Origin of the sequence: Kitasatospora sp. NPDC050463, from assembly GCF_040655255.1 — a bacterium.
In the GTDB taxonomy this organism is placed as follows: Bacteria; Actinomycetota; Actinomycetes; order Streptomycetales; family Streptomycetaceae; genus Kitasatospora.
In genome coordinates this window covers 198273-245953 of the sequence record NZ_JBFAJO010000002.1, presented here as the reverse complement: position 1 = coordinate 245953, position 47681 = coordinate 198273, and the positions used below count along the sequence as shown (strand labels likewise).

Sequence of the window (47681 nt, the reverse complement as noted above, 5' to 3'; positions counted from 1 at the left end):
AGGACCCCAAGCCGTTCACCTGGACCAAGACCGCCGATGAGATCCTCGACTCCCTCGCCCGCTTCTGCCGACGGATCTCCGGCGCAGGACACTAGGCGCCGGTGGCGCGCGGACCGGCCCCTGGAGCGGCGAGCGCGTCCCCGAGGCGGCGGTGGCGCCGGGCGCGGGCGGTGAGCCGTTCGGCCTCCGGCACCCCGGCGAGTGCGCCGAGTGCCGCGCCGACCGCCCGCCCGAGCCGGTCGCAGAACGCGGCCGGCTCGTCGGCCGCGTCCGGCAGCTCCGGCACCACGGTGTCGACCAGGCCGACCGCCGCCAGGTCGGCGGCCCCGATGCCCTGCGAGCGGGCGAGTTCAGGGGCGTGCGCGCCGTCCCGGTGGACGATCGCGGAGGCGCCCTCGGGCGGCAGCGGCGCCAGCCAGGCGTGGCCGGCGGCGAGCACCCGGTCGGCGGGCAGCAGGGCGAGTGCGCCGCCGCCCGAGCCCTGACCGAGCAGCACCGCCAGCACCGGCGTGCGCAGGGCGAGCAGGGTGGTGAGGCAGTGCGCGATCTCGACGGCGATGCCGTCGAGTTCGGCCGCCGCGGACAGCTCGGCGCCGGCCGTGTCGACGACGGTGACCAGTGGCAGGCCGAGTTGCTCGGCCAGCCGGGCGCTGCGGCGTACGGCACGCAGGTCGGCGGCGGTGAACGGCCGCTCGTGGTCGGGCCCTTGCCGCTGCTGCCCGACGACCAGGGCGGGCTGCCCGTGCAGCACCGCGAGGGCCCGAACCAGTGCGCCGTCCCGGCCGCCGGGCGCGTCGAGCAGCACCAGCTCCTCGGCGGTCCGGCGCAGCAGCTCGCGTGCTCCCGGGCGGTCGGGGCGGCGGGTGCGCTGCACCGAGTCCCAGGCGTCCGGCCGTTCGGCGGGCGCGGAGCCCGGCCCGGCGCTGGTCCGGGCCCCGGACTCGGCCCCGGGCTCGGCGACGTCCTCTGCCGGTGTCGCGTCCGATTCGGCCGGGGCCAGCACGGCCAGCGACCGCCGCAGTACCTCCCGCAGCTCCTCCGGCGCCACCACGGCGTCCACCAGGCCGCGCCCGGCTAGGGTCTCGGCGAGCTGCACGTCCGCGGGCAGCTCCACGCCCCGCAACTCCTGGTACACCCGCGGCCCGAGGAACCCGAGCCGGGCCCGCGGCTCGGCGAACACCAGCTGCCCCAGCGTCCCCCAGGAGGCGAACACCCCGCCCATGGTGGGGTTGCGCAGATAGGTGAGGTACGGGAGGCCGGCCGCGCGGTGCGCCTGGACGGCGGAGGTGATGCGCAGCATGCAGAGGAAGGCCGCCGACCCCTCCTGCATCCGTGTCCCGCCCGAGACGGGCAGGGCGACCAGCGGCAGGTGCTCGGCCGTCGCCCGTTCCACGGCCCGGGTGATCCGCTCGGCCGTGGCCACCCCGATCGACCCGCCGAGGAAGCCGAACTCGGACGCGATCAGCGCCACCGCACGCCCGGCGAGCAGCCCGACCCCGGTGACCACCGCCTCGTCCACCCCGGTGCGCTCGCGCGCCCGGGCCAGCGCGGCCCGGTAGCCGGCGTCGGCCGGCTGCGGCCCGAGCGGCTCGTCCCAGCTCCGGAAGGTGCCCGGATCCGCCAGCAGGCCGATGAGTTGACGTGCCGTCAGCGCACTTCCGGTACTCAAGACCCGCCCCCGTCGCCCGACCCGCCCACATCGACAAGATCCACCCTACGCAGCGGCCGCTCTCGCGTCCCGGACCGACGTGCGGGTGTGACCGGGTCGACAGCTCCGGGGCTGCGGGGGACCACCCCGGCGTCCTCGCCCACGTCGGGCCCGTGGAGCCGGGTGAGCGGCCGGAGACCGCGGTCGGTCCGTACGGGCGCGCCGAGCGCCACCGGGAGGGCACCGGCCTGCACGTCGTCCCCGTCGGGGACCGGCCCGGGGCCTGCGACCGGCCTGAGCGGGCCCGCTACCGGCTGCTTCAGCGCGCGGCGGCCTCCTCCCGCCGGCGCGGCGCCGGGTGGTCCGGGTAGTCCGGGTGGCCGGCGGCGGTGGCGCGGGCCAGGTCGTAGCGCTCGGTGACCAGACGGGCCACCGCGTGGTGCGCGCCGAGCGGGGCGCCGGTCCAGTGGGCGCCGGTGCCGGCCGCCCGGTCGGCGAAGAACCCGGGGCCGAGCAGGTACGTGGCGACGGCGACCCGGCGGTGGCCGGCCGCGTGCAGGGCCTCGACCGCCTCGTACGGGGTCGGCCGGGCCGCCGAGAGGTACGCGGGGACGACCGGCTGCCCGTCGCCGAGCCGGCGGCGCAGCAGTCGGGCCGTGCGAACGGTGTCCGCCACGGCCGCCGGGTCGGAGGAGCCGGCCGCGGCGAGGACCACCGGGCCCGCGCCGGCCGGTCGGCCGCTCTCGGCGAGCCGGTCCGCCAGGGCGGCGGCCAGCAGCCGGCTCGGGCCCAGGGCGGGGGCGAGCCGGACCTGCGGCAGCCCGGCGGTGGCGAGCACGCCGGGGATGTCCACCCGCAGGTGGTAGCCGGTGCCGAGCAGCAGCGGCACGAGAACGGCCGGCTCGCCCGCGGACAAGGTGTCCAGTGCCGCCGGGAGGGCCGGCGCGGCGAGGTCCAGGAAGCAGCAGCGGACGTCGAGTTCGGGCCGCAGCGCGCGGACGCGTGCCAGCAGCGCCCTGGTCGCCGCCGTCCCGGCCGGGTTCCGGCTGCCGTGCGCGACGGCCAGCAGCACCGGGCGGCTGCCGTCGGGCGCCGGCCACGTGGCGGGCCCGCGCGGCCGGCCGGCGGCCGTCCACCGGTGTCGCGGGCCCGCGCCGCTCGGCAGTGCCACCGCGCCCCTCGGGGCCTCTCGGGCCATCAGCCGGCCGCCAGGCGGTAGCCGCGCTTGGGGACCGTGCGGATCAGCCCGCCGTGCGGCCCGAGCGCGGCCCGCAGCCGGCCGATCGCCGCCTCGACCGCGTGCTCGTCCGCCACCGCGTCCATCCAGACGGTGCGCAGCAGTTCGGCCCGGCTGAGCACCCGGCCGGGCTGCTCGGCGAGCGCCCGCAGGACGGCGGCGCCGCGCGGGCTCAGCCAGTGGCTCTCGCCGTCGACCAGGACGGCGTTGCCCTGGAGGGTCACCAGCCGTCCGGCGAGGGAGAGTTCGCGTCGGTCCCGGCCGGGCAGCGTCTCCCCGAGGAAGCGGACCAAGGAGCCCAGCCGGCCGCGTTCGGGGAACAGCACGGGCAGGTCGAGCTCGGCGAACGGCCGGGCGCAGAGCGCGCCGACGCAGACCGGCAGCACGTCGCCGCGCAGGGCGTCCAGCAGCGGCTCCCGCAGGCCTTCGGCGGTCGCCGTCTCCACGAAGGCGGTGACCGCCGGGGCGCTGGTGAAGGTGAGCGCGTGGATCTGGCGCCGGACGGTCAGCTCGACCAGCCGCCGCACCGGGGCCGGGTCGTCCGGCGCCTCCCAGCGGTAGACCGGGACGGAGATCACCTCGGCGCCGCGCTCGCGCAGCGCCGCCGCGAAGGCGTCCAGCCGGACGCCGTGCTCCTGGACGGCGATCCGACGGCCGGTCAGCGGGCGCGCGAGCAGCCAGGTGAGGAGCTCGTCGGTGGCCTCGGAGTCGGGCGAGAAGCCCTCGTCGAGGCCGCTCGCCCGGACGGCGCCGGTCGCCTTGGGGCCGCGGCTGAGCACCACGGCGTCCCGGCAGGCGTCGGCCAGGGCGGCGCCCCGCCCCCACCCCTCGGCGGCGCTCATCCAGCCGCGCCAGCCGACGCCGGTGGTGGCGACCACGTAGTCCAGCGGGGCGGCCAGGCAGCGCTCGGTGGCCCGGCGCAGGGCCAGGTCGTCGGGCAGCGGCGTGATCCGCAGCACGGGGGCCTCGACCACCTGGGCGCCGCGTCGGCTGAGCAGGGCGACGAGTTCCTCCCGGCGGCGGGCCGCGGTCACCCCGATCGTGAAGCCGGTCAGTGGGCCGGGCGGCGCGCCGGGACGCGGGCCGGTGGGGGTGGGGGAGGTTGCCATGGGCGAAAGGGTGCGTTCTCCGCGTTACGGCGAGGTTGCCCGCCCGTCACCCGGACGTAAGCGAAACCGGCCCACCGGTTACGGCTGATGTCCTACTGCGCACCCCGCACCCGGAGCGGCGTGAGCGAGGCGTACCGCGCGTGCAACACGGGGGACCCGGTGGCGAAACGACCACCGGTCAGATTCGTGGCCAGGACGACGGCACGCGCCGTCCCGCCCACCGAACCCCGCCGCACCGGCTGACCCGAGCGCCTTCCGCCGCTGCACCGCGCCCCGCTGCACCGCGCCCCGCGGCAACCCGCACTCGTACCCGCACTGCACTCGCACCCCCGAACGACCCGAGGAGTACCGCGATGACGTCGCACCCGCCCGACCCGCCACGGGATCTCGTCCTGGTCGGCCACGGCATGGTTGGCCAGCGCTTCCTGGAGGCCTTCGCCGAGCAGCCCGGCGCCGGGCGCTGGCGGGTCACCGTCCTGGCCGAGGAGCCGCGCCCCGCCTACGACCGCGTCCACCTCAGCTCGCTGTTCGACGGCCGGACGCCCGAGGACCTCGCGCTCTGCCCGCCCGGCTTCCTCGCCGAGCACGGCATCGACCTGCGCCTCGGCGACCCGGTCACCGCCGTCGACCGCGCCGCCCGCACGGTCACCACCAGGGCCGGGCGGCAGGTGCGTTACGACGCCCTGGTGCTGGCCACCGGCTCCGCCCCCTTCGTGCCGCCCGTCCCCGGACACGACGCAGCCGGCTGCCACGTCTACCGGACCATCGAGGACCTGGACGCGATCCGCGCCGACGCCGACCGGGCGACGACCGGCGTGGTGGTCGGCGGCGGCCTGCTCGGTCTGGAGGCCGCCGGCGCGCTGCGCGCGACGGGACTGAGCACCCACGTGGTCGAGTTCGCGCCCCGGCTGATGGCCGTCCAGGTCGACGAGGGCGGCGGCGCCCTGCTCCGTCGCAAGATCGAGGACCTCGGCGTGACCGTGCACACCAGCGCCGCCGCCGACGCCGTCGAGACCGGGCCCGCGGGCCGGGTCAGGGCGCTGACCCTCTCCGACGGCCGCGAACTCGCCGCCGACCTGGTGGTGTTCTCCGCCGGCATCCGCCCGCGCGACGGGCTCGCCCGCGACTGCGGCCTGCCGGTCGGGGCCCGTGGAGGCATCGTGGTCGACGAGCGCTGCCGCACCGCCGACCCGGCCGTACTGGCCATCGGCGAGTGTGCCCAGGCGGCCGACGGCCGGGTCTACGGCCTGGTCGCCCCGGGGTACCAGATGGCCGAGACCGCCGCCCGCGAACTGGCCGGCCGCCCCGGCGACGGCTTCGCCGGCGCCGACACCTCCACCAAGCTCAAGCTGCTCGGTGTGGACGTGGCCAGTTTCGGCGATCCGCACGGGGCCGCGGAGGGCGCCGTGGACGTGCTGTACAGCGACAGCCGGCTCGGTGTCTACCGCAAGCTGGTGATCGGTTCCGACGGCGCGCTGCTGGGCGGTGTCCTGGTCGGCGACACCGACGCCTACGGCACGCTGCGTCCGCTCGCCGCGGCCGGCCGGCCGCTGACCGTCCCGCCCGAACAACTGGTGCTGCCCGCCGGGTTGGGCACCGCGGGACCGATCGCGTTGCCCGACGAGGCGGTGCTCTGCTCCTGCCACAACGTCACCCAGGGTGCCGTCCGCGCCGCCGTCCACGAGCAGGGCTGCGACAGCGTCGGCGCCGTCAAGAAGTGCACCCGGGCCGGTACCGGCTGCGGCAGCTGCCTCAAGCAGCTCACCACCGTCGTCACCGAGGAGCTGGCGGCCACCGGCGTGGTCACCCAGACCGGCCTGTGCGAGCACTTCCCGCAGACCCGGACGGAGTTGTACGAGATCGTCCGGGTCACCGGCATCACCGGCTTCTCCGAACTCCTGGACCGGTACGGGCGCGGCGAGGGCTGTGAGGTGTGCAAGCCGACCGTCGCGTCCGTGCTGGCCAGCCTCGGCGGCGGCCACATCCTGGACGGCGAGCAGGCCGCGCTGCAGGATTCCAACGACCACTTCCTCGCCAACCTCCAGCGCAACGGCTCCTATTCGGTGGTGCCGCGGGTGCCCGGCGGTGAGATCACCCCCGAGGGCCTGATCACGATCGGCGAGATCGCCCGCGACTACGGCCTCTACACCAAGATCACCGGCGGTCAGCGGATCGACCTCTTCGGTGCCACCGTGGACCAACTCCCCGGCATCTGGGCCAGGTTGGTGGATGCCGGCTTCGAGTCCGGACACGCCTACGGCAAGGCGCTGCGCACCGTGAAGTCCTGTGTCGGCGAGACCTGGTGCCGTTACGGCGTGCAGGACTCCGTCGCCCTCGCGATCGAGCTCGAACTGCGCTACCGGGGCCTGCGCTCCCCGCACAAGCTCAAGTCGGCGGTCTCCGGCTGCGCGCGCGAGTGTGCCGAGGCGCAGAGCAAGGACTTCGGCGTGATCGCCACCTCGGCCGGCTGGAACCTCTACGTCGGCGGCAACGGCGGAATGACGCCCCGTCATGCCGACCTGCTGGCCGCCGATCTGGACCGCGAGACGCTGATCCGCACCATCGACCGCTATCTGATGTTCTACATCCGCACCGCCGACCGCCTGGAGCGCACCTCGGTCTGGCTGGACCGCCTGGAGGGCGGCCTGGACCACCTGCGCGCGGTGGTGATCGACGACTCGCTCGGCATCGCCGCCGAACTGGACGAACTGATGTCCCGTCACATCGTCGGCTACCAGGACGAATGGGCGGCCACCCTGGCCGACCCCGAACGGCTGCGGCGGTTCGTCTCCTTCGTCAACGCCCCCGGCACGCCGGACCCGGCGATCAGCTTCGTCCCCGAACGCGGCCAGATCCGGCCCGCCCGCCCCGGTGAGGACGGTCGCGTCCTCACCATTCCCGCCCCGGTCCTGGTGGCCGGTCCCCGACTGGAGGTGCTCACCCCGTGACCGTGGAAATCCACGACGGCACGCGCTGGCGACCCGTCTGCACCCTCGACGACCTGCAACCCGGGCGCGGAGTGGCCGTGCTGCTCGACGGTGAGCAGGTGGCCCTCTTCCGGGACCGCGCCGGCGCCCTGCACGCCGTCGACAACCGGGATCCGTTCAGCGGCGCCCAGGTGCTCTCCCGGGGCCTGCTCGGCAGCCGCGGCGACCGGCCGACCCTGGCGTCCCCGATGTACAAGCAGGTCTTCGACCTGACCGACGGCCGTTGCCTCGACGAGGAGACCGCCCCCGACGGCAGCCCCGCCGTCCTCCGGCTCTGGCCGGTCCGTGGCGCGGCTCGCGCCGCCGCCACCCGGCCGACCCCCGCCGGCACCGCCGGCGCCGCCGGCGCCACCGCGAAGGAGGGCACGGCATGAGCGCCGTCGTCGAGACCGGACCCCCCGGCGGCAGAACCGCGCCGGCCGCGCTCACCGGATGGGATCCGGAGGACACCGCGTTCTGGGACCGGACCGGCGCCCGGATCGCCCGGCGCAACCTGATCTTCTCGGTCCTCTCCGAACACATCGGCTTCTCGGTCTGGAGCCTCTGGTCGGTGCTCGTGCTCTTCCTCGGCCCCGAGTACCACATCGACACGGCCGGCAAGTTCACCCTGACCGCCCTGCCGACCGCGCTCGGCGCGGTGCTGCGCCTGCCGTACACCTTCGCGGTGGCGCGGTTCGGCGGCCGGAACTGGACGGTGGCCAGTGCGCTGCTGCTGCTCGTCCCCACCGCGCTCGCGGCGCTGGTGCTGACCCCGGGCGTCTCCTACGGCACGCTGCTGGCGGTCGCGTGCGTCGCCGGCGTCGGCGGCGGCAACTTCGCCTCCTCGATGGCCAACATCAACGCCTTCTACCCGCACCGCCTCAAGGGCTGGGCGCTGGGCATCAACGCCGGCGGCGGCAACCTGGGCGTCCCGGCGGTGCAACTGCTCGGCCTGCTGGTGCTCGCGACCGCGGGCGCGGCCCACCCCCGGCTGCTGCCGCTGCTCTACCTGCCGCTGATCGTGCTGGCGGCGGCCGGGGCCTGGTGGCGGATGGACAACCTGGCCGCCCCGCCGCGCGGCGAGGGCCGGGCGCTGCGCGAGGTCGCCCGTGACCCGTACGGCTGGGCGGTCTCCACCCTGTACATCGGCACCTTCGGGTCGTTCATCGGCTTCGGCTTCGCCTTCGGACAGGTGCTCCAGGTGCAGTTCCACGACCGCTTCGACACCCCGGTCAAGGCGGCCGCGCTGACCTTCCTCGGGCCACTGCTGGGTTCGCTGCTGCGGCCGGTGGGCGGTCGGCTGGCCGACCGCTGGGGCGGCGCGCGGGTCACCCTGGCCACCTTCGTGGCCATGGGCGCCGGTACGGCCGTCGTGCTGGCCGCCTCCCGGGCCGGCTCGCTGCCGCTCTTCCTGGCCGGGTTCATCGCGCTCTTCGTGCTGAGCGGCCTCGGCAACGGCTCGACGTACAAGATGATCCCGGCGCACTACCAGGCCCGGGCCCGGGCGGAGGTCGCGGCGGGGGCCGAACCGCTGACGGCCGAGGCCGACTCGCGCCGCCGGGCGGCCGCGCTGATCGGACTCGCCGGAGCGGTGGGGGCGTTCGGCGGGGTGCTGGTCAACCTGGCGTTCCGGCAGTCCTTCCTCGCCACCCACAACGGTGACGCGGCGTACCTGGGCTTCCTCGCGGCCTACCTGTGCTGCTCGGCGCTGACCTGGGCGGTCTGGCTGCGCAGGCCGCGTGCGCGCTGACCGGCGACCGGCCCCCGGGCGCCCTCCGCGCCCGGGGGCCGGTCGCGGGTCGGCGGCGGCCGGCGCGGCCCGGGCCACGGCGTCCTTCGCCAGGAGGACGAGCCCCCCGGGGCCCCGGCGGGGCGGGTGACGGAGCCGTCCGAACCGGGCCGGCCGGGGCACCCCCGGTTGCTAGGGTCCTCCCATGGCATCGAGCAGTGCGAGCACCCCCGGCCGGCTGCGGCGCGACGCGCAGCGCAACCGCGACCTGCTGCTGTCCGCCGCCCGCGACATGTTCTCCCGGCAGGGCCTGGACGTCCCGCTGGACCAGATCGCCAAGGAGGCCGGGGTCGGCAACGCGACGCTGTACCGGCACTTCCCGACCCGTGAGGCGCTGATCGGCGAGGTCTTCGCCGACGCCGCCGCGCTGATCGCGGACGCGGGGGAGGAGGCGCTGGCCGCGGAGGACGCCTGGGGCGCGATCGAACGCTACTTCGAGCGGATCTTCGAACTGGTCGCCGCCGACCGGGGCATCAACGACCTGGTCACCCAGGCCATCCCCACGACCCCCGCGATGACCGGGATCAGCCGGCAGAACGCGGCAACGGTCGGCGCGCTGGTCGCCCGGGCGCAGGAGCAGGGCACCATGCGCCCCGACGTCGTCGCCATGGACCTGCTCTTCATGCTCGGCCCGCTCTGCCGGGCCCTGCCCGCCACCACTGAGCTGCGCGCCGACCTCTGGCGCCGGTACCTGGCCCTGCTGCTCGACGGCTTCCGAACGCGGGCCACCCACCCGCTGCCGGTCCCGCCGGTCGGCGAGGAGTACCTGGACAAGATGTTCGCCGACCTCTGGGCGGCGGGCCGCCCCAGCGCCTGACCCCGGCCACCTGACCCGGCCACCTGACCCCGGCCACCTGACCCCGGCCACCTGACCCCGGCGCCCTCCCCGGTCACGCGACCCCGGCCGCCACGACCGCGTCCTCCCAGAGCCGGCCACCGGGACGCCGGGGCCACCGTCAGGACGGCGTACGGATCCGCCCCCCGCACGTCAGAGCCCCGTCAACGCATGCCCCCGTCCCGCCGCCGCCCGGCTTTGCTGAATCCGACAGTGCATCAGCACGAGCCGGAAGGACGGGCAGGGCCATGGCGGACAACGGCGCCGGTATCCACGCGGAGGAACCGACGGACCAACCGGGCGGCGGACTCACGGCCGACCCGCTCGGCGGACCGGCCGGCCGGGGCCGGGTCGTGGTGGGGGTCAGCGGCTCACTCGGCAGCCTCGCCGCCCTGCACCGGGCCGTCGCCGAGGCCCGCCGCACCGACGCCGACCTCCTCGCGGTGCTCTGCTGGACGCCCGCCGGCGGCGAGTTCGGCTACCGTCGCTCCCCCTGTCCGCCCCTGCTCACCGCCTGCCGGGACGCGGCCGCCGCCCGGTTGCGGCAAGCCCTGGACGACGCCTTCGGCGGCGGCCCGGCCGGTGTCCGGCTGCGCTGCCAGGCCGTCCGCGGCGAGACCGGCCAGGCACTGGTCCGCTGCGCCGACCGCGCCGACGACCTGCTCGTCCTCGGGGCCGGCGGCCGTGGCGCCCTCGCCCGCGCCCTGCGCCCCTCCGTGACGGGGTACTGCATCCGGCACGCCGCCTGCCCCGTCCTGGCGGTGCCCAGGCCGCCGCTCCAGCGCGAACTCGAAGCGCTCGAACGCCACCACCACGTCCGCGTGCGGCCGCTCACCGTCGGGAGGTGACCGGATGACGCCGCACCGCCCGGACCGACTGTCGCCGGCCATGTCCGGAGCGGTCGCCCTGCTCGCCTGCGGCGCGCTGCTCCCCGTCCTCGCCGTCCTCGGCGAACTGCGCCCCACCTGGCTCGCCCTGGCCGCCTACGCCACCGTCTGCGCCGCCCTCGGCCGGTACTCCCGGCCGGCGGCCGCTCCACTGATCGCCCTGTCCGGCTGGCTCTTCCACAACGGTTTCGTCGAGCACCGCCACGGCGTCCTCGGCTGGTCCGGCCCCGGTACCGAGGCCGCCCGGTTCCTGCTCCTCGCCGTCGCCGCCCTGCTGCTCTCCCTCCCCGGCAGCCTCCCGCGCCCCGTTCTGTCGACCCCGCGCGCCCGCACCCGCCGGCGCCGGGCGGCCTGAGGAGGCGGCAGCCGGCGCCGCCCGGTCCGGGTGGCCCGCTACGGAGCGGGCGACGGCCGGGCCGCCGGCGTGGTGACGCGATCGCCCGGGCACGCCTCGGCCGCCTCGGCCAGCACCCGTGCCGTCGCCCGGCCGGCGCGCACCGCGTGCTCGGCCCGGGCGGGGCGGCAGCGCTCGACGGCCGGGTCGTACTCGGTCAGCACCACACCGGCGTGGTCGGTCTCCGACTCCAGGAGGCGTACCGGTGAGCCGTGCTCCACCAGAGCGGTGTGCAGCTCCCGGGTCGTCAACGCCGGTACCAGGTCGTCGACGGTGCCGTGCACCAGCCAGACCGGGACGGGGGAGGGCCGCTCGGCGAGGTGCGTCAGCGGGGTGTCGCCCGTGGTCACGGCGGGCCGGCTGTAGCTGGAGGCGATCCCGACGGTCGCCGTCGGGCGGACGTCCTCGGGGGTGTCCGGATGGGTGGCCAGCGCTACGGCCTCCCGCCCGCCCAGCGACCAGCCGGCCAGCACGAACCGGGCCGGATCACCCCCGAACGCGGGCGCCTCCCGGCGGGCGTACTCGAAGGACGCCAGCAGACGTGCGCGGCCACCGTCCTCCTGGTCCGACCGCCAGTCGGGGACGAGCACCAGCAGCCCCAGCCCTGCCGCCTCCCGCGCGAGCGGCCGCAGCACGTCGCGTTCGTCGGAGCCCCGTCCGTGCCAGAGCAGTACGACGGGCGCCGGCCCGTCGGCGCCCACCGGGCGGTGGACGTCCATCAGGTGGCCGGGGGTGTACTCGACCACCTCGGGCGGGGCGGGGTGCGGGCCGGTCATCCGGGGTTCTCCTCGGGTTCGGACAGAGGTTTCCGAGCTGGTACTGTACTTCCTGTCGCGAGGGAGATGATCTCTCGTCAGGCGTCAGTGGTGCTACCGGAGCACGTCCTACTTTCAGTAGGGAGAGTCCGTTCGACCCGGGCCTGGCGCTCCAATGCGGACGAGGTCCGGTGCCTTTACCAGGCACCGGGCCTCTTCTGTTTCCCGGGCCCGCCGGATCGTCCGGGACGGCGGGCTCTCCCCGTTCTCCCGTTCTCCCGTTCTCCCGGTTCTCCGGGGCGGCGGACGGGGGCGGGGCCGGTTCAGAGCAGGGCTCCTGACCTGCTAGTCTTTCTCCTGTCGCGAGGGAGATGATTCCTCGTCAGGCGTCAGTGGTGCTACCGGAGCACGTCCTACTTTCAGTAGGGAGAGTCCGTTCGACCCGGGCCTGGCGCTCCAATGCGAATGAGGTCCGGTGCCTTTTCCAGGCACCGGGCCTCATTCGTTCTCCGGTGGAGCCGGACTCTTCCGGACCGCCGCGTCAGCCGGGCTGGCGGTCGGAGCCGAGCTCGCGGGAGATCCGCAGGCCGACCTGGGCGACCACCGGGCCGAGCGAGCGGACCCGGGCGGCGGTCATCCGGGAGGTGAGACCGGAGACCGAGAGGGCGGCGGAAACCTCGCCGGTGTGGTCGAAGATCGGGGCGGCGACGCAGCGGACCTCCGGCTCGTTCTCCCGGTCGTCGATCGAGTAGCCGCGGGCCCGGATCCGGGCGAGGTCGGCCCGCAGGTGCGTCTCGTCGGAGATGGTCCAGGCGGTGACCGGGCGCAGTCCGGCGGCGACCACCTCGGTGACGGCCTCGTCGGGCAGCCAGGCGAGGATCGCCTTTCCGGTCGCCGTGCAGTACGCGGGCGCCCGGCTGCCGACCCGGGAGGCCATCCGGACATTGGTCTCGTCCTCGACCTTGTCGAGGTAGACGATGCCGGGGGCCTGCCAGACGGTCAGGTGGACGGTCTCGCCGGCCTCGCGCTGCAGGCGCCGCAGGTGCTCGGCGGCGACGCTGCGCAGGTCCAGCGTGGACAGGTAGGCCTGGCCGAGGCGGAGTGAGCCGTGGCCGAGGCGGAACCAGCCGGTCTCCCGGTCGCGGTCGAGCAGATGCTCGTCGAGCAGCGGGCCGGTCAGTCGCAGCACGGTGCTCTTGTTGAGGCCGAGTGCCTCGGACAGCTGGGCGAGCGGTACGCCGCGCCCGTTGCCGTGGTCACGGACGTGGCCGAGGACGGCCAGCGCGCGGCGCAGCGAGGACGACTGGTTGCGGTCGGAGCCCGCCTTCTTCGCGGCGGTCGCGGCTGCTGTGGCCGGCGCGGTCTCCGACGGCGTCGCGCCGTCCTTCGGTGTGTCCCCGGCGCCGTTCTCCGGACCGGTCGGCCGGGCCCGCGAACCGGCCGGACCGGCTTCTGATCCGGCCTCTGATCCGGGCTCCGATCCGGCCTGTGGCCGGGCCTGCGACCCGGTTCCCGTCTCCGTCATCGGTCCGTTCCCCTCTCGTTCCACCGCCGGGCTGCGACGGTGGTCAGACCGTACCCCTTCGCGCCGCGTTCACCGATTCTTCGATACGCCGTTGTGCACTGCAAAACTTCGCGAACGGCCTCTTGTTGCTCGCGATCGACCCCGCCTAACGTCCCTGGCATCGAGCAGGCGACGCGGCCCACCCGAGCGGTCGCCCTGCCGTACCCCCACATCAACGCGTTCACGCACCCACCATCGGCCCCGGTCAGGGCCTGCTTCGACGTGCCCGTCCCCAGCGGTGTACGTCCCGGCGGCAGCTGTCGGGAGGGGAGGTCTCCACCCATGCGACTCATCGGACGAACCGCTGCGGCCAGCGCCCTCGCCGCCACCTGCCTCGCGGCGGCCGCCTGTTCGCCCGGCACCGCGCTGCCGGCCGGGGACAAGGCCGGTGACGACAGGACTGGCACGCTGCAGGTCTGGCTGTACAACGAGGCCGGCAACGCGGCGAAGGAAGCGGTGATCAGCAAGGCGGTCACCGAGTTCCAGGCCTCCCACCAGGGGGCCACCGTCGACATCAGCTACATCGACACCGACGCGTCGGCCCGCGCCGCCAAGATGAAGGGTGCGTTCAACGACCCGAACAGCGCCCCGGACCTCGTCGAGTTCGGCAACACCGACCTCCCCGGCTACGTCGCCGCCGGCGGCCTCGCCGAGATCGGCGCCGCCCTCGACGCCTGGAAGGACAAGGGCGACCTCGACCCGGCGATCGCCAGGACCGCGGTGCTGGACGGCAAGACCTACGGCCTGCCCTGGTGGGTCGGTGTGCGGGCGCTGTACTACCGCACCGACCTGTTCACCGAGGCCGGGCTGACCGCACCGAAGTCCTACGACGAGCTGGTCGCCGCGAACCAGAGGATCCACGCCGCGCACCCGGACACCTTCGGCATCGCGGTCGGCGGCAAGTACACCTTCGCCGCGCTGCCGTTCGTCTGGGACGCCGGTGGCGACATCGCCGCCAAGGACGGCTCCGCGTTCAAGGCCGCGATCGACTCGCCCGCCGCGCAGACCGGCATCAAGCGCTACACGGACCTCTTCGGCGCCGACGGCTGCCCGGCCCAGCAGTGCGCCGACCTCACCGGCGGCAAGACGGTCGACCTCTTCGCCGCAGGCAAGTCCGCGATGGCGATCCTGCCCAACTCCAGCCGCAGCAAGGTCGATGCGGGCCCGGTCAACGGCAGGTACGGGGTCGTCCCGCTGCCCGGTGGGAAGTCCGGGTCGATCGCCCCGGCGTTCGGCGGCGGCAACAACCTCGGCGTGATGAAGGCGGCCAAGCACCGCACCCTCGCGGTCGAGTTCGCCGAACTGCTGGCGAGTCCCGCGTACCAGGAGCAGATGTACGACGCGATGGGCAACCTGCCGACCCTCAAGTCCGTCAACGACAAGGTCGCGGCGAAGGACGCCTTCCTGAAGCCGTTCACCGACACCATCGCGGCCGGCACCAGGTTCGTCCCGCTGGACCAGGCGTGGGCGCAGATCGACGCGCAGGCCGTCATCCCGACGATGCTCCAGCAGATCGTCACCGGAAAGGCGGACGTGGCCAAGGCCTCCGGTTACGCCGCCACGCAGATCACCTCGGCCTTCGCGGCCGCCCACTGATCGCAGTCCTGGAGCGAGCAGGCCCGAGAGAGCAGGTCCCGTACGTGTCCGCACCCACCACGACCGCCCCGGCGGCGCCGACGTCCCCGAGCGGGCGCCGCCGGGGGACCGGCCCGGCCGCGCCCCCGCGCCGCCGCCCACCGCTGCTGCTGCTCCTGCCGGCCGCGATCATCATGATCCCGCTGGTGGCCTACCCGATCTACCAGCTCGGACTGCTGTCGGTGCTGGACTTCGGGCAGGCCCAGGCGTCCGGGGGAGTGCCCACCAGCTTCGTCGGCTTCGGCAACTACGAGAAGATCCTGAGCGACGGCCAGTTCTGGTCGGTGCTCACGCAGACGATCGGCTTCGCCGCCTTCTGCGTGGTCGCCACGCTGGTCGTCGGCGCCACCCTCGCGGTGTTGCTGACCAGGGTCGGCCGGGTGGCCCGGCTGGTGCTCACCACCGCCGCGACGGCGGCCTGGGCGGCGCCGGCGATGACCGGGTCGACGGTGTGGAGCTTCCTGTTCGACACCAACCTCGGCCTGGTCAACAAGACCCTGGTCGACCTCGGACTGAGCGGCTTCCACGAGTACAACTGGTTCTACGACAAGTGGACGGCGTTCCTCATCGTCGGTGCCGTGGTGGTCTGGCACTCCTTCCCGTTCGTCATGGTGACGCTCTACGCGGGCATCCGGGCGATCCCCGAGGAGATCCTGGAGGCCGCCGCCCTGGACGGCGCCAACACCTGGACGACCTTCCGCCGGATCACCGCCCCGATGCTCCGGCCGATCCTGACCGTCGTGGTGATCCAGTCGGTCATCTGGGACTTCAAGGTCTTCACCCAGATCTACGTGATGACCGAGGGCGGCGGCATCGCCGGACAGAACCTCGTGCTCAACGTGTACGCGTACCAGAAGGCGTTCGCCTCCTCCCAGTACGGGCTCGGCGCGGCCATCGGCGTGATCATGCTGCTGGTCCTGGTGATCCCGACGGTCCTCTACATCCGCACCCTGCGACGGACGGGGAATGAACTGTGAACGCCCGTAGCCGCCGGCGGTTCGCCGCCGACACCACGGCGGTCCTGGTGGCCGTCGTCACCGCCTTCCCGATCTTCTGGATGGTGCTGTCGGCCTTCAAGCCCAAGGGCGAGGTGCAGTCGCTGGACCCGAAGCCGTGGACCGCCCACCCGACGCTGGAGAGCTTCCGGCAGGTGCTGAGTGTCGACGGGTTCGGTCGCTACTTCCTCAACAGCCTGGTCATCGCACTCTCGGTGGTCGTGCTGTCGGCGGTGGTGGTCTTCCTTGCGGCGGTGGCGGTGACCCGCTTCCGCTTCCGGTTCCGCACCACCGTCATGGTGATGTTCCTGATCGCCCAGATGATCCCGGTCGAGGCGCTGACCATCCCGCTGTTCTTCATGTTCCGCGACGCCGGCCGGGTCGCGCCGGGCATCGGCCTCAACACCCTGGCCTCGCTGATCCTGGTGCAGCTGGCCTTCTCGCTGCCGTTCGGCATCTGGATGATGCGCGGCTTCGTGGCCGCCGTCCCGGTCTCCATCGAGGAGGCCGCCCAGATCGACGGTGCGAGCCGGACCCGCATCCTGTGGCGGATCCTGCTGCCGCTGGTCGCCCCCGGCCTGGCCGCGACCAGCGTGTTCTCCTTCATCGCGGCGTGGAACGACTTCGTCTTCGCCAAGACCTTCATCATCAGTGCCACCGACAACCAGACCCTCCCCTCGGCGCTGCTGGTCTTCTTCAAGCCGGACGAGAACGACTGGGGCGGCATCATGGCGGCGTCCACGCTGATGACCGTGCCGGTACTGATCTTCTTCATCGCGGTGCAGCGCAAGCTGGTCTCCGGGCTGGCGGGCGCGGTGAAGGACTGACACCGCGACGAAGGGGCCGGTGCGGGTGACAGCGTCCCGGTGACGGAGGTGGGGTCCGTGCGCCGGGACCGCGCCGACGGGCGACCCGCCCGGAACGCCGAGGCGGTGGGCCGGGCCCACCGCCTCGGCATCGGCGTTCGACGTCGGCGTTCGGCATCGGCGTTCGGCTCGTCGGACGGCGTCCGGGGCGGGGCGGCGGTATCGGGAGGGGAAGCCGTCTCGGGCGGGGGGCGGCGGCCGTCCGCTCAGGCCGCCGTCGCCGGACCGGCGGGCTCGCCCGGGTCACCCGCGCCTCGATCGCCCGGCTCGTCCGGTGCGGCCGGCGTGACCGGTTCGCCCGGTGGGACGGAGATCAGGGTGAACACCGCCCCGCCGTCGTCGCGCACCACCGCCAGCCGCCCGAACGGCGTCGGCTCCGGCCCGTCCAGCACGCTCGCGCCGAGCCGGACCGCCCGTTCCACCGCCCGGTCGGTGTCCGCCGCCCCGAAGTACACCGCCCAGAACGCGGGCGGGCCGTCCGGGTCGATGCCCGGGTCCCCGCCGATCCCGCCGACCGGCAGCCCGCGGACCCGGAACACCGTGTGGTCGGCCGCGGCGGCGTCGTACCCGTAGTCGAAGACCCGCCGGTAGAAGTCCCGGGCGGTGTCCGGATCGGGGGAGAGCTGATCGTTCCAGGCGACGGTGCCGGGTTCGTTGACCAGGCCCGCGCCCGGATTGAGCGACCCCTGCCAGAGCCCGAACACCGCACCGAGCGGGTCCACCGCGAGCACCCCGCGCCCCTGGTCGGGCACCTCGAACGGCTCGAAGACGACCAGCCCGCCCGCCTCCTGGACCAGCCCGGCCATCCGGTCGGCGTCGTCCACCGCGAGGTAGGTCGTCCAGGCCGGCGGCCCCTGTCCGTCGACCGCCCGGCGCGACCTGATCCCCGCCACCTGTACCCCGCGCACCGTCGCGACCAGGTACTCGTCACCCACCGGCCCGGTCGCCACGTACTCCCAGCCGAACAACCCGCCGTAGAACCGTCGCGCCCGTTCGACGTCCGGCGCGGCCAGTTCGACCCAGCACGGGACGCCTTCGTGGTACCTGCCGGCCTTCGGCATGCCGTCCTCCAAGCCCAGGCGGACCCCTCGGCAAGCCTCCGCGACCCCCGCGACCGCGGCAACCGGGGCGCCCGCCCCGGGCGATCGCTCAGGCGACCCCGCGCGGCCGGAACTGGATGCTGATCCGCGGCCCGACCGGCCGGGCGGTCTTCGCGATGGCGTGCTCCCAGGTCCGCTGGCACGACCCGCCCATGACCAGCAGGTCCCCGTGCCCCACCGGGTGCCGGACGACCGGCCCGCCGCCGCGCGGCCGCAGCAGCAGCGCCCGGGGCTCGCCCACCGAGACGATCGCGACCATGGTGTCCTCGCGCTCCCCGCGTCCGGTCCGGTCGCCGTGCCAGGCCACGCTGTCGCGCCCGTCCCGGTAGTAGCAGAGCCCCAGCGTCCGGAACGGTTCGCCGAGTTCCGCCGCGTAGTGCGCGCTCAGTGCCGCCCTGGCCTCGCCCAGCAGCGGGTGCGGTGGCGCATCCCGCTCCCCGTAGGACGCGAGCCGCGGTACCTCCACCATCCGCTCGTACATCTCCCGCCGCTCGGCCCGCCACGGGACCTGGGCCACCAGTTGTTCGAACAATCCGGCCGCCCCCCGCACCCATCCCGGCAGTACGTCCACCCAGGCTCCGGCCCCCAGCACCTCCCGCCGGACCCCCGTGAGCGGCCCCAGCGCGGCCCTGTCCCCGTCGGCGTCGTCGAACAACGAGGGCTGGAGGTGCACGGTGCTCTGCATGGATCCAGCCTACGCCGTTATCGAACGTGTGCTCGAATAGATTGGCCCGGGGCTCGCCCGGCCGTGAAACCCTCGCGCTTGCTGCTGTCGGTGGTGCCCATGGCGGATCCCCTCTGTGGATCTTGATGTGTAGGTTCTTGAGAAGGGAAACTGTCCGTCCGCACCGACGAAGGGATCGGCCGCCCGTGCGAGACGTCGGTTGCTCGACGGCAGATGCGGACAAGCGGAATGAACAGTCCGAGCGGAACGGCGTCAGACCCGGGGGTAGCAGCAGTGGTCTTTGGTAGGGGTGAGCCCGTGGAGGAGCCGCCGGTGCTCCCCGTCGGCTGGGAACGGGTCCGCGACTTCGTCATCGGTGACACCGAGCGCCCCGTCACCGCCAAGCGCACGGCGCGTACGCCCGGCCAGCTCGCCGTGCGCGTCCCCCGGAACGGCAAGGAGCGCCGGGTCTTCGCCCCCTGCGCGTTCGTCGGCCGGGAGGGAGAGCGGGTCGCCCTCTACGAGGACGCCGCGTGCCGGCTCCTGCTCTGCCTCGTCGACGGCCGCGGCCGGGAGGTCGACGACGAGCGGCACCACGAGGTGCATGACGCGCAGGGGCGGATCATCGGCACGCTGCGGCGGATCCCGCCCCGCACGCGCCCGTTCAAGCACAGTTGGCGCATCGACCAGCCGGGCCGTCCGCCGATCCTGGGCCGCAATCAGTGGGTGAGCGGCGATGCGAGGGAGATCGCCGCGCGCGTGGTCGAGAGGAGTCTCTTCGGGGCGCTCGACGCCCTCGCGAGCCTCGGGGCGGAGGGTGGTGACCAGCCCGCCAAGCCCCGCACGCTGGAGTGGCGGGCCGAGGAGAAGGTCGTCATGGTGTCGGAGGGCAGCGAGAAGGTCACGGTCAAGGCGGACTGGATCGACCGCCGGCTGGCCTTCGCCTTCGCCCTCGTCGGCGACCGCTGAGCCGGCCGACGGCCGCCCGACTGCCGCGCCCGACCGGGTCCGACCGGGTGTGACCGAGTCCGGCCGCAACCGCTGGCTGCGTCCGCCGACCGCAACCGACCGCCGTGCGCGGCGTGGTTGTCGGTGCGGCGGGGACCCGAGGTCCCTGGTGTGGCACGGGAGCCGGGGCGGTCCTCGACCGCCGGCGGTCGGGTGAAGTCGTGCACGACGGCGGCCTTCACGGCGCTCCTTCGCTTGCTCACCGTGCCGGCGGAGGCGCGCGGGGCGCAGTCACCAGCAGCTTCACCCGCCGGGGCGACCGGCCGCGGCCGGGGCTGGTCCGAACGGGTGTACTTCGCTCGGATCCGGTCCGGACGGGTTCGGCGGGCTCGGCTCCGGACGGTGCGCAGCGCCGTGGACCCGGACCGGTCGACGCCCGAGGAGGCCGTCCGACTTCCGGCATGCGGTGGTCGAATTGCGGTGATATGACTCGTTTGGCCGCCGTCCATCTCGGGGCGGCGCGGTTCACCGCGTGGCCGCCGACGGTCGGTCGGCCGGCGGGAGGAGGACACCGTGGACGACTACCCGATGCTCAACCTGTTCTGGACGATGCTGGAACTCTTCCTGTTCATCCTCTGGTTCTTCCTGCTCTTCAAGATCATCTCGGATATCTTCCGCAGCCATGACATGGGAGGCTGGGGGAAGGCCGGCTGGCTGATCTTCGTGATCCTGCTGCCCTTCCTGGGGGTGTTCGTGTACCTGATCGTGCGCGGCAGATCGATGGGCGAGCGTGACCTGGCGCAGGCGAAGGAGGCCGATGCCGCGTTCAAGGCGTACGTCAAGGAGGCGGCCGGCACCGAGGGTGGTGGCGGCGGAGCGGGTGGCCACGTCGACGAGCTGGCCAAGCTCGCGGACCTCAAGAACAGCGGTGCGATCTCCGAGGAGGAGTTCCGGAAGGCGAAGGAGAAGCTGCTCGCCTGACGCCGGGCCGCACCGGCGGGCCGTGGACGTCTGTCTGCCCACGGCCCGCTGAACGGTGTCCCGGGTCATGGCGGGTCGCGTCGCGGAGCCGGACTTTCCCGATGTCCGCCGCGGAGCCGGAGTTCCCGATGCCCCGGGCCGGCGCCCAGGTCAGCCCCTGGCCCGCCGGCGGCCGAGGAAGTACCCGATGACCAGCCCGGTCGCCAGCGTCACGGTGAGAACCGCCCACAGGGGCAGGGTGACGGTGGTGACCCACAGGGTGATGGAGACCGATCCGGTGTTGGCTGCGATGAACCAGACGGCGAGTACCGCGAGGACGGCGACCCCGATCGTACGCAGCCGTACGTCGCGCCCCTTGACCGTGACGGTCGGCGGACGGTGCCGCGGAGGAGTGTTCTGCGCCATGGTCCCAGTATGGTGCGGCCCGCCGACCGGGGCCCGTTCGGGGCAGTCCGCCGCCCCGGTTCCACGCCCGCCCGGGCCGCCCGGTCGCGCCGACGGATCGGCGCCCCCGCGGCGAGCCGGTGCCGGCGGCCCGACGTGAGACCCCGGTCCGCGCTGCGTCGCCGGCGTCGGGTGCGCGCGGGCGCCAGCCAGCTGTTCGGTCTCCTCGCGGGCTTGGCCCTGGGGGTCGCGCTGCCGCGGATCTCCGGCGGGCCGATGGTGCCGGCCGGCCCCGTCACCGAGCTGGTGCTCGCACTGGGCCTGGGGCTGCTGGGCACGATCGCCCTGATCTTCTCGCTGCTGTTCCTCGTCGTGCAGTGGGCCGCCACGACCTTCACCCCGCGTCTGACGCTCTTCCGCGACGCCCCGATCGTCTGGCGGACCTTCGCCCTCACCATCGGGCTGGTCGTCTTCTCCCTCACCGCGGTCGTCGCCACCGGCGAGCACACGGAGGTCTCGGCGGCCGTCCTCGTCTGTGAACTCGTGCTGCTGCTCATGCTGGCGGTCCTGCTGCGGAACCTCCAGCTCAGGGCCTTCACCGCGATCCAGCTGGCCGAGGTGATCGCCTCGGTCGCCGAGCGCGGGCGCGCCATCCTCGACACCTTCTACCCCGACTCCAGCGCGGCGCCCCGCACCGGGCGGATCTCCACGGCCGGCAGGGACACCGGCGCCGACGCCCTGCCGGCGCTCCGCTCGACGGTCCGCTGGCCCCACCCGCCGGCGGTGCTCCAGCAGGTCGACATCGACCGGATGCTCCGCGCCGCCGGCGCCGCCGATGCGGTCGTCGTCCTGCCGCACGCCCCGGGCGCCACCCTGCGCCGCGGGGCCGCCGTCGCCGAGGTGCACGGTGGGGAGGTGGCGGCCGGCGCTGTCCTCGACGCCCTGGTCACGGGTAAGGAACGGACCCTGGAACAGGACCCGACCCTGGCGCTCCGGCTGCTCGCCGACATCGCGCTGCGGGCGCTCTCGCCGGCCGTCAACGATCCGGCCACGGCGGTCCAGGTCCTGGAGGTCCTGGAGGACCTCCTGAGTCGGCCCGCCGCGACGCCGGCCGCCGTCGTGCGCGTCCACGGCGACGACGGCACGGTGCGGGTGGTCGTCCGGCTGCCCGGCTGGGAGGAGGTCCTGCGCTCCACCGTCGACGACCTCGTGGTGGCCTCGTTCGCGTCCCCGATGGTGCTCGCCCGGATGCGCGCCCTGCTCCGCCATCTCCTGGCACCGGCCCACGAGGACCACCGCGGAGCGGTCACCCTTCGGCTCGGCTGGCTCGACGACGCGGAGGCCGCCCGATTCCCCCGGCTGCGACCGGCGCGCGAGGAGCCCTGAACGGCCCGCGCCACGGCGCCGCTCCCGGCCCGGGAAGGCGTACTGGCGGGCACCGCGCTCGGGGCCGGTCCGGGGGGAGGGTGAGTTCGGTCATCGGCAGGTCGGTCCGTCCACCCGTCGTTCCCTCATGCTCGATTTCTGACCAGGCGCGATGTCCTGCTAATGTTCTTCCCGTCGAGAGGAAATGATCTCTCGTTCAGGCGTCAGAGGTGCTACCGGAGCACGTCCTACTTTCAGTAGGAAGAGTCCGTTCAACCCGGGCCTGGCGCTCCATCCAAGGCGGCCGCTCCCCATCGGGGGGCGGCCGCCTTGTTCGTTCTCGCCGCTCGCCGCTCACGGCTCACGGTTACCTCCCCGGCTCGGCGCGGATCTTCATGAGAGCTTCACGGTCTGGCGCGGCGGCCGCACGGCTCTATCGCAATCCGCGTCCGAAACCCTCCCTCGTGGCCGACAATCGGCCAAGGTCCCGTTCCAGGTCGGCAGTCGGCCCGTTCGGTGGCGTCCCTCCCGGTCAGCGGTTTCGCCCGGTACGGTGAACTGACGTGGCGTCACAGGATGGCTGAAAGTAGTCGCACGCAGTGTGAATATGCCATTGGAATGTTCGTCATATCGAATCCGGCAGTAGCCTTCCGTGTCGAAGCCGCCACTGCTCGTGGTGAACCGGTCGGCGCTGTTCGAGCGCGCCCGGCTGTCCCGAACCCTCCGAAGGAGCCCGAGTGCCGGGTATCGACCAATGCCTCTCCGGGGCGATGACGATCGCCGGCGCCCGGGCCGCCAGCCTGATCGACTGGAGCAGCGGGCTCGCCCTCGGCAGCGTCGGGGTCAGCCCCAGTGGTGACCACGACACCTCGGCTGCCGAGGCAACCGACCTGGTGCGGGCGGCTGTTGAGAGCCAGACCTTCACCGAGGCGGAGGATCAACGGTCGCCGTTGCAGGACATCATCGTCACTGCGGGCCGCAGTTACCACCTGTTGTGCTTTATTGACACCGTCTTCGACAGCAGGCTCGTCCTGCATCTGTGGCTCGACCGGACCGAGGGCAACCTGGCCGCGGCGCGCTACCGCCTCCAGGGCCTGGCCGAGGAACTGGTGCTCGGATGACGCCCACCATCGCGGAGTCGGCTATCGGTGCGATACCGGACGGCGGAAGGCGCCTGTCCGCTGCCCGTCCGGCTCCCGCCGTCGTGTTTCGGCCAGCCGGGCGGGAGCCTGTCGCCCGTCGGCGGTCGGCATGAGCGGCCCCGCCCTGTCCTCAGCGGGCGTCCTTCTGCCGGCGAGGCTCGGGCGGACCCCGGGCGAGGCGGTCGCCAGGCTGGCTGAGGAGCGGGTGACCGGCGTCCTGCACGGACCTGCGGGGGCGCTCTACTTCGCCGACGGCCTGGTGGTGCACGCGGAGTCCGATCGCAGCCCCGACCTGGCCGCGCTGCTGACCGGTTGCGGTCGGATCACCCCGGAGGCCTGGCAGGACACCGTCCGGGACTTCGGCCCGCACTGCCGGGTCGGTGGCGCCCTGGTGGAGCAACGGCGGCTCGCCCTGGGTGAGTTGGAGGTCTGTCACCTCGGTGTGCTGTTCGATGCCGCGTTCTTCGTCCTCGACGGCGCGGGCGCTGCCGCCTGGACCGCCGCCGCCTGGGCCTCCGGGGTGTCGGAGGCAGCCGAATCCGTCGGCGCCGTCGGCGCGGTCGGTGCGGGCGCCGGGCCTTCGGCCGCCGGGTGCTGGGCCTTCGAGTCCGGTGCGCGGCACTGGCTCGGGCCGGTGTCGGCGGTGAGTGCCTTCCGGCTCTGTCGGGAGGTCGATCGCCGTCGGCGGCTGTTGGAACGGATCTGGCCGTGGCCCCAGCTCGACACCGCTCCGGTCCGCCCGGTGGCCGTCGGGTCTGCCGGGAGCGCGGAAGCCGCCGGTGCCCGCGAGGTACGGGCCGCGACCGCCCGGACCGTCCGGTGTCGCCATCCCAGCCCCTACCAGCGGGAGTTGCTCGACCATGCGGACGGCCGAAGAACGCCGGCGGAGCTGGCCCGGTTGCTCGGGCGCTCGGCCTTCGCGACCACGGCGGACGTCCGTCGGCTCGCCGCTGCCGGGTTGCTCGCCACCCCGGGACGCGGCGTGCCGCGGCACGCCGCCCAGGCACCGGCCACGACCGGCCGCAGTACCGGCCCGCACGTCCCGGCCGGGAGCGTGTCGGCCGCGCGCGTGCCGGTCGCGCGCTCCGGAGCCGAGCCCGTCGCGGCCGGCCGTACCGGCGGTGGGCTGCACCGTCGCGTCCCCGGTGCCGCGCTGGCCGGGCTCGTCCCGGCGGGTGCGGCCCGCTCCGCCCGCCCGTCGATCCCGGCCCACCCACCGACCCCGGCAGCGGCTCACCCGCTGACCGTGCCAGACCCGGACATCGCGCTGCTGACCCGGGTCCGAACCCTTCTGGAGGCCCGACTTTGAACCACTCTCCGCCCGCGACTCCGTTCTCACGGCCATGAGGCGGGCGCTCAAGCAGCGTGTCGGAAGGAGACAACTGATCGCCTTGGAGACCGAGCTGCTGGCCGAACTCCGCGCCCTCAAGCATCGGGTACCGCATCTCGCGGGTGGGCTGGTGGGCAGCGTGGACGGCCTGCTGGTCGCCCACGACACCCACGGGACCGAGCCGTCGGGCCTGGCGGCGATGACGGCGGCCTCGCTCAGCCTGGCGCAGCGGCTCGCCGACACGACCGGGCAGGGCGAGTTCCGGGAGTCGCTGGTCCGCGGCGAGCACGGCTATGTCGCGACCTACGCGGCCGGCGGAAGCTGCGTGCTGACGCTCCTGGCGCACCCGGACGTGAACGTGGGCCGGCTGCACCTGGAGGCCCGGCGCTCCGCCCGGCGCATCGCCGACCTCCTCACCGACACCCTCGCGCCCAAGGAGGCCAGGGAGTCCAGGGAGGTGGGCTGACCCGCCCGCCCCGCCGCCCGAAGGAGCCACTCACCGACCTGTCGACCGATCGACCGATCGATGTGTCGACTTCCGACCACCCGACCGATTCCCGCCCCCTTCCGACCGATCCCCGGTCCCCGACACCCGCCCCCTTCCGACCGACTGATTCCCGATCTTCCGAACGAACTGGAGAAACCGACATGACGGACGCAGCAGGCGCGCTCAAGCAGGCCATGACCGTGATCGAAGGCGCCATCGGCGCCGCCCTGGTGGACTACAACAGCGGCATGGCGCTCGCCACCCTCGACGGCCCCGGCGGGCTGGACCTCAACGTGGCCGCCGCCGGGAACACCGACGTGGTCCGGGCGAAGATGCGCACGATGGACATGCTGGGCCTGCAGGACGGCATCGAGGACATCCTCATCACGCTCAGCAGCCAGTACCACCTGATCCGCCCGCTCACCGGGCGCAGCGGCAAGGGCCTCTTCCTCTACCTCGCGCTGGACAAGAGCCGGGCCAACCTGGCGATGGCGCGGCACCAGTTGACGAAGGTCGAGGCCGAGATGGAGGTCTGACCCAGGCCCGGGGGTCCGGTTCGCCGGATCCCCCTCGGTGCCCGCCGGTCGACCCGTCCGGGTGCGGACCCCGCGTCGCGCGGCGCGGGGTCCGGCCGGGCGGCGCCCGGTTCAGTGACCAGGGCCGTTCGCCCACGTCACCTCGCCGCCCGCCAGCCCGGAGCAGACGACGCCCTCGGGGGTGAACACGCTCCACGGTGCGACCAGGGCGTGCGGCCGGACGGACAGGGCGGCGCCGCCCTCGAAGGCCAGCTCCAGCCCGCCGGCCGGGGTCACCCGGGCGGTTTCGACCGTCCGGCCGGCCAGGGCGAGCAGCGGGCCGGTCGGGCGGAACGTCAGCGCGGGGTAGAAGTGCTCCACCTCGGACGGCATGGCGAGGCGGAACTCGTGTGTCACCCGGACGGTCACCGGTCCGTCCAGCGTGAGGTCCAGTCGTCCGCCGCCGCTGACCGACGTCACCCGACGGCCGGTCAGGACGTCCGCGATCCCGTTCTCCATGCGTCCAGTGTGGACCAGGAACGGCGGTCGGGGCGGCCGGTCAGTGCACCGGTCGCCCCTCGACCAGTTCGGCCGGCCCGCCGGGCCGGTCACGGGCGGCGAGCGCGGCGGCCGTCCGGCCCCAGGACGATTCGGACAGCAGCGCGCGTGCCTCGGCCGGGTCGCAGAGCCGCCATTCGACCAGTTCGTCCTCGGGCAGCACGATCGAGGCGAGGCGCTCGTCCGGCACGGTGCCGCCGTCGAAGAGGTAGACCAGGACGGCGGTGTCCCGGCCGCTCCGCGGGTCCGCGCCGCGGCCGGGCAGCCAGTCGAGGGCCAGCAGCCGGCCCGGCTCGTGCTCCCACCCCAGCTCCTCGCGGACCTCCCGCCGGGCGGCCGCCCGGGGCAGTTCCCGGTCGGCCTCGATCCCGCCGCCGGGCAGCGTCCAGTACGGCTCCTCGCCCCCGGGCCCCGGCCAGGGCCGCAGCCGCACCAGCAGGACCCGCCCCGCGGCGTCGGTGAACACCGTCCGTGCCTTCGCCCGGATCCGCGGCCGGGTGGCGATGTAGGTGGCCCGGTCCAGCGGGGGAGCGGCCGGTTCGGCGTCGGTTCCGGTGGTGTCATCGGTGAGCGCCAGACCCGCCAACCGGGTGTACTCGGGCGGTGGTTCGGCCGTCAGATGGTCCAGCGTGTGCCCGACGGGAAGGCTGTCCTCCAGTTCCAGCGGGCCGGCCGAACGCGGCACCCGCAGGCAGGCGGTGACCCGCCGGGAGAGGCGCGGGGGCAGCGCGTGGGCGGCCTGCTCCGGTGTCAGCCAGGTCCACCCGCCGACCTCGTCGGTGTCCGGCCTGAACGCGTCCGCCTGCTCGGGGGTGAGCGGCTCGGCCCAGTAGAGGTGTGCGGCGATCGGCGGGCGGGAGTCGTCGAGCGTCCAGTCGATGCAGGCCAGCGCGCCGAGCACGGGCGTGAACCCGAGCTCCTCGGTGATCTCCCGAACGGCCGTCCGGCGTGGCGAGAGGTCCGCCGGCTCCCAGCCGCCGCCGGGGACGGCCACCGGGTGCTTCCGGTCGTACGGCAGCCGCACCACCAGCACCCGGCCGTCGCCGGACGGGAACAGGACCCCGGCCGCGGCCATCAACTCGCGTCCGGAGCGACTGGGCTGGCTGTCCGTCGACGATGTCGTCACCGATCCGACTCCCTTCACCGGTTCGGGCGCGTCCCGCCCGCTGCCCTCTACGACTGCCGCGCCCGCTGCTACGGTTCCCGCCGTGGCCGGGAGTGAACCGGCGCGGGCCCGTTCGAGGTGCCCGGGCGGAGCCTCCGGGGACCTGCGGTGGTCGGGAAAGCCGACTCGCCCACGGCGGGCACCGCCCACTCACCGGAGCGCCCCCAGGGCCGCGGCCGCCGCCCGGGTCATCTGCTCGTCGTGGCGGCCGGTGGCGCCGCGGAGGCGGGCCCAGCCCTCGACGGCGGCCAGGGCGAGCAGGCCGGGGAGCAGATCCGTACAGCGCTCGGCGAGCCAGCTGGTGCCCCGGGTGGCCATCCACCACAGGTCGGCGACCGCGCCGGGGGGTGGGTCGACGCGACCGGCGGCGGGGGCCGGACCGAGTGGCCGTCCGGCGGTCGCGAGCAGGTCGTGGAAGCCCCGGGCGATCAACCGGTGCCCTTCGGCGCTGGGGTGGAGGCGGTCCACGCTCAGCAGTTCGCGGTGCGTCGTCCAGGGCAGGTCGGCGACGTGCAGGTGGACGGCGCGGTGGCGCGTGGAGAGGGCGTGCACCACGGTGTTCACCGCGCGCATCCGGCGCGCCAACGGTCGGGCCAGCGGCCGAGGCAGTCGCAGCAGCGCGCCCGGGTCGGGCAGGCAGGCGGTGAGCAACAGGGCGCCGCTGCGGGAGAGTTCACCGAGCGTGGTGTCCAACTCCCGGGTGGTGCGGCCGATGTCGAACCCCGATCGCAGGGTGTCGTTGCCCCCGACCACGACGGCGGCCAGCCGGGGGCGCAGCACCAGTGCGGCGGGCAGCTGATCCGTCGTCAGATCGGTACTGAGCGCCCCGCTCCGCGCGAGGTTGGTGAACTCGACGCCGACCTCCGGCGGTGCCAGCGAGCCTGCGAGCAGCGAGGCCCAGCCCCGCCGGCCGCCGGCGACCGGATCGCCGACGCCCTCCGTGAGCGAGTCGCCGAGGGCCACGAACCGCACCGGCTCGCCGGCCCTCCCGGCACCGGTGTCCCCCGGCCCGCGCCCGCCGCCCGGGACCGCCGCCACCGGGACCGCCGCCACCGGGGGTGCTCCGCCGGGGTCCGCACCGCTGGCGAGCGCCCCGCCCGGGGCCGTCTCGCCGCCCCCGGCCGGCCCCACGGCCGTGCTCATCGCGCCTTCTCCGCCCGGCCCGGCGGCGGGCCCGGCGACCGCTCCGGCAGCAGCTGCGGCGCCCGGTGCGCGGCGAGGAAGGCCGCCACCGCGGCAGGCCAGCCGTACTGCTCCGCCCGGGCGCGAGCAGCGGCGCGGCGCTCCTCCTCGGGGCGCGCGAGCAGGTCACGCACCGCCCCCGCGAAACCCGCACCGGTGTCCTCGGCCGCCGCACCCGCCGGACCGACCAGAGCCGGGAGGGCCGACGAGCGGCTGACCGCCACGGGGGTGCCGCAGGCGAGGGCCTCCAGCGCGGCCAGGCCGAAGGTCTCCACCGGACCGGGGGCGAGCACCACATCGGCGCAGCCGAGCAACCGGGCCAGCGCGCCCCTCCCGGCCACGTGCCCGAGGAAGTGCACGGGCAGCCGGAGCCGCCCGGCCCGGGCGGCCAGTCTCGCCCGCAGCGGCCCGGTACCGGCCACCACCAGGACGGCCGGCAGCCGGCCCGCGCACAGGTCGGCCAGGGCCTCGACGGCCCGCTCGGGGCGCTTCTCCGTCGAGAGCCGGGAGCAGAGCACCAGCAGCGCCTGCCCGGGGTCCACGTACCGCGCCCGCTCGGCCGCCCGCTCGACGGCCGTCAGGGGGCGCATGGCGGTCAGGTCCACGCCGAGCGGTGCCTGGGCGAGGTTGCGGACCCCCAGCCGGCGGAACTCAGCGGCCGCCCAGTCCGTGGTGCAGACCACCGTGTCGTAGGCCCGGGCGGTGCGGCCGTTGAGCCGGTCGGCGGCGGCAACGGCCGCCGGACCGGGCAGGCCCCAGGTACGGAGCAGCCCGGCCGCGCTCTCGTGCGACACCATCACCGAGCGGAGCCCGTGGCGCCGTGCCCAGCCGCCGGTCCAGCGCAGGGTGGTGCGGTCGGAGACCTCCAGCCGGTCCGGCGCCAACCGGGTCAGCTCGTCGGCGACCGCCCGCCGGTCGGTGAGCAGCCGGTAGCCGCCGCTGCCGGGCAGCACCCGCCCGGGCAGGGTGACGACCAGTCCCTGCTCGGTCTCCTCCTCCGTGCGCCGCTCCCCGGGCACGACGAGCACCGGAGAGTGTCCGGCGGCCCGGTAGCCCGCGCCGAGATGGCGCAGGGCAGTGCGCAGTCCACCCGAGACCGGGGTGACGAAGTTCGCCACCCGGACGATCCGGAGCGAGCCCCCGTGGCCGCTCATGCCGGCAGTTCCTCCACCACCGGGGCGTCCTCGGTCAGCCGTGCGGGACCGGTCGCCGGGGGCACGGCGACGCCGCTCGCGTCCGTCGCCCCGACCCCCCGGTGCTCGGCCAGCACCTCCTCGTAGTGCCGCAGCAGCAGATCCCCGACCGCTTCCCAGGTGCGGGCTGTCACCTCGGCCCGCCCGGCGCGCCCGTAGGCGGCCCGCAGCCTGGCGTCGCCGGCCAGCGCCGTGACCGCCCGGGCCACCGCCGCGCCGTCCCTCGGCGGAACCAGCAGACCGGTCCGGCGGTGGGCGACCAGGTCCAGCGGGCCCCCGGCGGCCGGGCCGACCACCGGGACGCCGCTCGCCATCGCCTCCTGGATGGTCTGGCAGAAGGTCTCCAGCGGGCCGGTGTGCACGAACACGTCCAGGGTGGCGAAACAGCGCGCCAAGTCGTCCCCGGTCCGGCGGCCGAGGAACACCGCGCCGGGCATCGCGGCCTTCAGCCCCGGCGCGGACGGCCCGTCACCGATGATCACCACCCGCACCCCCGGCAGTGCCGAGGCGCTCGCCAGCAGGTCGACCCGCTTCTCGGGCGCGAGCCGCCCGACGTAGCCGACCAGCACCTTCCCCTCCGGGGCGAGGGCCCGGTGCAGCGCCTCGTCGCGGTGGCGCGGGTGGAAGCGGACCGAGTCCACCCCCCGCGGCCAGAGCCGCACCCGGGGCACGCCGTGCGCGGTGAGGTCCTGCGCCGCCGGGGTGGACGGCGCGAGGGTGCGGGCGGCGGCGCGGTGGACGGCCCGGATCCGGTGCCAGGCCGCGGCCTCACCGAGCCCGCGGCCCGCCCGGTATGCGTGGGCGTACCCGGCGAGGTCGGTCTGGTACACGGCCACGGCGGGGACACCGAGCCGGGCGGCGACCTGCATGCCACGCGCGCCGAGCACGAACGGGCTGGCCAGGTGGATGAGGTCGGGCCGGTGCCCGGCGACCGCGGCGGTCAGCTGCCGGCTGGGCAGCGCGATCCGGACCTGCGGGTAGCGGGGCAGCGGGACGGACGGGATGCGGACCACGGGCAGCTCGGCCGCTCCCGGCCCGCCGCCGAAGACGTGCGGCGGGCAGTCGGCCCCCCGCGCGGGTGCCGGGGTGATGACGAGCGGCTGGTGGCCCCGGCGGACCAGATGCTCGGCCGTCCGCAGCACGCTGTGGGCGACTCCGTTGACCTCGGGCGGAAAGGATTCGGTGATGATGACGACGCGCATGCCGGAGTTCTGTCCACACCCGGCGTGCACGCGGCCAAAGGGATCTGTCGAACAAACGAACGCGGGTCGGCGATTTGGGCCGCCGGCCCGCGTTCCTGCCTCACCCCGCCCGCGGCGCGGTGCGTCCGAGCACTCAGGCCGGACGGGAGGCCGTCTCCTTGAGCTCCGCGTAGGGCGCGAGCTTGCGGATCGACTCGATGCTCCTGATGCACTCGTCCCGGCTCTCCTGCGGGTCACCCGTCACCACGACGGTGCCGTTGCTCGCCTTGAGCCGGAACCGGTGCATGCCGCTCTCGTCGGTGTACAGCTCGAATCGTCCTGCCATTGGGTCTTCACCTTTCGGTCCGGTAGCCCCCTCGAACGGCAACGTAGGCCCAAAAGCCCTGCGATGCTTGTCAGATGAGGCATTCGGGTATCCGCCGAACGGGCCATGGTCGCGGGGGCGGGCCGGCCCGCGGTCCTGCCGGGTGGGTGCCGCGGGGCGCTGGGGCCGAAGCCGGGGGCGGGCTGTCTGAAACGGGCGCCGGCCCGGTCCGATCCGGTCCGCTGCCCCGCCGGTGGCGTCGTGCCCGAGCTCCTCGACCCCGCCGACCTGCGTCGATCGATGCGGGACCGAAGAGGTGCTGTGCTGCCGCGGTCCGCGGTGCCATCATCGTTCCCCGATCACGCGAGGGGGAAAGCGATGAGCAATGCACCTGGGTCCGGGGCGAGTTCACCTGATCGGGAGGTTCCTCCGGCGCCGGATCGGCCACCGCTGGTGGGAGCCGCCCACCGTCCTCGGCCCTGGACGGAGTTCGCCGCCGTCGTCACGGCGCTGACCGGTGTGGCGGGTCTGGCGTTCGGCTTTCTCGGCCTGCCGGCGGTCGTCAATTCGCCCACGGCCACGACACGGACGGTGACCGTGACTGTCACGGAGACGGCGACCGCCACCGCCACCGCCACCGTCACGGTGCGGGCCGTGCCGGGGCAGAGTTCCGGACCGTCGCCCACCGGTACGACCGCCCCCTCGCCGGGGTCCGGATCGCCGGTGCCGAACGACCCGGGGTGGATCGTGACCTACAACGGCGAGTACGTGCTGGAGAAGGCGGCCGACTTCGATGTGAACAACCCGCAGTTCGGCCGCGACTACAACCGGGACCTGGTGATCACCGGTGTTACCGGGGGCAAGGCGTACATCGGGCCGGACAACCACGCGGCACTCGCCCGGGTCCCCGACGGAGAACCGGACCCCGGGCCGGAGCGCTGCGGGAAGATCGCGACGACGCTCGGTCAGCACGACGTGGAACTCCCCAGCCCGGGCGACCGGTTCTGCCTGCAGACGGAGAAGGGCTATCCCACGTTCTTCAAGGTCCTCTCCGTCCAGAACAGCGTCGACAAACCGGGCATGCGCATCGAAGTCCTGGGCTGGGCCGGCCAGTAGGCCCGAGACGCGCCCGTCCGCGCCGGCCTCGGCGGACGGGCGCCCCGCTACTGGCGGGTCAGCACGGCGGTGGCTCGCGACGAGCCCCAGTCGAACAGGATCGTTCCGTCGGTGCGCAGTTCCAGGACGAAGTCGCCGCTCACACACGTCGTCGTGGTGTTGCGGGTGACCCTCTCATGGCCGGTCAGCCGGGTGGGGAGGCGCTCGGTCAGCAGCCAGACCGTGGAGCAGCCGAGCGGCGAGTACTCCGCGTCCGCGAACTCCTCACCGAGCTGCGCGTCGCGGATCCGTACGACGACGACGTACTTCTGGCGGCCCTGCGTGACGGTTCCGTGCCAGGTGCCGGTCCAGGCCGCCGTCGACGGTGTCGCGGTGACCGCTGCCGTCGTGGACGGTGCCGGGAGGGAGACCGCCGCCGGTACCGAGACGGTGGACTGCCCACCGGAGGAGCCCGGACTCGGTGTTCCTTTCGTCAGCTGCCACCAGGTGAGGACGGCGGCGACCCCGGCGAGCAGTGTGCCGACACCGCCGAGGAGGGCGGCCCAGGGGCCCAGCCAGGTTCGGAGGGCCCGTCGGCGCGGGGCACCGGGCGGGCCGCCGGGTCTGCCGCCCGCGCCGCCCCCTGAACCGCCGCCGCCCTGACCGTTGCCCGGCCCGGGGCCGACGCCTCCCGGTGTTGCCATCCCTACCACCCCCGGCGACATCGTTCCCGTCGCCGGGGGCTTGAACCGTGGTCCGGCGGTCGGTCAGCGCCGCGCTCCGAACACCCGGTGCTCCTCGCCGGGCCAGGCCAGGACACGCCGGCACCCGCGCAGACGCGCTTCCAGCGGCCAGGCTCGCGCGGCTTCCGTTCCACCCACACCATGGGACGCACCTCGGCCTCGTACGCCCGGAGCCGCTGCGCGTAGTCGAGCACCTGACCGACGGCCGCCCGCATCCGGTCCGCGCCGCTGCCCCCGCCGAGCGACTTCACCTCGCGGACCGACACCGGGGCGGCGTCTCGCCAGGCCAGGTCGTACCGGAGGTCCGGCCGGTCCGGGCGCGGTGACCCGACGGTCAGGTCGTGCCGTTCGGCCTCGTCCCTGAGCGCGTTCTGCAGCGCGGCGTGGGCCTGGTTCACCCGCGCGACGGCCGCCGGGTCCGGCCGCGCTCGCCCCGGCCGGTGCGGGCGTCACGGTCTCGTCCGAAGTCCGGTACGGCACGTCATGCGGCGGGACTCTGAGGTACCCGACGGAGCGGTAGCCGAGGATCCGCCACCACGCCAGTTGTTGCTCGCGTGCCGTCCCCGGGAAGGTGTTGGTCGCGCGCTCGCCGTACGTGCCCGCGCTCATCAGCCAGATCGCGCTCATGACGCCCCCTTCGCCCAGTGCCTCAGACCGCCCGGGTCACGGCCCGCCGTCGACGACGGCGTCCAGTCGGGTGCGGGCCGCCTACCGCGTCGGGGCGTCCGTCACCCCGGCGGGCCCGAGGACCGCCGTATCCGGTGCCACGCCGACACCCACGCCGGCCGACCGGTCTGCCGAGGCGGCCATGTCCGCCAACCTCTGCTCGCAGGAGCGGCGTTGCACGACGGAGAGCCCCGCGACGGTCGCTCCGAGTGTCAGCCAGCCCGCCGGGCCGGCGACCATCACCGCGCCGGTCAGCAGCAGCGGTCCGGCGGACTTCTGGACGGACTGGGCCATGCCGGCCACCCCCAGGTAGGAGGCCCGGGCCCGCTCGGGTGCCAGTGACACCGCCAGCTCCCAGGAGCTCACCGACCGCATCAACTCGGCGGCGGTGACCAGCATCGCGGCGACCAGCAGGGCGGCCGCGGCCGTCCAGGCCCCGCCGCCGGTGCCGACCGCCACGACCACGCAGCCCGCGGACATCGCCGCCCCGTACAGGGTGACGGCGGCCGCCGCGCGGTGGGGCCCCTCGGCGCGCGCGGAGACCCGCAGCTGGAGCACCACCACCAGCACGGTGTTGATCACCAGGAAGGCGGGCACGAAGGCGTGCGGTGCCGAGGTGTGGTTCACCAGCCAGAGTGGCAGCCCGACGTTGAGCACCGAATCGTCCAGGTTCATCGGGATGTCCAGCAGGACGAAGCGCAGATAGCCGCGGTCCCGCCACGGGCTGGGTGCCGGCTCCCGTTCCGGTGTGCCCGGTGCGCCGGTGGGCGCTGTCACCCGTCCGCCGCCGCGTGGTTCCCTGGTGCGCCACACCAGGGCGGCGGTCACCGCGAACGACAGCGCGTTGGTCAGGACCAGGGCCCGGTAGGCGTCCCTGGTGCCCACGGCCAGGCCGATCGCGGCGACGCCGGCGCCCAGGGCGTATCCGGCGTTGGCCGCGCTGCGGGTGAGCGCCTGGTAGGTGGACCGCCGGTCGCCCGTCGCCCGGGTGGCGAAGAGCATCTCCAGTGTCTTGGCCGCCCGCTCGCCGAGGCAGGTGAGTGCCATCACGGGGAGCAGTGCCGCGAAGTCGTTGCACACCAGCAGGAGGCCCATCGTGCCGATCCGCAGCAGGTGGCACCCGATCAGCAGCCCCCGGACGGGGAGCCGTTCGGCCAGCTGACCGGCGAGCGGCGAGCCGACGATGCCCGCCACGGCGGCCACGCCCAGCAGCAGGCCCACCTGCTGTGCGTCCAGCCGCGTCACGAAGGTGAAGTAGAGCACCGAGGACGCGGCCCACACCCCCGTTCCGGCGCGGTCCAGGAACTGGGCGAGCAGCATGGTCCGTCCGTCGCGCCCGCCCGGCGGCCGGCGCAGTTGCGCCAGCAGTCCGCCCCCGTGATGTGCCATGGCCTGCCCCTCGCTGGTCCCCGGTGTTCGGAGAGCAGCCTGCCGGACATGAATCTCGACGTCAAGATACTTGATGTCGACAGACCTCGCCCCCGCCGTCCCGAGCCGCCGTCCGAGGTCGTCGTCCCGCCGCCCGACTGCGGCCGGCCCGCGCTGTCGGACCTCGAAGCTAGGCTGGGAAGCCCGCTGTCCCCACCGCCCCCGGAAGGCCCTGGCCGATGTACGCCCTGCACGCGCTCTGGCGAGCCGACGGCCGCCTCGCCCTCTGGGCGGAGGACGCCGAGGCGTACCGGACCGGGCGCGCCGCAGTCCATCGGCGCGCGGCGGACCGGGCCGGTGCCGGCCGGGTGGACGACAGCCGGGCCGGCGCCCATCCGTACGCCTGCGCCGCCGGCGACGTCGCCCGCCTGCTGGGAGCGATCGGGCCGGGCCTCGACTGGCTCGCCGGCCAGGGGGCCGAGCGCTGGACCGGCCTGCTGTTGCCCGCCCTCGGCGGCCGACCGGTCCCCTCGCCCGACCTGCCCGTCGGCGCCGCGCCGCGCGGAGTCGCGCTGAGCCCCTGGCGGGTGCCGTCCCTGCTGTTCGACGCCGCCGAGGCGGCCCAACTGCTGGGCGCGCTGCACGACCCGTACTGGCCGGGGGCGACCGTTGAGCTCTCCGGCGGCGAGTCCGTCGAGCTCGCGTACGGCGCCTCGCTGCGCTGGCTGTCCGCCGTCCACGACCTCGCCTGGCGGCTGGTCGGGCGGGGGCGGCTGTTGCCCGCGCTGGAGCAGGAGCGGCCGGGGGAGTGGTACGCGCGCTGGCGGCCCGCTCCCGATGCCTCGGCCCGCCGTGAGCTCGCGGCGCTCGCTGCCGGGTGCCCCCCGGTCTGCCGCGCCGAGCAGCCTCCGTCGGGGCCGCCCCCGTCGGGACCGCCCCCGCCATCGGGGCCGCCCCCGGCAGAACCGCACGCGACAGGACCGCGCCCGCCCGAGCCGGGTGCCCCCGAGCACGCCCCCGTCGAGCGCTCCGCCGTCGACCTGGCCACGGAACTGCTCGACACCCTGGTCGACCGCGAGGCCCGGGCCGCGCTCGCGGACCTCGAACCGCCCGCCGAGCCCTGGCTCGCCGCGCTCCACCGCGCCGACGGCCGGCTCCACGCCGCCCCGCCCGCCGACCTGCCCGAGCGGCTCGCCGCCTGGTACGCCGCCCGGCCGGTGGACAGCCCGGTCAGGCTGAACCTTCGCCTCGCCGAACCGCTCGGTCCGGACCCGGAGGACCCCGAGGGCGGCGCGGTCGCCGACTTCTGGCGGCTCGACCTGCTCGTCCAGGCCGTCGACCGGCCCTCCCTGGTCGTTCCCGCCGCCGCGGTGTGGGCCGAGGACGAGGCATACGCGGCCCTGGCCCGCACCGTCCCCGATCCGGCCGGGGCCTACCTGGCCGAGCTCGACCGGGCCGCCCGGATCCACCCGCCGCTGCGCACCGCCCTGCTGACGCCCCGCCCCACCGGCGTCGACCTCGACCGCGACGGCGCTCTGCTCTTCCTGCGCACGGCGGCGCCCGCGCTCACCCGGGCCGGCTTCGGCGTGCTGCTCCCGGCCTGGTGGCAGCGGCGCCCCCGGATCGGGCTCGCCCTCACCGCTGCTCCGGCCGATACCCCCGGCGCGGTCAAGCGCACCGCGCAGATCGACCGGGACGCCGTGCTGGCCTTCCAGTGGCAGCTTTCGCTCGGTGAACTGACCCTCACCGAGGAGGAGTTGGCCGAGCTTGCGGCCGCACAGCGGGGTCTGGTCCGGTTGCGCGGCCGCTGGATCGAGGTGGACGAGGCTCAACTTGCCGCTGCGGTGCGGTTCCTGGCCGACCACGGCAGCGGCACGATGGCGCCGGTCGAACTGCTGCGGCTGGCGGTGGACGACCGCGCCACCGTCGACGGCCTCCCCGTCACGGCCGTCCACGCCACCGGGCCGATCGGCGAGCTGCTGGCCGGCGGGCCCGCCGACGCGGCCCGGGTTCCGGAGCTGCCCAGGGAGTTCACCGGCACTCTCCGCCCTTACCAGCGCCGGGGGTTGGCCTGGCTGGACGCCCTCGGCCGGCTCGGCCTGGGCGCCGTGCTCGCCGACGACATGGGCCTCGGCAAGACCGTCCAGACCCTCGCCCTGCTCGCCCTGGAGCAGGAGCGCGGTGCGGTCGGGCCCACCCTGCTGGTCTGCCCGATGTCGCTGGTCGGCAACTGGCAGCGGGAGGCGGCACGCTTCGCCCCCGGTCTGCGCGTCCACGTCCACCACGGCGGTGACCGCACGGTGCCCGACCCGTCCGCCGACCTGGTGATCACCACCTACGGTCTGGTGCAGCGGGACGCCGCCGACCTGCGACGGATCCGCTGGCGGCGGATCGTCGCCGACGAGGCCCAGCACGTCAAGAACCCCGCGGCCCGGCAGTCCAGGGCGCTCGGGTCACTGCGCTCCGGCCCCCGGATCGCCCTCACCGGCACCCCCGTGGAGAACCGGCTGGCCGACCTGCACGCCATCCTGGATTTCGCCAACCCCGGCCTGTTCGGGAGCGCGGAGTCGTTCAAGGAGCGCTTCTCGATCCCGGTCGAGCAGTCCGGCAACGCCGAGGTCGCGGCCAGGCTCCGGCGGTTGAGCGGCCCGTTCCTGCTCCGCCGGAGCAAGAGCGACCCGCTGATCGCCCAGGACCTCCCGGCCAAACAGGAGTTCACCGTCCACTGCGGCCTCACCGCCGAACAGGCCGGTCTCTACCGGGCGGTGGTCGCCGATCTGCTGCAGCGCCTCCAGGGAGCCCGGGGCGTGGAGCGCAACGGCGCGGTGCTGACGGCGATCGGCCGGCTCAAGCAGGTGTGCAACCACCCGGCCCAACTCCTTCACGACGGGACGGCGGTGGCCGGTCGCTCCGGCAAGGTCGAGCGGCTGGTCGAGGTGCTGGAGGAGGCGCTGGCCGAGGGGGACCGGGCCCTGGTCTTCACCCAGTACGCCGAGTTCGGCGCCATGCTCCAGCCGTACCTGAGCCGGCGCCTGGGCGAGGAGGTGCCGTACCTGCACGGCGGGGTGCCCAGGGGGCGGCGGGACGACCTGGTCGAGCGGTTCCGGGCCCCGGACGGGCCGAGGGTCTTCCTGCTCTCGCTCAAGGCCGGCGGCACCGGCCTCAACCTCTCCGCCGCCAACCAGGTGATCCACCTCGACCGTTGGTGGAACCCCGCCGTCGAGGACCAGGCCACCGACCGGGCGCACCGGATCGGCCAGCGCCGAGACGTGCAGGTCCGGCGGCTGGTGTGCGTCGGCACCGTCGAGGAGCGGATCGACGAGCTGATCACCGCGAAGCGGGCGCTGGCCGACGCCGTGGTCGGCGGCGGCGAGCAGTGGCTCGCCGAACTGTCCACCGAGCGGCTGCGCGAACTGCTCACCCTGTCCGCCGACGCGATCGGAGAGTGACCCGCCACCATGCCCGTACCCGGTGAACGCCCGCTGGCGGACTGTCTCGACACCTTCTGGCAGGGCCGCATCCCGAGCCCCGTCTCGCCGGCCGACGGTGAGCCCGAACCGGCCCCGGCCCTCGACGAGTTGGCCGCCTCCGCGATCACCGTGCGCGGCCGCCCGCTGGAGGCGCTGCTCGCCCCCGCGTACCGCCGCTTCACCGACGCCGACTGAGCAGCAGTCTTCACCGCAGGCTGCTGCCGAACCCGCCGAACCCGCCGAACCCGCCGCCGAACCCGACACGGCCGGACCGACGGGCAGCCCGCCCGTCGGCCCGACCGACTGACCTACCGGGCCGTCAGCGGGTAGTGGTCGGAGAGGTCGTTGTAGGTGTAGCTCGTGCCCCAACTGCTCACCGTCCAGGGCGCACTGTGGGAGCGGACCACCGTGTTGGTGTAGCTCGCCGGCCGCGCGTGGTCGGCCCGGTAGAGGACGTAGTCCAAGTCCTCCTTGGGCTCACCGGGGTAGCGGTAGGCGGCGATCGAGTTGTCGACCGTGTCGAAGGAGTTCGCCCAGCCGTCGCGGGTGTCGGCGGGCGCCACGTTCGCGTTGGCCAGCAGCGAGGGGTACTCGCTGCCGTGCGAGTCGATGTTGAGGTCGCCCGCGATCAGCACCGGCTCGGCGGCCGGGATGTTCTTGCCGTCGATGAACGCCTTCATCGTCTTGAGCTGCGCCGCCCGCACCGAGGCCGGCTGCCCGGCGGAGCAGCCGGTGTCGGTGGACTGCAGGTGTGTACCGATGACGTGGGTGCGCAGGCCGTTGACGTTCAGCACCGCGTAGACGAAGCCCTTGTTCGACCACCAGTCACTGCCGCAGGCGTCCTTGAATACGTACTGCTCCTTGCGCAGGATCGGCCACTTGCTGAGCAGCGTCACCCCGCCGTCCTCCGGGGTGGTCGAGCTGAAGCTGCCGCCGGTGGCGTCCCAGCCGCCGGTCGAGCGGCCGACCACGGGCGTGTGGTACGGGTACGCGGCCGAGGCCTGCGAGGTGAGAAGGTCGGACGCGGCGTTGTCGAAGGCCTCCTGGAGCACGACCACGTCGTGGCCCTGGAAGACGTCGTCGGCGGCGATGGCCTTCGCCCGGTAGTCCTGGCCCCAGTTGGGGTAGAGGTTCTTGCTCATCAGGAAGACGTTGTACGTCAGCACGTCGAGCGGCGCGACCGTCGGCGCGGCGGTCACGGTCGTCGGCGCGGCGGTCACGGCCGGGGGCGTCGCCGCTCGGGCGGTGGCGCAGGGGGTGAGCAGGGCGGCGGCGGCACAGGCGGCGGCCAGTCGCGAGCCGCGGCGAAGGGCGGTGGGAGTTGGCATGTGCGCAGTCAACGCGGCCTCGGCCACGCCCGGCAAGACGTTCGACGATAACCGTATGAACTCAGCGGTAACTTAAAGCTGTCTGTCCAACTCGCTCTCCGGCTGACGAACTTGCCTGGACAACTTCCCCGGCCACCACATGTGCCGGTGCAGGTCCATGGTCAGTGCGGTGACCAGCACCGAACGCACCACCAGCGTGTCCAGCAGTACCCCGAGCGCCACCGCGAAGCCGATCTCGGCGAACCCCACCACCGGTAGCGTCCCGAGCACCGCGAAGGTGCTGGCCAGGATCAGCCCGGCGGAGGTGATCACCCCACCGGTCGCGGCCAGCCCGGCCACCGTCCCCTGCCGGGTGCCGAGGTGCACCGACTCCTCCCGCACCCGGGTCATCAGGAAGATGTTGTAGTCGATGCCGAGCGCGACCAGGAAGACGAAGACGAACAGCGGGAACGCGTTGTCCTGGCCCTCGAAGTGGAAGACGTGCTCGAAGAAGAACGCGCTGATCCCGAGCGCCGCCGCGTACGACAGCACCACGGTGGCGATCAGCACCAGCGGCGCGGTGACCGCCCGCAGCAGCACCGCCAGGATCACCAGCACCACGCCGAGCACCAACGGGATGATCGCTCGGTTGTCGTTCGCGGCGGCCCGTCCGGCGTCCAGGATCACCGCCGTGCTGCCGCCCACCTTGGCGTCGGCGTTCGGCACCGCGTGCACGGCGGCCCGCACCCGGTCCACGGAGTCCTTGGCGGCCTGGCTGTCCGGCGGATCGGCGAGCGTGGCCTGGAACAGCGCCTGACCCTCGTGCACGGTCGGGGTGGACGTCCCGGCGACGCCGGGTGTCGCCTGCGCGACCGCGCGGACGGTGGCCGCCTCGCCCGCCGTGCTGATGACGGTCAGCGGAGCGCCGGTGCCGCCGGGGAAGTGCTGCTCCAGCACCTGTTGGCCGACCACCGAGTCCGGCGTCCCGGTGAAGGAGCCCGCGGTGCTCAGGCCCGTGGCGTTCAGCGAGACCAGCCCGACGCAGCAGGCCCCCAGCGCCAGTGCGGTGCCGATCCACACCTTGCGCGGACGGCGGGCGATCCAGGTGCCCACATGGGCCCACCGGCCGGTCTTCGTCGGCTCCGGCGTTCCGAACGCGGGCTTGACCGGCCAGAACACCCAGCGGCCGACGACCACCAGCAGGGCCGGCAGCAGTGTCAGCATCGCCGCCAGGGCCACCAGGACACCGATCGCGCAGACCGGGCCGAGGCCCCTGGTGGAGTTCATCTCGGCGATCAGCAGGCAGAGCATCGAGGCGACCACGGTGGCCGAGGAGGCCAGGATCGCCGGGCCGGCGCGGTGCAGCGCGAACGCCATCGCCTCGTGCCGGTCCTCGTGCCGTCTCAGCTCCTCCCGGTAGCGGGCGGTGAGCAGCAGCGCGTAGTCCGTTCCCGCGCCCAGGACCAGCACGATCAGGATGCCGGCGCTCTGCGCGTTGACGGTCAGACCGGAGTGCTCGGCCAGCAGGTAGATCACCGCCTGGGCGACGACGAGCGCGCCCGCCGCGGAGATCAGCGGCAGCGCCCAGAGCACCGGGCTGCGGTAGGTGAGCAGCAGCAGGACGATCACCACGCTGATGGTGGCGGCCAGCAGGGTGCCGTCGATGCCCGCGAAGGCCTCGGCCTGGTCGGCGCCGACCCCGGCCGGGCCGGTGACGTGGGTGGTCATGCCCAGGCTGCCGTCGGCGGCGGTCGCGCGCATGCTGTCCACCGCGGGGCGCAGGTCCTGCCAGCCGCCGGTGCCGATGTCGACCGGCACGATCGTCTGCATCGCCCGGCCGTCGGCGGAGAGCACCGGCCCGACCACCGGTCCCACGACGTGCGGGGCGGTCGCGAAGGCCGTCGCGTCGCGAGCGGCCTCCACCCGGTCGGCGGGGGTGATCCCGCCGTCCCGCTGGTACACCACCACGGCCTGGGCGGTGTCCACCGGTTGGAAGGCGCGCTGTTCGTTCAGCACCAGGGTGGACTCCGCGTTGCCCGGCAGCCAGCTGGAGGCCTGGTTGTCCTCGGCGTCGGTGAGCTTTCCGGCCAGCGGTCCGGCCACGACCAGCAGCACCAGCCACAGCGCCAGGACGACCCACTTGCTGCGGCGGCCGCACGGCAGCGCAGCCAGGTTCCGGGTCGGGTTCATGCGGAAACCCCCAGGGGCCTCGGGCGTCAGTCGTTCCAGACTCCCACCGCCCCCGGGACCCGGCAGCCCGGGTCGACCGGTCGGGGGCGGTCCGCGCGCCGCTCCGCCGAGCTCACCCGGACAGGGCCCGGGCGGGTACGGCGGCCCGCTCGCGCAGCTCCTTCAGCAGCGCGATGTCCAGCGCGTGCCCGGTGCCGTCGCCGCCGTGCTTGCGGTCCGGGGTCTCCACCACCAGGGGGACGCCCGCCGTCGCGGGGTGTTCGAACAGCTCGCGGAACGGCTCCGACCCGATCAGCCCGGCGCCGATGTTGGCGTGCCGGTCCTTGCGCGCGCCGACCGCGTCCTCGGAGTCGTTGGCGTGGACCAGCCGCAGCCGGTCCGGCCCGGCGGCCGCCACCAGCGCGTCCAGTACCGCGCCGACCCCGCCCGGCGCCGTCAGGTCGTGGCCGGCCGCGAAGGCGTGGCAGGTGTCCAGACAGACCCCGACCATCGGGTGACCGTCCAGCGCGTCCAGGTACCCGGCCAGGTCCTCCATCCGTGAGCAGAGCGAGCTGCCCTGACCGGCCGTCGGCTCCAGCAGCAGCCGGGGTGCGCCCTCGCCGAGCGCGTCCAGCTCGTCCAACAGCGGCCGGACGTCCGCGCGGACCTGGGCCATCGCCTCGGCCCGTCGCGAGCCGCCGCCCGGGGCCGTCCCGACCGCCGAACCGGTGTGCAGCACCACGCCGGCGGCGCCGATCGCGTGGCCGCGCAGCAGGGAGTGCCGCAGCGAGGCGGCCGACCGCTCGCGGGTCGCCGCGTTGTCCGAGCCGAAGTTGATCAGGTAGGGCGCGTGCACGTACGCCGGGATGCCCTGCTCGGCGCAGGTGGTGCGGAACTCCTCGTCCTGAGCGGGGTTGCCCGGCGGAGTGGCCCAGCCGCGCGGGTTGGCCACGAACACCTGGACCGTCTCGGCACCGACCCGCCGTGCGTACGCCAGGCCCGTGCCGGCCAGTCCGCGGGCGGCCACCGGCACGTGGGCGCCGATCGGGTTGCGGACGGGGGCGGCGGGCGGTGCGGCCGCGGCGGGCGGCGCGGCGACGGCGGTGTTCATGGCCCCGAGCATGCCACGCGGGCCGGGGGGACGGTGCCCGGGCGGGCGCGATCCTGGCCCCGTGCACGCACGGCCCTGCTGTCGCGCACGCACGGCCCGCCCGGTCCAGGCCTCTTTCGTCCCCGATCGACTGACTCCGGGACTCGAACGCTAGACCGGACAGCCCCGGGTACGTCACGATCCGTGACGGATCAGCAACCCGGTGGAGGCAGCATGGCCACCGCCGAGCCCGTGGAGACCATACCTCCGGCGCACCCACCGGCCCCGCCCGACCTGACCAGGGCTCAGGCCCACCGGTCGCGACGAGGCCAGCCGACCATCCCCAGGGCCACCGACCCCGTCCCACCGGACCCGGCGCACCCGCCCGCACCCTCGCGATCGGGTGCGCCGTCGTGCCGTCCGGCACCGGTGCGGGGAGCCCGCGGCGGCCGCGCCCGGACCGGCCCGCCCTCGCGCGCCACGCCGACGGGGCCGCCACCTGGCCGACGCCCCGTCAGTCCCGCAGCCCAGCCCTGGTGGCGAGGCCCCTCGCGCGCCCATAGCGTCGGTTCGGCCGACACCCACCGGCCGTCATCCCCCGCACACTCCGTGTCATCGCGCCGGCGCCCCAGCGAGCGCGCAAGAAAGCAGGTCACCACTGATGCCCACGCGACGGGTCCACCACCTCGCCGCGGCGACCGCCGCCGCCACGACCGCCCTCACCACCGCCCTGACCGCGCTCGGCGCCGCGCCCCCGGCGCACGCCGCCGAGGCCCTGCACCTCGTCCAGCCGGGCGAATCGATTCAGCAGGCCGTCGACGAGGCCCGCCCGGGCGACACCGTCCAGCTGCTCCCCGGCACCTACCTGGGCAGCGTCCGGATCACCACCCCGGGCCTCACCCTGCGCGGCGCCGGCCCGGCCAGCGTGATCGCTCCCGGCGGCGCGGCCGACGGCGCCTGCGCCACCGCCGGACACGGCCTCTGCGTCGTCGGGGCCGACGGCGCCCCGCTCACCGACGTGACGATCGAGGCCCTCGCCGTCACCGGCTTCCGCAAGAACGGCATCAACGCCTCCGGCACCGACGGCATGACCGTGCGCGCCACCTACGTCCACGACAACGGTCAGCAGGGCATCAGCCAGGAGAAGTCCACCCGGGCCGTGATCACCGGCAACGAGTCGACCCGCAACGGCCAGTCCGGCGTCTTCCTCGCCAACTCCGTGGACAGCGAGGGCGGTGCCCTCACCACCGACGGCACCGTGGTCAGCGGCAACCTGCTCACCGACAACCGGATCGGTGTCACCGTCCGCCGCCTGCGCGACCTGAGCGTGGAGGCGAACGAGATCCACGGCAACTGCGGCGGCGTCTTCATCGTCGGAGACGAGGGAGTCCCCCGGGCCGGGGCCCTGGGCGTCAGCCACAACCGGATCGTCGCCAACAACAGGTACTGCCCGCCCAACCCCCGCCTCGACGCCATCCAGGGCACCGGCATCCTGCTCACCGGCGCGGAGGACACCACGGTGACCGGGAACGAGGTCACCGACAACGTCGGCGCCTCGCCGATGTCCGGCGGCATCGTGCTCTTCCGCAGCGTGGTCGGCGTGGCCAACGCCCGCAACACCGTCACCGGCAACCACGTGGTCGGCAACGGTCCGGCCGACCTCGCCGACCGCGACACCGGCACGGACAACTCCTTCGCGCGCAACCAGTGCGCGGTCTCCGAGCCGGCCGGCCACTGCTGAGCCGCGACTCCACCCGCAGCCCCGAGCACCCCGGCGGCCCGAGAGCCCGGGCAGCCCCGAGCACCCAGCCCCGAACACCCCAGCCCCACCTCCCACCTGCAGAAAGACGGCACATGACCACCGCACCCGCCACCACCCCGCAGGCCGCGATGCGCCTGCGGGAGCTCGTCTTCGGCGCCGCCTGCGCCGCCGCCGTCCGCGCGGCCGCCCGGCTCGGTGTCGCCGACGCGCTCGGCGACACCCCGACCCCCGTCACCGACCTCGCGGCCGCGCTCGACACCGAGCCCAAGCCGCTGCGCCGGCTGATGCGCGCCCTCACCTGCTACGGCATCTTCCACGAGACGGGCGACGACCGTTTCGAGCACACCGAGATGTCCCGACTGCTGCGCGAGGACGCCCCCAACAGCCTGCGCTACATCTCCCTCTGGTGCACCGAGCCGTGGACGTGGGAGGCCTGGCCGAAGCTGGACGAGGCCGTCCGCTCCGGCCGCAACGTCTTCCCCGAGCTGTTCGGCAAGGAGTTCTTCGACTACCTGCACAGCGAGGGGGGAGACTCGGCCAAGGTCTTCGACAAGGCGATGACCACCTCCAGCCGGCAGTCCGCCGCCGACTTCGCCGAGTACCTCGACCTCACCGGGATCGACTCGGTGGTCGACATCGGCGGCGGTCAGGGCCATGTGCTGGCGAGCCTGCTGGAGAAGCACCCGGCGCTGCACGGCACCCTGCTGGACCTGCCCAAGGTGGTCGCGGGCGCCGACCCCCGGCTCCGGGACGGCGGCGCCTACTCGGCCCGGGCCCGGCTGGTCCCCGGCGACTGCCGGATCGACATCCCGGTCCACGCCGACCTCTACATCATCAAGAACATCCTGGAGTGGGACGACGAGAGCACCCGCCGCACCCTCGCCAACGTGGTCCTGGCGGCCCGCCCGGGCGCCCGCGTCGTCGTGGTCGAGAACCTGGTCGACGACAGCCCGTCGATGCGCTTCACCACCGCGATGGACCTGCTGCTGCTGCTCAACGTCGGCGGTGCGAAGCACTCCAAGGAGAGCCTGGTGCGGCTGATGTCGGAGGCCGGTCTGGACGTGGCCGACGTCCGGCCGGTCAATCCGTACCTGCACGCGTTCGAGGCCACCGTGCGCGGCTGACCGCTGCGCCGCGACGAACGACCGCCGGCCCCCGTCACGGGGGCCGGCGGTCGTCGGTTCTCCGGGCTCAGGCCTTGCGCGAGGACTCCAGGTGCGCGAAGACCACCACGTTGTCCAGGTAGTCCTTGCGCTTCTTGTCGTAGACGCCGCCGCAGGTGATCAGCCGCAGTTGGGAGTCCGCCGTCTTCCCGTACACCCGCTGGTCGGGGAAGGCGTTCTTGGCGAAGGTCTCCACCGAGTCCACCGAGAAGACGGCGACCGTACCGTCGGCCCGCTGCACCTCGACCTTGGTGCCGGGGACGAGCAGGCTGAGCAGCAGGAAGACCGCCGGGCCCTTGGTGGTGTCCACGTGCCCGGCCACCACGGCGGCGCCGCGTTCGCCGGGTGAGGCGCCGTCGCGGTACCAGCCGACCAGGTTCTTGTCCTCCGGCGGCGGTGCGTTGAGCTCCCCGGCCGGGTTCACGGTCAGCTCGGTGAACGGTGCGTCGACGGCGATCTGCGGGATCCGCAGCCGGGTCGGCTTGGCCCGTTTCATCGCGGGCGCCGCCGGCCCGGCGGGCTTGGCGGTAGCAGCGGCCGGGGCCGCGTCACCGGGGGAGGCGCTCGCGGTGGCGGCCGGGGGAGCGGCCTGGCCGGGCCCGGGATCGGACGCGGGGGCCACGTCCACCGAGTTGTAGATCAGCAGCAGGCCGGCGGCCGCGGCGCCCATACCCGCGCGCAGCAACCGGGACGTTCCAGCGGCCGGACCGGCCATCGTTCCACTCCTAGGTCAGGCCTGTGACGGCCGGGGCGGTGTCGGCGGACCACCGGGTCGTGCTGCGACCGGTGGCCGCCGGCCCGCGGCCGACGGGGGAGTCCGTGACAGCGCCGCCGCCCCGCACCGCACGGTCGGGCGCAGGTGCCGTACGTGTTCCCGCCGTGGCCGCCGCTCAGCGCGGTGGCCACGGCGGGGAGGCTGCGGGGGCGGCGCCGGGTCAGATCGCGGCGCCGGTGGTCCGGCGGCCGCGTCGCAGCGCGAGCGCGCCGGCACCGAGGCCGCCGAGAAGCAGGAAGGCGCCGGAAGCGAGGCCGCCGCCGGACAGGGCCAGGCCGCCGCCGCCGGTGTGCACGCCACCGTGCGGGGTCTTCTCCTCGGCCTTGTGCTCCTCACCGGAAGAAGAGGAAGAGGAGGAGCTCTTGTCCTGCTTCTCCTCCCAGGTCTTCTGCCCGTCGGGGCTGGCGGCCTTGTCCTGCTTCTCCTGCCAGGTGAGGTTCTTGTCGGCGGAGCCGTCCGCGTAGGCGGCGGGGGCGGCGACGGTCAGTGCGGCGGCGACGGCCGCTCCGGCGAGCAGCGTGCGTGCAGAACGCATGGGGACGATCCTTCCGGCGCGGGCCGCGACTGCCGACACGTCGTCGGGCAAGGGGACTCGCGGGGTGCGCCTGAACCACCGTCATTCACGAGGGCGGCCACTGCCACCGGAGGGTGGCGGTCACCGCCGTGGCGGTGCGCCCTTCGAGTGGACTCCTGGGCGTGTTCACCCGAGTGCCCCGGCGATCCGGGTGATTCGGTATTCGAGCCCCGAGCAGCCGGGGCACCCGGCCCCGCGCCCCGGCCACGACGAAGCGGCGGCTCCGGGGACCGAGGCCTGGCTGGCCGAGCAGTGGACCGAGATCCTCGGCGTACCGGTCGCCGGCCCGCGCGAGGACT

42 protein-coding genes are annotated in these 47681 nt (G+C 74.4%); 21 read left to right on the top strand and 21 right to left on the bottom strand.

From position 1 onward, the window contains the following. Positions 1 to 91: 91 nt before the first annotated feature. The 3 genes from AB0J08_RS02765 to AB0J08_RS02755 all read right to left on the bottom strand — a co-directional run bounded on the left by AB0J08_RS02765 (position 92) and on the right by AB0J08_RS02755 (position 3994). A complete protein-coding gene (locus tag AB0J08_RS02765) occupies positions 92 to 1669 on the bottom strand; it encodes a carboxyl transferase domain-containing protein (protein WP_360625756.1) in 1578 nt (525 codons plus the stop codon). Positions 1670 to 1967: 298 nt separating this feature from the next. Continuing rightward, positions 1968 to 2819, bottom strand: coding sequence for a CbiX/SirB N-terminal domain-containing protein (locus AB0J08_RS02760; RefSeq protein WP_360625753.1), 852 nt, complete (start codon positions 2817 to 2819; stop codon positions 1968 to 1970). A gap of 26 nt (positions 2820 to 2845) precedes the next feature. Further along, complete coding sequence (locus tag AB0J08_RS02755) at positions 2846 to 3994, bottom strand: uroporphyrinogen-III synthase (RefSeq protein ID WP_360625750.1); 1149 nt, start codon at positions 3992 to 3994, stop codon at positions 2846 to 2848. 353 nt (positions 3995 to 4347) lie between these two features. Here AB0J08_RS02755 and nirB point away from each other — a divergent pair, with 353 nt between their 5' ends. The 6 genes from nirB to AB0J08_RS02725 all read left to right on the top strand — a co-directional run bounded on the left by nirB (position 4348) and on the right by AB0J08_RS02725 (position 10826). Continuing rightward, complete coding sequence (nirB, locus tag AB0J08_RS02750) at positions 4348 to 6942, top strand: nitrite reductase large subunit NirB (protein ID WP_360625747.1); 2595 nt, start codon at positions 4348 to 4350, stop codon at positions 6940 to 6942. Continuing rightward, positions 6939 to 7355: a nitrite reductase small subunit NirD gene (gene nirD, locus AB0J08_RS02745; RefSeq protein ID WP_360625744.1), complete on the top strand. Its 417-nt coding sequence runs from the start codon at positions 6939 to 6941 to the stop codon at positions 7353 to 7355. Before nirB ends, nirD begins: the two co-directional genes overlap by 4 nt. Then, a complete protein-coding gene (locus AB0J08_RS02740; RefSeq protein WP_360625741.1) occupies positions 7352 to 8710 on the top strand; it encodes a nitrate/nitrite transporter in 1359 nt (452 codons plus the stop codon). Before nirD ends, AB0J08_RS02740 begins: the two co-directional genes overlap by 4 nt. A 184-nt stretch (positions 8711 to 8894) precedes the next feature. Continuing rightward, entirely contained in the window at positions 8895 to 9566 is a 672-nt protein-coding gene (locus AB0J08_RS02735) for a helix-turn-helix domain-containing protein (protein ID WP_360625738.1), read from the top strand. Between the two features lie 266 nt (positions 9567 to 9832). Further along, positions 9833 to 10432 carry a universal stress protein gene (locus tag AB0J08_RS02730; protein ID WP_360625735.1) on the top strand — a complete coding sequence of 200 codons (600 nt, stop codon included), beginning with the start codon at positions 9833 to 9835 and terminating at the stop codon, positions 10430 to 10432. Positions 10433 to 10436: 4 nt separating this feature from the next. After that, complete coding sequence (locus tag AB0J08_RS02725) at positions 10437 to 10826, top strand: hypothetical protein (protein WP_360625732.1); 390 nt, start codon at positions 10437 to 10439, stop codon at positions 10824 to 10826. Positions 10827 to 10864: 38 nt separating this feature from the next. Here the strand turns inward: AB0J08_RS02725 and AB0J08_RS02720 are convergent, their stop codons facing one another. Both AB0J08_RS02720 and AB0J08_RS02715 read right to left on the bottom strand, forming a co-directional pair. After that, on the bottom strand, positions 10865 to 11641 hold the full coding sequence (locus AB0J08_RS02720) for an alpha/beta hydrolase (protein WP_360625729.1): 777 nt from the start codon (positions 11639 to 11641) through the stop codon (positions 10865 to 10867). A gap of 520 nt (positions 11642 to 12161) precedes the next feature. After that, entirely contained in the window at positions 12162 to 13145 is a 984-nt protein-coding gene (locus AB0J08_RS02715; protein WP_360625726.1) for an IclR family transcriptional regulator, read from the bottom strand. 321 nt (positions 13146 to 13466) lie between these two features. Here AB0J08_RS02715 and AB0J08_RS02710 point away from each other — a divergent pair, with 321 nt between their 5' ends. From AB0J08_RS02710 to AB0J08_RS02700, 3 genes are read left to right on the top strand one after another with little or no spacing between them, the layout of a single operon-like run. After that, positions 13467 to 14780 (top strand): extracellular solute-binding protein, encoded by a 1314-nt coding sequence (locus tag AB0J08_RS02710; RefSeq protein ID WP_360625723.1) that lies wholly within the window; start codon positions 13467 to 13469, stop codon positions 14778 to 14780. 44 nt (positions 14781 to 14824) lie between these two features. Then, positions 14825 to 15796: a sugar ABC transporter permease gene (locus tag AB0J08_RS02705; protein ID WP_360625720.1), complete on the top strand. Its 972-nt coding sequence runs from the start codon at positions 14825 to 14827 to the stop codon at positions 15794 to 15796. Next, on the top strand, positions 15793 to 16641 hold the full coding sequence (locus AB0J08_RS02700; protein ID WP_360625717.1) for a carbohydrate ABC transporter permease: 849 nt from the start codon (positions 15793 to 15795) through the stop codon (positions 16639 to 16641). The genes AB0J08_RS02705 and AB0J08_RS02700 overlap by 4 nt, the downstream gene beginning before the upstream one ends. Before the next feature lie 245 nt (positions 16642 to 16886). Here AB0J08_RS02700 and AB0J08_RS02695 read toward each other — a convergent pair whose 3' ends face one another. Both AB0J08_RS02695 and AB0J08_RS02690 read right to left on the bottom strand, forming a co-directional pair. Further along, positions 16887 to 17741, bottom strand: coding sequence for a VOC family protein (locus tag AB0J08_RS02695; RefSeq protein ID WP_360625714.1), 855 nt, complete (start codon positions 17739 to 17741; stop codon positions 16887 to 16889). Between the two features lie 88 nt (positions 17742 to 17829). Further along, positions 17830 to 18465 (bottom strand): alpha-ketoglutarate-dependent dioxygenase AlkB, encoded by a 636-nt coding sequence (locus AB0J08_RS02690; RefSeq protein WP_360625711.1) that lies wholly within the window; start codon positions 18463 to 18465, stop codon positions 17830 to 17832. A gap of 297 nt (positions 18466 to 18762) precedes the next feature. On the opposite strand from AB0J08_RS02690, the gene AB0J08_RS02685 reads away from it, so the two are divergent. Continuing rightward, positions 18763 to 19413 carry a hypothetical protein gene (locus tag AB0J08_RS02685; RefSeq protein ID WP_360625708.1) on the top strand — a complete coding sequence of 217 codons (651 nt, stop codon included), beginning with the start codon at positions 18763 to 18765 and terminating at the stop codon, positions 19411 to 19413. 552 nt (positions 19414 to 19965) lie between these two features. After that, positions 19966 to 20373: an SHOCT domain-containing protein gene (locus tag AB0J08_RS02680; RefSeq protein WP_360625705.1), complete on the top strand. Its 408-nt coding sequence runs from the start codon at positions 19966 to 19968 to the stop codon at positions 20371 to 20373. 150 nt (positions 20374 to 20523) lie between these two features. Here AB0J08_RS02680 and AB0J08_RS02675 read toward each other — a convergent pair whose 3' ends face one another. Continuing rightward, entirely contained in the window at positions 20524 to 20778 is a 255-nt protein-coding gene (locus AB0J08_RS02675; protein ID WP_360625702.1) for a LapA family protein, read from the bottom strand. 213 nt (positions 20779 to 20991) lie between these two features. On the opposite strand from AB0J08_RS02675, the gene AB0J08_RS02670 reads away from it, so the two are divergent. The 5 genes from AB0J08_RS02670 (at position 20992) to AB0J08_RS02650 (ending at position 25617) form a co-directional block, all read left to right on the top strand. Next, positions 20992 to 22143 carry a DUF2254 family protein gene (locus tag AB0J08_RS02670; protein ID WP_360625699.1) on the top strand — a complete coding sequence of 384 codons (1152 nt, stop codon included), beginning with the start codon at positions 20992 to 20994 and terminating at the stop codon, positions 22141 to 22143. A gap of 716 nt (positions 22144 to 22859) precedes the next feature. Then, positions 22860 to 23243, top strand: a complete 384-nt coding sequence (locus tag AB0J08_RS02665; protein WP_360625696.1) for a hypothetical protein — start codon at positions 22860 to 22862, stop codon at positions 23241 to 23243. Between the two features lie 130 nt (positions 23244 to 23373). Further along, on the top strand, positions 23374 to 24573 hold the full coding sequence (locus tag AB0J08_RS02660; protein ID WP_360625693.1) for a hypothetical protein: 1200 nt from the start codon (positions 23374 to 23376) through the stop codon (positions 24571 to 24573). Positions 24574 to 24607: 34 nt separating this feature from the next. Further along, complete coding sequence (locus AB0J08_RS02655; RefSeq protein ID WP_360625690.1) at positions 24608 to 25060, top strand: roadblock/LC7 domain-containing protein; 453 nt, start codon at positions 24608 to 24610, stop codon at positions 25058 to 25060. 182 nt (positions 25061 to 25242) lie between these two features. Further along, positions 25243 to 25617, top strand: a complete 375-nt coding sequence (locus AB0J08_RS02650; protein WP_360625687.1) for a hypothetical protein — start codon at positions 25243 to 25245, stop codon at positions 25615 to 25617. Between the two features lie 111 nt (positions 25618 to 25728). Here AB0J08_RS02650 and AB0J08_RS02645 read toward each other — a convergent pair whose 3' ends face one another. The 6 genes from AB0J08_RS02645 to AB0J08_RS02620 form a co-directional block, all read right to left on the bottom strand. Beyond that, a complete protein-coding gene (locus AB0J08_RS02645; RefSeq protein ID WP_360625684.1) occupies positions 25729 to 26115 on the bottom strand; it encodes a DUF6188 family protein in 387 nt (128 codons plus the stop codon). 40 nt (positions 26116 to 26155) lie between these two features. Continuing rightward, a complete protein-coding gene (locus tag AB0J08_RS02640) occupies positions 26156 to 27280 on the bottom strand; it encodes an NUDIX hydrolase (RefSeq protein WP_360625681.1) in 1125 nt (374 codons plus the stop codon). Positions 27281 to 27469: 189 nt separating this feature from the next. Further along, entirely contained in the window at positions 27470 to 28462 is a 993-nt protein-coding gene (locus AB0J08_RS02635) for an SGNH/GDSL hydrolase family protein (RefSeq protein ID WP_360625678.1), read from the bottom strand. After that, positions 28459 to 29655 carry a glycosyltransferase gene (locus AB0J08_RS02630; RefSeq protein WP_360625675.1) on the bottom strand — a complete coding sequence of 399 codons (1197 nt, stop codon included), beginning with the start codon at positions 29653 to 29655 and terminating at the stop codon, positions 28459 to 28461. Before AB0J08_RS02630 ends, AB0J08_RS02635 begins: the two co-directional genes overlap by 4 nt. Next, positions 29652 to 30896, bottom strand: a complete 1245-nt coding sequence (locus tag AB0J08_RS02625) for a glycosyltransferase family 1 protein (protein ID WP_360625671.1) — start codon at positions 30894 to 30896, stop codon at positions 29652 to 29654. Before AB0J08_RS02625 ends, AB0J08_RS02630 begins: the two co-directional genes overlap by 4 nt. Before the next feature lie 133 nt (positions 30897 to 31029). Continuing rightward, positions 31030 to 31221, bottom strand: a complete 192-nt coding sequence (locus AB0J08_RS02620; protein ID WP_360625668.1) for a DUF1508 domain-containing protein — start codon at positions 31219 to 31221, stop codon at positions 31030 to 31032. A 576-nt stretch (positions 31222 to 31797) separates the two neighbouring features. Between AB0J08_RS02620 and AB0J08_RS02615 the strand changes: the two genes are divergently transcribed. Then, the gene (locus tag AB0J08_RS02615) at positions 31798 to 32316 is read left to right on the top strand and encodes a hypothetical protein (protein ID WP_360625665.1); all 519 of its coding nucleotides are present in this window, start codon (positions 31798 to 31800) and stop codon (positions 32314 to 32316) included. Between the two features lie 47 nt (positions 32317 to 32363). On the opposite strand, the gene AB0J08_RS02610 is transcribed toward AB0J08_RS02615, so the two are convergent. Further along, entirely contained in the window at positions 32364 to 32999 is a 636-nt protein-coding gene (locus AB0J08_RS02610) for a hypothetical protein (RefSeq protein ID WP_360625662.1), read from the bottom strand. A 747-nt stretch (positions 33000 to 33746) separates the two neighbouring features. Beyond that, positions 33747 to 35093 carry an MFS transporter gene (locus AB0J08_RS02605; protein ID WP_360625659.1) on the bottom strand — a complete coding sequence of 449 codons (1347 nt, stop codon included), beginning with the start codon at positions 35091 to 35093 and terminating at the stop codon, positions 33747 to 33749. A 218-nt stretch (positions 35094 to 35311) separates the two neighbouring features. Between AB0J08_RS02605 and AB0J08_RS02600 the strand changes: the two genes are divergently transcribed. Together AB0J08_RS02600 and AB0J08_RS02595 are read left to right on the top strand one after the other, a co-directional pair. Further along, complete coding sequence (locus AB0J08_RS02600; protein WP_360625656.1) at positions 35312 to 38521, top strand: DEAD/DEAH box helicase; 3210 nt, start codon at positions 35312 to 35314, stop codon at positions 38519 to 38521. 9 nt (positions 38522 to 38530) lie between these two features. After that, positions 38531 to 38737 carry a hypothetical protein gene (locus tag AB0J08_RS02595; protein WP_360625653.1) on the top strand — a complete coding sequence of 69 codons (207 nt, stop codon included), beginning with the start codon at positions 38531 to 38533 and terminating at the stop codon, positions 38735 to 38737. Positions 38738 to 38850: 113 nt separating this feature from the next. On the opposite strand, the gene sph is transcribed toward AB0J08_RS02595, so the two are convergent. The 3 genes from sph to AB0J08_RS02580 form a co-directional block, all read right to left on the bottom strand. Further along, entirely contained in the window at positions 38851 to 39870 is a 1020-nt protein-coding gene (sph, locus tag AB0J08_RS02590) for a sphingomyelin phosphodiesterase (RefSeq protein ID WP_360625650.1), read from the bottom strand. A gap of 72 nt (positions 39871 to 39942) precedes the next feature. After that, on the bottom strand, positions 39943 to 42039 hold the full coding sequence (locus tag AB0J08_RS02585; RefSeq protein ID WP_360625647.1) for an MMPL family transporter: 2097 nt from the start codon (positions 42037 to 42039) through the stop codon (positions 39943 to 39945). 112 nt (positions 42040 to 42151) lie between these two features. Beyond that, the gene (locus AB0J08_RS02580; protein ID WP_360625644.1) at positions 42152 to 43129 is read right to left on the bottom strand and encodes a deoxyribonuclease IV; all 978 of its coding nucleotides are present in this window, start codon (positions 43127 to 43129) and stop codon (positions 42152 to 42154) included. 640 nt (positions 43130 to 43769) lie between these two features. Here AB0J08_RS02580 and AB0J08_RS02575 point away from each other — a divergent pair. Next, a complete protein-coding gene (locus AB0J08_RS02575; RefSeq protein WP_360625641.1) occupies positions 43770 to 44849 on the top strand; it encodes a right-handed parallel beta-helix repeat-containing protein in 1080 nt (359 codons plus the stop codon). 113 nt (positions 44850 to 44962) lie between these two features. Further along, positions 44963 to 45994, top strand: coding sequence for a methyltransferase (locus tag AB0J08_RS02570; protein WP_360625638.1), 1032 nt, complete (start codon positions 44963 to 44965; stop codon positions 45992 to 45994). 67 nt (positions 45995 to 46061) lie between these two features. Here the strand turns inward: AB0J08_RS02570 and AB0J08_RS02565 are convergent, their stop codons facing one another. Both AB0J08_RS02565 and AB0J08_RS02560 read right to left on the bottom strand, forming a co-directional pair. Then, a complete protein-coding gene (locus AB0J08_RS02565) occupies positions 46062 to 46748 on the bottom strand; it encodes a class F sortase (RefSeq protein WP_360625635.1) in 687 nt (228 codons plus the stop codon). Between the two features lie 220 nt (positions 46749 to 46968). Then, positions 46969 to 47343 (bottom strand): hypothetical protein, encoded by a 375-nt coding sequence (locus AB0J08_RS02560; RefSeq protein ID WP_360625633.1) that lies wholly within the window; start codon positions 47341 to 47343, stop codon positions 46969 to 46971. Positions 47344 to 47681: the final 338 nt, after the last annotated feature.

Coding starts and splice junctions, on each gene's coding strand:
- AB0J08_RS02755 (WP_360625750.1), bottom strand. CDS start 3,994: ATGGCAACCTCCCCCACCCCCACCGGCCCGCGTCCCGGCGCGCCGCCC.
- nirB (WP_360625747.1), top strand. CDS start 4,348: ATGACGTCGCACCCGCCCGACCCGCCACGGGATCTCGTCCTGGTCGGC.
- AB0J08_RS02740 (WP_360625741.1), top strand. CDS start 7,352: ATGAGCGCCGTCGTCGAGACCGGACCCCCCGGCGGCAGAACCGCGCCG.
- AB0J08_RS02735 (WP_360625738.1), top strand. CDS start 8,895: ATGGCATCGAGCAGTGCGAGCACCCCCGGCCGGCTGCGGCGCGACGCG.
- AB0J08_RS02730 (WP_360625735.1), top strand. CDS start 9,833: ATGGCGGACAACGGCGCCGGTATCCACGCGGAGGAACCGACGGACCAA.
- AB0J08_RS02725 (WP_360625732.1), top strand. CDS start 10,437: ATGACGCCGCACCGCCCGGACCGACTGTCGCCGGCCATGTCCGGAGCG.
- AB0J08_RS02720 (WP_360625729.1), bottom strand. CDS start 11,641: ATGACCGGCCCGCACCCCGCCCCGCCCGAGGTGGTCGAGTACACCCCC.
- AB0J08_RS02715 (WP_360625726.1), bottom strand. CDS start 13,145: ATGACGGAGACGGGAACCGGGTCGCAGGCCCGGCCACAGGCCGGATCG.
- AB0J08_RS02710 (WP_360625723.1), top strand. CDS start 13,467: ATGCGACTCATCGGACGAACCGCTGCGGCCAGCGCCCTCGCCGCCACC.
- AB0J08_RS02695 (WP_360625714.1), bottom strand. CDS start 17,741: ATGCCGAAGGCCGGCAGGTACCACGAAGGCGTCCCGTGCTGGGTCGAA.
- AB0J08_RS02690 (WP_360625711.1), bottom strand. CDS start 18,465: ATGCAGAGCACCGTGCACCTCCAGCCCTCGTTGTTCGACGACGCCGAC.
- AB0J08_RS02675 (WP_360625702.1), bottom strand. CDS start 20,778: ATGGCGCAGAACACTCCTCCGCGGCACCGTCCGCCGACCGTCACGGTC.
- AB0J08_RS02660 (WP_360625693.1), top strand. CDS start 23,374: ATGAGCGGCCCCGCCCTGTCCTCAGCGGGCGTCCTTCTGCCGGCGAGG.
- AB0J08_RS02655 (WP_360625690.1), top strand. CDS start 24,608: ATGAGGCGGGCGCTCAAGCAGCGTGTCGGAAGGAGACAACTGATCGCC.
- AB0J08_RS02650 (WP_360625687.1), top strand. CDS start 25,243: ATGACGGACGCAGCAGGCGCGCTCAAGCAGGCCATGACCGTGATCGAA.
- AB0J08_RS02645 (WP_360625684.1), bottom strand. CDS start 26,115: ATGGAGAACGGGATCGCGGACGTCCTGACCGGCCGTCGGGTGACGTCG.
- AB0J08_RS02635 (WP_360625678.1), bottom strand. CDS start 28,462: ATGAGCACGGCCGTGGGGCCGGCCGGGGGCGGCGAGACGGCCCCGGGC.
- AB0J08_RS02630 (WP_360625675.1), bottom strand. CDS start 29,655: ATGAGCGGCCACGGGGGCTCGCTCCGGATCGTCCGGGTGGCGAACTTC.
- AB0J08_RS02625 (WP_360625671.1), bottom strand. CDS start 30,896: ATGCGCGTCGTCATCATCACCGAATCCTTTCCGCCCGAGGTCAACGGA.
- AB0J08_RS02620 (WP_360625668.1), bottom strand. CDS start 31,221: ATGGCAGGACGATTCGAGCTGTACACCGACGAGAGCGGCATGCACCGG.
- AB0J08_RS02610 (WP_360625662.1), bottom strand. CDS start 32,999: ATGGCAACACCGGGAGGCGTCGGCCCCGGGCCGGGCAACGGTCAGGGC.
- AB0J08_RS02605 (WP_360625659.1), bottom strand. CDS start 35,093: ATGGCACATCACGGGGGCGGACTGCTGGCGCAACTGCGCCGGCCGCCG.
- AB0J08_RS02600 (WP_360625656.1), top strand. CDS start 35,312: ATGTACGCCCTGCACGCGCTCTGGCGAGCCGACGGCCGCCTCGCCCTC.
- AB0J08_RS02595 (WP_360625653.1), top strand. CDS start 38,531: ATGCCCGTACCCGGTGAACGCCCGCTGGCGGACTGTCTCGACACCTTC.
- sph (WP_360625650.1), bottom strand. CDS start 39,870: ATGCCAACTCCCACCGCCCTTCGCCGCGGCTCGCGACTGGCCGCCGCC.
- AB0J08_RS02585 (WP_360625647.1), bottom strand. CDS start 42,039: ATGAACCCGACCCGGAACCTGGCTGCGCTGCCGTGCGGCCGCCGCAGC.
- AB0J08_RS02580 (WP_360625644.1), bottom strand. CDS start 43,129: ATGAACACCGCCGTCGCCGCGCCGCCCGCCGCGGCCGCACCGCCCGCC.
- AB0J08_RS02575 (WP_360625641.1), top strand. CDS start 43,770: ATGCCCACGCGACGGGTCCACCACCTCGCCGCGGCGACCGCCGCCGCC.
- AB0J08_RS02570 (WP_360625638.1), top strand. CDS start 44,963: ATGACCACCGCACCCGCCACCACCCCGCAGGCCGCGATGCGCCTGCGG.
- AB0J08_RS02565 (WP_360625635.1), bottom strand. CDS start 46,748: ATGGCCGGTCCGGCCGCTGGAACGTCCCGGTTGCTGCGCGCGGGTATG.
- AB0J08_RS02560 (WP_360625633.1), bottom strand. CDS start 47,343: ATGCGTTCTGCACGCACGCTGCTCGCCGGAGCGGCCGTCGCCGCCGCA.